Consider the following 57,671-nt stretch of genomic DNA (forward strand, 5'->3'; position numbering starts at 1 on the left):
ACAGCCCGGCGCTCCGTTTACAACCACTTCTCGCTCCACAAACAAAAATGCCGTTCAGCGCTAACTGAACGGCATTAGGCCGCTCGGGCCGGTTTTTGCGATGCGATGAACGCGCGATTTCAGCTTTGCGGCGGCACGTAGCCGGACGCCGTATCGGCGCCTTCGCCGAAGAAATACTTCTCCGTCTGCTTGATCAGATACTGGCGTGCGCGCGGATCGGCCATGTTCAGCCGATTCTCGTTGATGAGCATGGTCTGCTGCTTGAGCCAGCCTTGCCAGGCTTCCTTCGAGATCGTTTCGTAGATGCGCTTGCCGAGCTCGCCCGGCAGCGGCGGGAAATCGAGTCCTTCGGCTTCCTTGCCGAGCTTCGCGCATTGAACCATTCGGGCCATTGTGAGTTTCTCCTCTGTATCGGGGGCAAAGCGCCGTTCGACGCTTCTTGGATCATGTTCAAAGCTGTTTCATCAGGACAAGCGACTTGCGCTGCCAGTTATAGAGCCGCCGGCGATCTTCGGGCAGATCGTCCACGGTCACTTTCACGAAACCGCGTTTCAGGAACCAGTGTTCGGTGCGCGTCGTCAGCACGAAAATGCGCGTCAAGCCGCGTGCGCGGGCGCGCTGTTCAATGCGCTTCAACAGGCGTTCGCCGTCGCCCGAACCTTGCGCTTCCGGCGCGACCGTCAGGCAGGCCATTTCGCCGATGCGCTCCTGTGTGTACGGATAGAGCGCCGCGCAGCCGAACAGCACGCCATCGTGCTCGATGACCGAGAAATGGTCGATGTCGCGCTCGATCTGGTGCCGTCCGCGCCGTACGAGCGTGCCGTCGGATTCGAGCGGCTCGATCAGCGTGAGAATGCCGCCGACGTCGTCGGGCGTCGCTTCGCGCAGGCTTTCGAGATTCTCGTACGAGATCATCGTGCCGACGCCGTCGTGCAGGAACAGTTCGAGCAGCACGCTGCCGTCGAGCGAATACGGAATGATGTGGCCGCGCGCAACGCCGCCGCGGCACGCGCGCACCGTATGCTTCAGATAGAACGCCGTGTCGCCCTGCAATTCGCCGCTTTCCTGCAAGCGATAAGCGTCGTCGAGCGACATTTCGCGGATCAGCTCGTTTTCCGAGTCGCCGAGACCCGGAATTTCGGTCACGAAAATGATCTTGTCGGCGCGCAGCGCAATGGCCGCGGCGGACGCGACATCTTCCATCGACAGATTGAAGGCTTCGCCCGTCGGCGAAAAACCGAGCGACGACAGCAGCACGAGCTTGTTCGACGCGAGCGACTGGCGGATGGAATCGCCGTCGATCTTGCGCACGACGCCAGTGTGCTGGAAATCGACGCCATCGAGAATGCCGACCGGCCGCGCCGTCACGAAGTTGCCCGACACCACGCTGATGTGCGCGTGCGCCATCGGCGTGTTCGGCAAGCCCTGGCTGATCGCGGCCTCGATGTCGAGACGCACTTCGCCGGCGGCTTCTTTCGCGGATTCGAGCGCGCGGGCATCCGTTATGCGCAAGCCGTGAGAGAACGACGACTCGACGCCGTGCAGGCTCAGTTGCTCGTCGAGCTGCGGACGCGAGCCGTGCACGAGCACGACGTGGATGCCCATTGCGTGCAACAGGCCGACGTCCTGCACGAGCGCGTTGAGGCGACCTTCCTGCACGAGTTCCCCGCCGAACGCGACAACGAAAGTCTTGTTTCGAAACGCGTGAATGTAGGGCGCGACGGATCGCATCCAGTCGACGAACTGGGCGTGGGGATTCGGCGCTTCGGGCTCGACTGCCGGCTGCGTCGCGGTCATCGTGAGGTCGGTTTGGGAATTCATCCCGGGATTATAATGCGACGCTATGCCGAATGTTTCTCGTCCCTCACGCCCCGATCAGGCGGGCAAGTCTCAGTCCGCCGACAAATCCCTCGATACTCAGGAGCAGTTGCGACAACTGCGTGAAAGTCTGCTGCGCGAGACGCGGGAGGGCGCGGGCACGTCCGATTCCGGCGAAGCGGCGGGTTTGAGCAAGAAGGAACGCGCCGCGCAGCGGTTCGCGGGCGGGAAAGCGGCGGCGGAGGCTCCTTCGCAACCGAAGAAGGCGGCGCAATCGAAAGAGCGGCCCGCGAAAGCGGAGGTCACGGCGCAACGTCCGCCGAAGCCGCGCGACACGGCGCAAGCTGCCACGCAAGCGCCCCCGAAACGCGAAGACGCGAGGCGTGAACAAGGTGCGCGGCCGCAGCGTCCGGCGCGCGTTCAGCAGCCGAAGCCCGTCGAAGCGCGCCAGCCGCAGCCGCAGCCGCAACCTGCGCCGCGTGTCGAACCTTCGGCCGAAACGCGCCCGCCGCGCAAACAACGCCCGGTTGAAGCACGTCCGCCGCGCGAACAACGCCCGGCTGAAGCACGTCCGTCGCACGTCGAACGCCCGGCCGAAACGCGCCCGCCTCGCGAGCAACGTCCGCCGCGCGCGCCGCGCGTCGTCACGCCGAATCCCATTCCGCCGATCACGTTTCCCGAAGCGCTGCCCGTTTCCGGCCGACGCGAGGAAATCGCGCGCGCGATCGCTGCGAATCAAGTCGTGATCGTCAGCGGCGAAACCGGCTCGGGCAAGACGACGCAATTGCCGAAGATCTGCCTCGCGCTCGGACGCGGTCTCGGCGCGGGTGGCAGCGGGCTGATCGGGCATACGCAGCCGCGCCGCATCGCCGCTTCGGCGACCGGCCGGCGCATCGCGGAGGAACTCGGCACGCCGTTCGGCGAAGTCGTCGGCTACAAAGTGCGCTTCACGGACAATCTGGCGCCCGGCGCGTCCGTCAAGCTGATGACCGACGGCATTCTGCTCGCGGAAACGCAGACCGATCCGCTGCTGACCGCCTACGACACGATCATCATCGACGAAGCGCACGAACGCAGCCTCAACATCGACTTTCTGCTCGGCTATCTGAAGGAAATCCTGTCGAAACGCCCGGATCTGAAGCTGATCGTCACGTCCGCGACCATCGACGCAGAACGCTTCGCGCGCCATTTCGGCAGCGAGGACAAGCCCGCGCCGGTGATCGAGGTGAGCGGACGGCTGTATCCGGTGGAAGTACGCTATCGGCCGATCGAAGAGGAAAGCGAGGCGATCAGGAACGCGCAGGGCACGGCGCCCAAACGCAACGATCGCAAAGCCGATCGCGATCTGATGGAAGGCATCGTCGATGCCGTCGATGAACTGTGCCGCGTCGGTCCCGGCGACGTGCTCGTGTTCCTGCCCGGCGAGCGCGAAATCCGCGATGCCGCAGAAGCGTTGCGCAAGCATCATCCGCCGCATACGGAGATCCTGCCGCTCTTCGCGCGTCTTTCCGCGCAGGAGCAGGAGCGCGTGTTCAAGCCGTCGAACGCGCGGCGCATCGTGCTCGCGACGAACGTCGCGGAGACGTCGCTGACGGTGCCGGGCATCCGCTACGTGGTCGATACCGGCATGGCGCGCGTGAAGCGTTATTCGTATCGCAACAAGGTCGAGCAACTGCAGATCGAGCCGGTGTCGCAGGCGGCGGCGAATCAGCGCGCGGGCCGATGCGGGCGCGTCGCGGACGGCGTGTGCATCCGTCTGTACGACGAAGCCGATTTCGCCGCGCGGCCGCGCTTCACCGATCCCGAAATCCTGCGCTCGTCGCTCGCGGCCGTGATTCTGCGGATGAAGTCGCTGCATCTGACGGCGATCGAAACGTTTCCGTTCATCGAACCGCCGCCGGGCCGCGCGATCGCGGACGGCTATCAATTGCTGAACGAACTCGGCGCCGTCGATGACGACAACGCGCTGACGAGTCTCGGCCGCGAACTCGCGCGCCTGCCGCTGGATCCGCGCGTCGGCCGCATGATTCTCGCCGCGCGCGATCATCATGCGCTCGCGGAAGTGCTGATCATCGCGTCGGCGCTGTCGGTGCAGGACCCGCGCGACCGTCCGATCGAGGCGCAGGAGCAGGCGGATCAGGCGCATCGGCAGTTCGTCGACGAGCGCTCCGAATTTCTGCAGTGGACGCGCATCTGGAGGTGGTTCGAGGAAGCGGTCGCGCACAAGAAATCGAACAAGCAGCTCGCGGATGCGTGTCGCGCGAATTTCCTGTCGCATCTGCGTTTGCGCGAGTGGCGCGACGTGCATTCGCAACTGCTGACGGTCGTGCGCGAGCACGGCTGGCGTCTGAACGAATCGGATGCGACCTTCGAGCAGGTGCATCTGTCGCTCTTGACGGGCCTGCTCGGCAACGTCGGTCTCAAGGCCGACGACGAGCCGCATTATCTCGGCGCGCGCGGCATCAAGTTCTTTCTTTGGCCGGGCTCGGCGCTCTTGAAGAAAGCGGGGCGCTGGGTGATGGCGGGCGAACTCGTCGAGACGAGCCGCCTCTACGCGCGCACGATCGCGAAGATCGAGCCGGAATGGCTCGAAACGGTCGGCGCGCATCTGCTGAAGAAATCGCTATCGGACGCTCATTGGGAGAAGAAGGCCGCGCAGGTCGTCGCCTACGAACGCGCGACGCTGTACGGCCTGACGGTGTATGCGCGTCGGCGCGTGAGCTTCGGCAAGCAGGACGCGAAATACGCGCGCGAACTGTTCATTCGCGGGGCGCTCGTCGAAGGCGAATTCGATACGCGTCTGCCGTTCTTCGCGCACAACCGCAAGCTCGTCGCGGACATCGAGCAACTGGAACACAAGTCGCGCCGTCAGGACGTGCTCGTCGACGATGAACTCATCTACGGCTTCTACGATTCGCTGATCCCCGAAAACATCTGGACGGGCGCGGCGTTCGAGCGCTGGTATCGCGACGAGCAGAAGAAAGAGGGCAACGACAAGCTGCTGTTCCTGTCGCGCGACGACCTCATGCGTCACGAAGCTGCCGGCGTCACGACGGATCTGTTTCCGAAGCGCATGACGATGTCGGGCATCGAAATGGCGCTGACGTATCACTTCGAGCCGGGTTCGCCGCGCGACGGCGTCACGCTGCAAGTGCCGCTTTACGGGCTGAATCAGGTCGATGCGCGCCGCGTCGAATGGCTCGTGGCCGGCATGATCAAGGAGAAGGTGCAACTGCTGCTGAAGTCGCTGCCGCAGAAGCTGCGCCGTCACGTCGTGCCGTTGCCGGAATACGCCGCGGCTTTCGCCGGGCGTCATGGCGGGCCGAAGTTCGGCGCGGGCGCGCTCGTCGAATCGCTCATCGCCGATATTCGCGAGCAGACGCAAATCGCCGTGAAAAGCGCCGATTTCAAGCTGGAAACGCTGCCCGCGCACCTGTTCATGAACCTCAAGGTGATCGACGAACACGGCCGCCAGCTCGCGATGGGCCGCAATCTCGCGCAGTTGCGCGCGGAACTCGGCGGGCAGGCGCAGCAGCAGTTCCAGAAACTGACGTCGGCGGCGGCGTTCGATGCGCTTTCCGGGGACTCCGATACGCCGCCCGCACAGCAACCGGCAAGCGAAGGAACCGCGCTCTACGAGAACCTCACGACGTGGAACTTCGGCAAGCTGCCCGAGCTGCTGGAAATCCGCCGGCGCGGGCAGACGCTCTTCGGCTATCCGGCGCTCGTCGATCGCGGCACGCATTGCGACGTCGAAGTGTTCGATTCGCCCGAGGAAGCGGTGCGTATTCATCGCGCGGGATTGCGCCGGCTTTTCGCGCTGCAGTTGCGCGAGCCGATTCGCTATCTCGAGAAAAATCTGCCGGGCCTGCGGGAGATGTCGATGCAATACATGGCGCTCGGCACGGCGGACGAACTGCGCGATCAGATCGTGGAAACGGCGCTCGATCGCGCGTGCCTGCAAGACCCGCTGCCCGACGACGACGCCAGCTTCCACGCGCGCCGCGACGCCGCGAAAGGGCGTCTGACGCTGCTCGCGAACGAAATCGCGCGGCTCGTCGGCACGATCCTCAACGAATATGCGGCGCTCGTCAAAAAGCTGGCGTCGGTGAAATCGTTCGCGTCGGCCTATGCGGACATGCAGGCGCAATTGAGCGCGCTCATCGGCAAGCGTTTCGTCATCGATACGCCGTATGCGCAGCTTGCGCATTTTCCGCGCTATCTGAAGGCGATCGCGCAGCGCGTCGACAAGCTCAAGGCCGATCCGGCCCGCGACGCGCGTCTCGCCGCCGATCTGCAGCCGCTCGCGCAGAACTATCAGCGCGCGTTATCGCAGCGCGGCGGCGTCGCGGATGCGCGGCTTGCCGAATATCGCTGGCTGCTGGAGGAATTGCGCGTATCGCTGTTCGCGCAGGAACTGCGCACGCCGATGCCGGTCTCGGTAAAACGCCTCCACAAGGTGTGGGAATCGATGCAGCGTTAGGTTTCCGCTGGAAAGACGCAAAGAATCAACGTATTGCGCAAAAAGACCTCGCTCGTCAACCCGCCGCGCGAGGCAAACGTTCTACAATGACGCCTGCCCTCCGAAGCCTACTTTTCATGCGCAATATTTTCCGTTCCGGCCGTGTGCGTGCCTTCGCCGCACGCGCAGCCATCGCAACCGGCGCCGCCTTGGTCGCTTCCGCAGCACTGGCCAACAATGTCATCGTGCTCAACTCGGCGGAAGCCACGCTGAGTCTCATCGACGAAAACACGCATCAGGTCGTCGGCACCGTGCCGACGGGCAAAGAGCCGCATCACCTGATGCCCACGCCCGACAGCTCATCGCTGATCGTTGCGAATTCGGTGTCGAACAACCTGATGTTCGTCGATCCGAAAACCGGCGCGTTCCAGCGCTGGGTGCAGGACATCGAAGATCCGTATCAGCTCGGCTTTTCGCCGGACAAGAAATGGTTCGTCTCGACGGGTCTGCGCCTCGATCGCCTCGATATCTATCATTTCGACGGCAAGAATTTGAGCGTCGCGAAGCGCCTGCCGCTCGCCACGATGCCGAGCCACATCGCGTTCACGAACGACAGCTCGACCGCGTTCATCTCGCTGCAGGTGTCCGGCGAAATCGCGGCGATCGACCTGCCGACGCAGACCGTCAAATGGAAGATGAAGGTCGGCAAGGTGCCCGCGGGCGTCTGGCTCACGCCGGGCGACAAATATCTGCTCGTCGGCATGACCGGCGCGGATTACGTGGCCGTGGTCGACTGGCGCAACCAGAAGGTCGTCAAGACCATCACGACCGGCAAGGGCGCGCACAACTTCCGCTCGATGGTCGACGGCAAGCACGTACTCGTTTCGAATCGCGTGGCGAACACGATCAGCATCATCGACGAGGACACGCTCACGAACGTCGGCGACATCACCGGTCTCTTGCCCGGCCCCGACGACATGGAACTTTCCGCCGACAAGAAGTATCTGTGGGTTACGTTCCGCTTCGCGAAGCACGTCGGCGTGATCGACCTGGCGAATCGTAAGCTGATCGAAACCATCAAGGTCGGCCGCTCGCCGCACGGCATCTACTTCTACAATCGCGCGCCGGTGACGGCGCCGAACGGGGCGTAAGCAAACAGGGCGCGCATTCGCGCCCTGTACTACGATTGAGGGATGGCCGGTCCCGGACGGCCGCACGCACCACGGAGCACCATGTTTCATTCCATTCTTTCGTCGCTGGACGGTCTCGTTTCCTGGCTTCAGACGCAGCTCTACGTCGATGTCGTGCAGCCGGTCCTGTTCAAGATCGGCATGATGGACTACGACGAAGACACCTACGACGCGCTGTACTGGGTGATCGTCGGCGTGCTCGAAGTGCTCGCGATGTACGCGATCCTGCGGCCGCTCGAAGCTTTCCGCCCGGCGGAGGAGTGGAAAGACCGCAAAGGCGTGCGCGTGGACGTGCTCTACACGTGGATCGTCAAGCTCGGCATCCTCAATCTGTTTTTCTTCTTCACGTTCCAGCCGCTCTTCGATTCGATGCAGAGCTGGCTGCGCCTCCATAACGTGCCGAATCTCGAGATCGACAACCTGTGGCCCGGCGTGACGACGCAGCCGCTCGTCACGTTCGTCATCTATCTGCTCATTCTCGATCTGGCGGGATACTGGTATCACCGGCTGGAGCATCGTTTCGGCATCTGGTGGGAATTGCACGCGGTGCATCACAGCCAGCAGAAGATGTCGCTCTGGACCGACGACCGCAACCATCTGCTCGACGACGTTCTTCAGGCGAGCTTTTTCGCGTGCGTCGCGCTCGTGATCGGCGTGGAGCCGTCGCAGTTCGTCGTGCTCGTCGCCATCACCAACTTCATGCAGAGCGTGCAGCACGCGAACATCCGCATGCACTTCGGCTGGCTCGGGGAGCGCATTGTCGTAAGTCCGGCGTTTCATCGCCGCCATCACGCGATCGGCTTCGGTCACGAAGGCACGACTTACGGTTGCAACTTCGGCGTGCTGTTCTCGTTCTGGGACATCATCTTCCGCTCGGCGTCGTTCGACCGCACCGTCGAGCCGACGGGCATTCGCGACCAGCTCGGTGCGCCGGGCGTTGCGCCCGTCCATTACGGCGACGGCTTCGTCGAACAGCACTGGCTCGCGTTCAAGCGCATCGCCGCGCGCCTTTCCGCTCGCCGTGCGGGTGCGTCCGCTTCCGACAACTCGGCGGCCGTCTGAGCGTCTCCGGTTCGACCAGCGCCCGTGCGCGGCGCTGGTTTATCCTGTCGGTTCCTTCTTCTTTTAAGAAACACGCATGAGTGACTTGCTGCGTTCGTTCGTGCGCGCGCTTGCGAACGTCTTTCATCCGCGCATGCTCTGGCTGACGCTGATGCCCTTCGGCGTCGCCACCGTGGTCTGGGGCGCGGTGCTCTGGTTCTTCTGGCAGACGCTTACCGGCGCCGCCAACGACTGGCTCAGCGCGTGGGCGCTGACCTCGTGGATGTACCGTCTCTTCGATGCCGTCGGCTTTTCGTCGCTGCACGCGGTGATCGCGCCGTTTCTCGTCGTCATCATGACGGTGCCGCTGATCGTCGTGACGGTGCTGCTGCTCATCGCCACGTTGTCGATGCCGGGCGTCGTCAAGCTCCTCACACGTCGCCCGAAAGGTCATTACTCATCGCTCGAAGAGCGGCGCGGCGGCTCGTGGTACGGCAGTCTCGGACACTCGGTCGTGACCACGGTCGTCTGTCTCGTGCTGCTCGTCGTCACGCTGCCGCTGTGGCTCATTCCGCCGTTCTTCGCCTTGATTCCGCCGCTGTTGTGGGGCTGGCTCACGTATCGCGTGATGACTTACGACGCGCTCGCGCTTCACGCGAGCGCCGACGAGCGCCGCGCGATCGTGCGCGATGCACGCTGGCCCTTGCTTGCGATCGGCATCGTGAGCGGCCTGCTCAGTTCTGTCCCGACGATGCTCTGGGCATGGTCCGTCTGGCTCTTGCCGCTCTTTCCGGTCGTCGCCGCCGTGACGATCTGGGCGTATGCGTTCATCCTCGTGTTTTCGGCGCTCTGGTTCGCGCATTACTGCCTGCACGCGCTGGAGCGCTTGCGCGCGAGCGAGCCGCAATTCCCGGCGATCACGGTCGAATCCCGCGACGTTTCACTGTAAGCACGAAAAAAGCAAAGGGGCATTCATGGGCATTGGCGTCATCATCATCGGCGACGAAATCTTGTCCGGCCGCCGCACCGACAAGCACCTGCCGAAAATCATCGAACTGCTGGGCGCGCGCGGCCTGTCGCTCGACTGGGCCGAATACGTCGGCGATGATCCCGCGCGCATCACCGCGACGCTCGCGCGCACGTTCGCATCGGGCGATATCGTGTTTTCGACGGGCGGCATCGGCGCGACGCCCGACGACCACACGCGCCAGTGCGCCGCCAAGGCGCTCGGCGTGCCGCTGGAGCTGCATCCCGAAGCGGCGGAACTGATCCGCGCGCGCATCCGCGATACGGCGGCGCAGGCAGGCAAGCCGGTCGAGCTGGAGTCACCGGAGAACTTGCATCGGCTGAACATGGGCACGTTTCCGCGCGGCGCAGAGATCATCCCGAACAGCTACAACAAGATTCCGGGCTTTTCGGTCGGCGATCATCATTTCGTGCCGGGCTTTCCGGTCATGGCCTGGCCGATGATCGAATGGGTGCTCGACACGAAGTACGCGCATCTGCATCACGCGACGCCGCATGTCGAGCGGTCGCTGCTCGTCTTCGGCCTGCCCGAGTCGCGCATCACGCCGCTGATGGTTTCGATCGAGCGCGACTTCGAGGGCGTGCGTGCGTTCAGCCTGCCGAGCGTCGGCGATGCTACGCGCGGGGCGCTTTACGAGCGCGCGCATATCGATCTGGGCGTGAAGGGCGATCCAGAGCAGGCGAACGCGGCGTTCGACGTGCTGCGCGAGGGCGTGATCGCGCTCGGCGGTGAAGTCGTGGAAGTGCCGCCGGAGGAAGCGAAGTGACGCTGCTGGAAGTGATCGCCACGACCGTCGCCGACGCGCGGGCAGCCGAGCGCGGCGGTGCGGACCGTCTCGAACTCATCACCGCGATGGGCGAGGGCGGACTGACGCCGAGCATCGGCCTGATCGAATCGGTGATCGAGGCGGTCGGGATTCCGGTGAACGTGATCGTGCGGCCGCACAGCCGCTCGTTCGTCTACGATGCCGACGACTACGCGGTCATGCTGCGCGATGTTCGCGCGATCGCGAAGACGCGCGCGAACGCGATCGTCGTGGGGATGCTGCGCGCCGATGGCTCCGTCGACACCGACGGCCTCGCGCGCGTGATCGAAGCAGCGGATGGCCTGCAGCTCACGTTTCACCGCGCATTCGACGAAACACGCGATCTGCTCGCTGCGTTCGATACGCTGCTGCAGTTCGGTGCCGTCACGAATGTGCTGACGTCGGGCGGCAAGCCTTCCGTGCTGGACGCTCAGGAAACGATTTCGAAGCTCGTCGAAAACGCGGTGGGAACGCGCTGCGCGATTCTGGCGGGCGCCGGATTGACCGTCGATGCGGTCGCGCCGTTCGTCGCATCGACGCGCGTGAAAGCGGTGCACTTTGGCTCGGGCGTGCGCGTCGATGGGAAGTCTCTGGCGCCCGTCGATGAAGCGAGGGTCAGGCGCGTGCGGACCTTGCTCGACGCGCGTGCTTGAGCAAAACCTTCAAGCCCCGATCCAGGGCAGCTTGCGGAAACACCATCCCGATACCGTTTTCCGATGCCCCTGTCCGTCCTTGTCGCCTTCGAAGCCTTCGAGCAGGTCGTACGCCTGGGCGTAGCCTTCCTTCTGCGCCGCGACCGCAGCGAGCTTCGAGCGCGCGGCGCTGCGACACAAAAACACGACAGGCGTATCCGGGGTGGCGACCTGTCGCAATTGTTCGATAAACTCGGCGTTTGGCACGGAACCGGGGTAGCGAATCCATTCGATGTGCGCGTACTGAGCGCCATCGATGGCCGGGCGGCCGACCCAATCGAGTTCGGCGCGGGTGCGAACGTCGACGAGGCGTACGCGCGGGTCGAGTTGCAGTAATTCAAATGCTTCGGCGGGTGAGAACGCGCCCGCGTAGGTCAGATTGTTTTCGGCGGCGCGTTTGCCGGCCTGGGCATACAGCTGTTCGAGCGTGCTCATGACGTATGGGTCTCCGTAGGCGCAAAGAATCATTCTAGCGTGGCGCGCAGTTTCGACGCCGCGCGCGAAATTGGTGCAAGAAGACTCGGATGCACTATAAAAGTGCTGAATAAATATCAGACAAACCGTGCTGCACTGATTTGGTGCTCGACGCGGAGACGGCGACACGAACGCCGCCATCGAAAGCGAAGTGGTTTCACCCAAAACGCGCGCTGCTTCAAGCGCTTAGCGCGAAGATGGTGCGCTTGGCACGGAAGCTGCTTTTCCATCCTCGATTGAATCGATGTACAGGATTGGTCGGGGCGGCGAAGCGATTCGCCGACTTTTGTTAATCAGGAGATAGGTAATGAGTAAATCCGTGGCCGACGTCATGCAACTCGTCAAGGACGAGGACGTCAAGTTCGTCGACTTCCGCTTCACCGACACGCGCGGCAAAGAACAACACGTTTCCGTGCCGGTCTCGGCATTCGACGAAGACAAATTTGAAAGCGGCCACGCTTTCGACGGTTCGTCCATCGCAGGCTGGAAGGGCATCGAAGCGTCGGACATGCTGCTCGTGCCGGACGCGAACACCGCCTTCATCGACCCGTTCTTCGAAGAATCGACGCTGGTTCTGTCCTGCGACGTGGTCGAGCCGGCCGACGGCAAGGGCTACGAGCGCGACCCGCGTTCCCTCGCGAAGCGCGCGGAAGCCTATCTCAAGAGCTCGGGCCTCGGCGACACCGCCTACTTCGGTCCGGAGCCGGAATTCTTCATTTTCGACTCGGTGCAGTGGAACACGGACCAGTCGGGCACGTTCGTGAAGATCGGCTCGGAAGAAGCACCGTGGTCGTCGGCGAAGGAATTCGAAGGCGGCAACACCGGCCACCGTCCGGGCACGAAGGGCGGCTACTTCCCGGTCGCTCCCGTCGACACGTTCCAGGATATCCGCTCGGAAATGTGTCTGCTGCTCGAGCAGATCGGCATTCCGGTCGAAGTGCATCACCACGAAGTGGCGGGCCAGGGCCAAAACGAAATCGGCACCAAGTTCTCGACGCTGGTTCAGCGCGCGGACTGGCTGCAGCAGATGAAGTACATCATCCATAACGTGGCGCACACGTACGGCAAGACGGCGACGTTCATGCCGAAGCCGGTCGTCGGCGACAACGGTTCGGGCATGCACGTTCACCAGTCGATCTGGAAGGACGGTCAGAACCTGTTCGCGGGCAACGGCTACGCGGGTCTGTCGGAATTCGCGCTGTTCTACATCGGCGGCATCATCAAGCATGCGCGCGCGCTGAACGCGATCACGAACCCGGGCACGAACTCGTACAAGCGCCTCGTGCCGCACTTCGAAGCGCCGGTGAAGCTGGCTTACTCGGCTCGCAACCGTTCGGCATCGATCCGTATTCCGCACGTCTCGAATCCGAAGGGCCGCCGTATCGAAACGCGCTTCCCGGATCCGCTCGCGAACCCGTACCTGTGCTTCTCCGCGCTGATGATGGCGGGTCTCGACGGCGTGCAGAACAAGATTCACCCGGGCGAAGCCGCGGACAAGAATCTGTACGACCTGCCGCCGGAAGAAGACAAGAAGATCCCGACCGTTTGCGCGGGCCTCGACCAGGCGCTCGACGCACTCGACGCGGACCGCGAGTTCCTGACGCGCGGCGGCGTGTTCACGGATTCGATGCTCGACGCATACATCGAACTGAAGACGAACGAGCTGCAGCGTTATCGTCAGGCGGTGCATCCGATCGAGTTCGAGATGTACTACTCGCTGTAAAGCAGCATGATCGAAGCGCGTTTTGTCGTGAGCAGTCCGATGAGGCGCGCGACGTGTGCTGAACAGTGATCCAAAGGGACGGCGCGCCGTCCCTTTTTTAATCGCTGCTCAGTGTCATGAAACGATAAGAAGATCGGTGTCACGAACGACCTCATCGACTGCACGATGGTGCTCAAGAATCTGATCAAGGCGCGCAAAGGCCACGCCGATGCGCTCTCCGACAATACGCAGCTCGCGACAAGCGGACTGCTGCCCGGCTTCGAGGCGCTGCCCACGAACGTGCTCGTTCTGGACGTGCGCAATCTGCGGATCGCGTATGCGAATCCATCGGCCGAAGCGATGCTGGAAATGTCGCGCAAGCAGTTGACGCAGACGAACTGGCCCGACCTCTTCGCGAACGCGGACGAGCTCGCGACCACGATCGCGTCGATCGCCGAGAACCGCTTCAATGCGACGCGGCTCGACGCGGTGCTCGAGAGGCAGAATCGCGAGCCGGTGCATGTGCATGCGATCGTCGGCTATCTCGAAGCCGCGCCGGAATACGTGCTGCTCGAACTCTTCGAGAACGAGCGACATCTGCGCACGGACCGCGAAGAGCGTATCCACGATCTCACCGCGGTCAACAAGCAGCTCATCCGCAATCTCGCGCATGAGATCAAGAATCCGCTCGGCGGCATTCGCGGTGCGGCGCAGTTGCTCGAATTCGAACTCGGCGCGCGCGAACGCGACGAACTGCGCGAATACACGCAGGTCATCATCAAGGAATCGGATCGGCTGCAGACGCTCGTCGATCGCTTGCTGGAGCCGCACCGGCATCCGCATATCGTCGGCGACGTGAACATCCACGAAGTCTGCGAGCGGGTGCGCGCGGTGATCCTCGCGGAGTTTCCGCGCGGCCTCACGATCGAGCGCGACTACGACGTGAGCGTGCCCGATCTGCGCGGCGACAAGGAACAGTTGATTCAGGCGCTGCTGAACATCGTGCGCAACGCGGCCGAAGCGCTGAAGGAACGCATCTCACAAGGCGATGCGAAGATCGAGCTGCGCACGCGCATCGCGCGCAAGGTGACCATCGGCAAGAAGCTGCACAAACTGGCACTGGACTTGCATATCACTGACAACGGTCCCGGCATCCCCAGCGAAATCCGCGACCGGATCTTCTTTCCGCTCGTATCGGGCAGGGAAGACGGCAGCGGTCTCGGCCTCACGCTCGCGCAGTCGTTCGTGCATCAGCACGATGGGCTGATCGAAGTGGAAAGCCGGCCGGGCTGTACCGAGTTCGCCATCCTGTTGCCGTTCGAGAATTGACCAGCGACTTCACGCCAAGGAACGTAGTGCCGCATGCTTTGACGCCTGACCGTTTCGACGGGCTCACACCGAACCACACGAAGACTTCTCGCCGAACGATATGAAGCCGATCTGGATAGTAGACGACGACCAATCCATCCGCTGGGTGCTGGAAAAGGCGCTCGCACGAGAAAACTTCACGACGCGCAGCTTCTCCGGCGTGCGCGACGCGCTTGCCGCGCTCGAAGGAGAAAGCCCGCAAGTGCTCGTCTCGGACATCCGCATGCCGGGCGGGTCCGGGCTGGAACTGCTGCAGACCGTGCGCGACCGCTTGCCGGGCTTGCCTGTCATCATCATGACGGCGTTCTCGGATCTCGACAGCGCAGTGGCCGCGTTTCAGGGCGGCGCCTTCGAATATCTCGCCAAGCCATTCGATGTCGACAAGGCCGTCGAGCTGATCCGCCGCGCCGTGGATGAAAGCATGCGCGGCGAAGCGTCGGTCGACGAGCGCGTGACCGAGACGCCCGAGATGCTCGGTCAGGCGCCCGCGATGCAGGACATGTTCCGCGCGATCGGCCGTCTGTCGCATTCGGCGGCGACCGTGCTCATCACGGGCGAATCAGGCACCGGAAAGGAGCTTGTCGCGCGCGCCTTGCACCGACATAGCCCACGCGCAAACGGACCGTTCATCGCGCTGAACACGGCGGCGATTCCGAAGGATCTGCTGGAGTCCGAACTGTTCGGGCACGAGCGCGGCGCGTTCACCGGCGCGCAGGCGATGCGTCAGGGCCGCTTCGAACAAGCCGAGAACGGCACGCTCTTTCTCGATGAAATCGGCGACATGCCGTTCGACCTCCAGACGCGCCTGCTGCGCGTGCTGTCGGACGGGCAGTTCTATCGCGTGGGCGGGCACAATCCGCTGAAGGCGAACGTGCGCGTGATCGCGGCGACGCATCAGAATCTCGAATCGCGCGTGCGGCAGGGCTTGTTTCGCGAGGACTTGTATCACCGATTGAATGTGATTCGGCTGCGTCTGCCGGCGTTGCGCGAACGCAGCGAGGATATCCCGCTGCTCACGCGACACTTCCTGCAGAAGAGCGCGCGCGATCTGGGTGTCGAGCCCAAGCGCGTGTCGGACGATGCACTCGCGTATCTCGCGTCGCTGCCGTTTCCCGGCAACGTGCGTCAACTGGAGAACCTGTGCAACTGGCTCACGGTGATGGCGCCCGCGCAGGTGATCGAGCAGAAGGATCTGCCGCCCGATCTCACGTCGCGTCAGGAGGTGAGCGCCGAGAGTCTCGCCGTATCGACGGATGGCGCGGTCGCGCCGGTTCCCAATGCCGTGAACGGCGCCGGATCCGCGCCGATCGCGGCGGCGCCGGCGGGCGTCGCGGCGAGCGTGTGGGAGAACGGCTTGCGCACGGAAGTCGCGCGACTGTTGCGCGAGAATTCCGCCGATGTCATGGACGAACTCGCGCGCCGTTTCGAAGCGGCGGTGATCCGCGAGGCGCTCGACTTCACGCGCGGGCGCAAGGTGGAGGCGGCGGAGCGTCTGGGCATCGGCCGCAATACGATCACGCGCAAGATTCAGGAGTTGCATCTCGACGCGTGAGCGTCGTTACGACGGGATCAGCCGATCGTCGCGATCACGGGCGCGTGGTCCGACGGCTGGTCCCACTTGCGCGGCACCTTGTCGACTTCGCATGACGTGCAGCGCGCGGCCAGTTCCGCCGACAGCAGGATGTGGTCGATGCGCAGCCCCGCGTTGCGGCGAAACGCCATCATCCGATAATCCCACCACGTAAAGAGCTTCTCGGCCTGCTCGAACTTGCGGAAGGCATCGGTCAGGCCGAGCCCGACGAGTTGCGCGAAGTGCGCGCGCTCTTCGGGCGACACGAGGTTCTGGCCTTCCCATGCTTTCGGATCGTGCACGTCGCGGTCTTCCGGCGCGATGTTGTAATCGCCCAGCAACGCGAGCTGCGGATGACGCGCCATGTCTTCGCGCAACCATTCGCGCAGTGCGTCCAGCCAGCGCATCTTGTAGGCGAATTTCTCGGAGCCGGGCGCCTGTCCGTTCGGGAAATATGCGGAGATGATGCGCACGCCGTCGATCGTCGCGGCGATCACGCGTTGCTGCAGATCTTCGAATCCGGGAATGTTGCGCACGACGCTGATTTCATCGACTTCGAAGCCCGCATCGGCGCGCACCAGAATGCCGACGCCGTTGTACGTCTTCTGCCCGGCGAACCAGCTTTTGTAGCCGGCGGCTTCGAGTTCGGCGCGGGGAAATTTCTCGTCGGGGAGCTTCAGTTCCTGAAGGCACAGCACGTCGACGCCCGAGAGCGCGAGCCAGTCGATGACATGCTGCTGGCGGACTTTGAGGGAATTGACGTTCCAGGTGGCGATTTTCATGAGTGCCCGTTTTCTTCGTAGAGCGCGGCCGTTGCGCTGAAGGCTCGATTCTAGCGGAGCGGTGGGGCGGGGCGGGCTCGCAGACGTCACACATAAACGAATCTGACCAGATGAAAAAACACAGGCGCGGCGAAGCAGATCGAATCGACACGATCGAGCATGCCGCCGTGTCCGGCGAGCATCGAGCCCCAGTCCTTCGCGCCGAGCGAACGCTTCACCGCTGAAAGAACCAGCCCGCCGATGAACCCCGCCAGAACGATGGCGAACGACATGCCGAGCGCCGCGCCGAAGCCGAATGGCGTGATCCGGTAAAGCGCCGCGCCGCAAAGGGTCGCCAGCGCGCCACCGCCGACGAAGCCTTCGACCGTTTTAGAAGGCGAAAGCACGGGTGCGATCTTGCGCTTGCCGAACAGTTTCCCCACGACGTACTGCAAGACATCGCTGATCTGCACGACGAGCAGGAAGTAGAAGAGCAATAACGCGTTCTGCCCGCGATAGCCGGGAATGTCGAGTGTCAGGAGCGCGGCGGCGTGGCTCAGGCCGTAGACGCAGACCATCAGCGCCCAGTTAATGCGTGCATTGCGACTCAGAAAGTCGCGCGTATCCTGCGTCAGCGCCGATACTAGTGACATCGCGAAGAAGAGATGCACCGGTACGAAGATGGAATACATGCCGTACCAGTTGATGCCAAGCAGAATGTACTGAACGGGAACCGCGACAAAGAACGCGAGGAACAGCGTCGAGTGATCGCTCGGCGTGGTCGGGGTGAGTGTTATGAACTCGCGCAACGTGAGGAATGACAGTAGCGCGAAGACCACATAAGTTGCAGTCTCGCCGAGGCCAATGGCGATCGCCATGACGGCGACCATGCCCCACCACGCGCGGATGCGTTCATTGAGGTTGACGATAGTCGCGCTCTTGCCATTCGGCCGGGCGGCGAGGATGGCGCCTGTCACGGTCGCGACGGCGAGAAAGCCCGCCACGCCCGCGATCAATTTCCAAAACAGTTCTGGCATGTTCGAGAATCGGAGATGTTGTTGCAGCAAGCTCAGTCTGAGCAAGCCGATGGCGCCAGCGCGACGATCGCATCGCGCATGCGTGTGAGAAAAGCAGATTTGTCGTCGGTCGCCCGAAGCGCTTCGCCCGCGCCGAAATGGACTTTGCAGATCAACGGAATCGGCCAGATCGCGCCCTTGGGCATGATCCGCTGAAGATTCTCGAGATAGACCGGCGTGAGGGCGATGCCGGGAAACTCGCTTGCCAGATGAAAGAGTCCGCTCTTGAAGCCTTGCGGCAAAGCATCCGTGCCACGTGTGCCTTCGGGAAAGATAATCACCGAATGCCCCTTCGTGAGCGCATCGCGAACCGGATCGAGCGGATCGCCATCTCCTTCGCGTCGACGATCGATCAGCACGACGTTCAGCAGTTTCTGCGCGATATGTCGCTTGAGCGCGTTGGCGTTCCAGTAGTCGCGCGCAGCAACGGGCCGCACGGAATCGCGCAAACTGCGCGGCAACGCAGCGAGGATAGCGAGTGTGTCGATATGGCTCGTGTGATTCGAGAAGTAGATCTGTTGAGTTTCGCCTGCACGAGGGACATGACAGACTGGGTAGGCTCCAGCGACCAACCGAACGAGAGATAACAGTAAATCGCGTTGCCAGGCATATATCCGTTTCATGAGTCGGTAGTGGTGTGGATTGCTTATTTATATTCCGTTCACATGCGCATCGACGGAGCAAGTGGTCTTGACAAGATGTGTCAGATGTTTAGCAAGTGATAACAGAACTGCATAACAACGAGGCTCTGCAATCCTAACGGTTGACGGGATGCAAAAGTGCCCTGATAGTAGCGGCTTTTTCGATCCATCGGGACGTCAGGCATGGTCGACGAACCGGCGAAAACATCGCAATGAGCCTCTACGCACTCAAGCCGCGCTTCCAAATTCTGCTTCGTCCATTCACAAATTGGCTCGCGCGGCGAGGCGTGACCGCAAACCAGGTCACGGTAGCCGCGATGCTTGGATCGATGGCAGTCGGTGCATCGGCGTGGCTCGGTTATCCCGAGCGCGGTCTGTTTCTGCTCATTCCGCTGTGGCTTTTCATCCGCATGGCGCTGAATGCCATCGACGGCATGCTTGCGCGCGAACACGGCCATAAGAGCGCATTGGGCGCTTACCTGAACGAACTAGGCGATGTGATCTCGGACACGGCGCTCGTGCTGCCGTTTCTGGCCGTGCCGGCTTTCGCGCCATCGGACGTGTGGCTTTTCGCCTGGACGGCGTGCGTAGTCGAGTGCGCGGGACTGATCGGACCACTGGCCGGCGCGGATCGTCGCTACGACGGGCCATTCGGCAAGAGCGACCGCGCGCTGGCGCTCGGGGCATTTGCGCTCTGGTTCGGAATGGGGCTGCCGGTCGGTTCGACGTTCGTCTGGCTGTGGCGTGCACTGATCGCACTCGCGGTATTGACTGCGATCAGACGCGTCGCGATGGGCGTTCGCTTATCGCGTGAAACGGGCCGTTAAGCGTTACCTGCAACATCGAAACAACGAAGGCAAAAATCACATGACTCAAGCGACTATTCGACGCGCACAAGAGGCGCGCTTCACGACTCACGACGGTGAAGCGCTTTTCTATCGGCACTGGCCCGCGGCGGGCGCGCCACGCAGCGGCGCTGTGGTGCTGCTGCATCGGGGGCACGAGCATTCGGCGCGTGTCGCGCATCTGGTCGATGAACTCGACATGCCTGGCTACGATTTCTTTGCGTGGGACGCGCGTGGGCACGGACGTTCGCCCGGCGCGCGCGGATACAGTCCGAACGCAGCGGCTTGCGTGCGCGACCTCCAGTGCTTCGTCGAACACATCCGCGACGTTCATGGCGTCGCCATCGAAGACATGGCGGTCGTCGGTCAGAGCGTCGGCGCCGTGCTGGCCGCGGCCTGGGCGCACGATTATGCGCCGCCCGTGCGCTGTCTCGCGCTCGCATCGCCGGCGTTTCATATCAAGCTGTACGTGCCATTTGCACGTCCGGGATTGCGTCTGATGCACAAGCTTCGCGGTCTGTTCTATGTGAACAGCTATGTGAAGCCAAAATTTTTGACGCACGATCCGGAGCGCATCGCGAGCTATGCCGCGGATCCGCTGATCACGCGGCCGATCGCGGTCAATATGCTGCTGGACCTGCACGACACGGCGAGGCGCATCGTCGACGATGCGGCCGCCATCACCGTGCCGACGCAACTGCTGATCTCGGGTGCGGATTGGGTCGTGCATCGCGGACCGCAGGAACGCTTCTTCGAGCGGCTCGGGTCGGCGCGCAAGGAGCGCATCGTGCTGCCCGGTTTCTATCACGATACGCTCGGTGAACGCGACCGCGCGCAGGCGCTCGCGCCGCTGCGGGCGTTTCTGCTGCGTGAGTTCGAGGCGCCTTGCGCGCGAGTCTCGCTCGTGGATGCCGACACGCGCGGACCTTTTCATGCGGAATACGAAGCGTTGAAACAAGCTCCCGCCAGTCCGCTCGCGCGTTTGTACTGGATGACTGCGCGCGCGGGGTTGCGGGTGGGCGGCGCATTCTCGGAGGGCATTGCACTTGGGCATCGGCTCGGGTTCGATTCCGGCTCGACGCTCGACTACGTGTACCGCAACGAAGCGAGGGGACGCGGATGTGTGGGGCGGCACATCGATCGCAACTACCTCGACTCTCCTGGCTGGGTGGGCATCCGTCAGCGCAAGATCAATATCGAGGCGTTGATCGCCGAGGCGATGACGCGAATCACGCGCTCGGGCGAGACGGTCCGGATCGTCGATATCGCGGCGGGACATGGCCGTTATGTCCTTGACGCCATCGCCGCGGTGACCCGTCGCGATGGCGTGTCGCCCGAGCACATTCTGTTGCGCGATTACAGCGCGCCGAACGTCGATGCTGGACGCGCTCTGATTGCGCAACGTGGTCTCGAAAGCGTTGCGCGTTTCGAGCAAGGCGATGCCTTCGACGAGGCCTCGCTCGCCGCGCTCGATCCCCGTCCGACGCTTGCGATCGTGTCAGGGCTGTATGAGCTTTTTGGCGACAACGCTTCGATAGAACAGTCGCTCCGTGGTCTCGCGCGCGCCGTGCAACCTGGCGGCTACCTCGTCTATACCGGACAGCCGTGGCATCCGCAGCTCGAATTCATTGCGCGCGTGCTTGGGAATCATCGTGGCGAGACAGCGTGGGTCATGCGTCGCCGTTCGCAGGCGGAAATGGACGAACTCGTCGCGCGCGCCGGCTTTCGCAAGATCACGCAGCGCATCGATGAAAAGGGGATCTTCACGGTGACGCTTGCCGAGCGCGTCGCGTCCTGATGAATAGCGCTGCCTTGTCCGTCGCCGGTGCGCGAAGCGAACGGGACGCCTCCTTGATGTTGCGATCCGGATGGCTCGCGATCATGGGCGCGTTGTTCTTTTCGACATACGCCTTCGCGAACTGGCTGGCGTCGACGCGCGCCTCGGTGCCCACCTTCGCATTCGCATGGGAACGGGCCATTCCGTTCATGCCGTGGAGCATCGTGCCGTATTGGTCCATCGATGTGTTCTACGCGCTCTCGTTCCTGTTGTGCGTCAGGCGCGCGGCGCTCCACGCGCACGTCCGCAGGCTTTTCACGGTGCAAATGATCTCCGTGGCATGTTTCATCGCGTGGCCGTTGAGCTTCGGCGCCGAGCGGCCAGTCTCGAGCGGTGTGACCGGCGTGCTATTCGACCTCCTGACGGGCATCGACAAGCCGTATAACCAGGCTCCATCGCTGCACATCGGATTGCTGATCGTGCTTTGGACGTTCTACGCGGGCGTTCTGCGGAACAAAGCTGCTCGTGCGGTCTTGCATCTCTGGTTCATGGCGATCGGTGTTTCCGTTCTGACCACATGGCAGCACCATGTGATCGACGTGCCGACCGGCGCGGCGGTGGGTGCCTTTGCGCTATTTCTCTTTCCTCTCGCAGACGATGTGACCGGCGCCGCGCTCCCTTGCGCGCGAAGCCGGCGGATAGCTGGCGTCTATGCGACCGTCGCGGTCGCGCTGACCGCGTTCGCGTTGATCCTTGTGCGGCATGCCGTTGGTGCCGCGCTTGTCACGGGATGGGTTTCGCTGGCATTCGCTTGCGTTGCGTGGATTTATTGGCAAGGCTCGCCTGCCGCGTTTCAGAAGGACGAGCGGGGCCGCATTCCGTTGGCCGTCCGTCTGCTGCTCGCTCCGGCTATCGCTGGCGCATTCATCAACTCACGGTTATGGACGCGCAAGAGGCCATCGCCTGTTCGCGTTGCGACCGGCGTTTCCATCGGTCGCACGCCGACGCCTCGCGAATGGCGGCAGCATGGTTTCGATGCATTGCTCGATCTGACGGCCGAGATGCCGCGCTGGATCGCGCTCGATCAATCGAATGTGTACCTATGCGTGCCGCCTCTGGATCTCGTGCCGCCGACTCTGCTGCGTCTGAACGCGGCTGTCGAGGCGCTCGGTGAGTTGCATCGCGACGGGCGCGATGTGCTGGTTTGCTGTGCGCTCGGTTATGGGCGCAGCGTGCTGTGCGCGGCGGCGTGGATCGCGAAGACGCAAGGTTTGCACGATGCACGCGCGGCACTTCTGGCTGTGCGGTCGGCGCAGCGTCGCGCGGTCTGGTCGAAGGACACCGTCGCGTTGCTGCAGGACTGGATCGACCATTGCACGGTTCATGGAAGACAAGGATGAAAGCCTATTTCATCGCGGCGGCGCGTGGTGCGCTCGATGCTGGCTGCTGTGCGTGCGCGGTCGCCTTGGCAGCGGCAGGCGTGGGGTGCGGTGTCGCCATTCATTGCGAGCATTTGCATTACGTGCGAACGCTGATCGCGCTCATCAGCACATGTTCGGGCATAGGCGCTTCGTGGCTAATGGTGCGAATCGTCATCGACCGACAGTTGTTCGCCACGCTTGCCGCAATGGAATCTTCGACGCTCGATGATCTCGACCGCGTGCTGATCGAGCTCGGATGGACCGCTGCATCGCGTGCCGGCCGGCCGCTCGATGCACGGGTGCGCGGCGTGACTCGACTGCTCAGGGCGAGCGTGATGCTTGCGGTCGTGCAGTGGGTGTGCGTGGGTGTGGCGGTGATGGTTGAGGGCGGGTGACATTTTGCTTCAAACGCTTGCAGCAAAGCCACTCCCATCCCCGACACACCGTCAGCCGAAGAGGGCAATGCCCAGAACCACGATCATCAGAAGCGCGAGCATCCATGCCGCCGCGGCGTTCGTGCCGCCCTTGCGGCACAGCTCGTATTCCAGCGCGCTGCCGGATGAACCCTGGTTGCGAAGTTTGCCGATGCTCCTTAGCACATGTTCCCGGTAGAGAAGATTGCCGGAGAGTCCCAGCGCGAACGAAATCGCGTACGACACAAAGCCGCCAGCCCCATCTCCCAGCGAACCGACGGCGAACCGAAGCAGGACAGCAGCCGCGAACAACGCTCCAGCTTGCCAGTACATCTTTCGATAGACGAGCCAAATTGGACCGATCACGAACGCGGCTCCGTTCCATGTACATCTTGGCTGCCCGCGTTTGTTCAGAAAGGACCATTTGTACGCGTAGTACTTCGCGTTCTTTCCGACGAAGAGAGCGACGTCCGGTTCGAGCGTGGGCGACTGTATCTCGGTGTTGATTTGAGGCACGTCTAGTTGATGTTCGGTTGGTTCCATGATGCTTGCCTCGAGTGTGCGGTCCTTTCGTATGTCCGGTCGCGAGCATTGCAGCACGCTGCGCTGTTGTCCACGGTGCCGTATGGCTTTTGCGGAAATTTGAAGAAATTGCGCATCGGCTGCTAGATCGAGCGAATCGGCGATTGCTATGCTTTCATGATTCGGTATCCGAAGAAATAGCGATGCGATGAATCGCTTCATCCATCGTAATGAAGCAAAAGCAATGTCCAACATCAATCAACCGTCTACTCCTAAAAGATATCCGGCGCGACTGTCATTCTTCAAAAGGACGGCGCCCAGTCGGTTCGTATCCAGAGTGATGCACAAGGCGCTGCGCAGATTCCAGCCGATATGGCGAATGACAGCAAGGTGCTTCTGATCATCAAGAAGGCTGGTTATTCCGGTCTGGTCGCCAAGTGCCCATGCGCTGGACTGTCTTATGCGCTGAGTCCGGTGATGAAGAATCTGGATGGCATGCGCGTCGTGCTTACATGGGGACAGCGCCCGCGCGATCTCGATCTGCACGTGTCCTATCCGCAGAATCACGTCTACTTTCAACACCAAGCCGGGGACGACGCCAATCTGGATGTCGACCACACGGATAGCTACGGTCCGGAAACCATCACGCTCGATCACAAGCGTTCCGGCCAGACCTACGTCTTCGCCGTGCACGATTTCAGCAACGAGAGCAACCCCGCGTCGTCGGAGCTTGCGAACAGCGAGGCAAGGGTGTTCGTGTATGTCGGCCAGTCGCTGGTTCGAACGTTCAGCGTGCCGCGTCAGGCGGGCAATCTGTGGACCGTGTTCCGCGTCAACGGCGAGGGCGAGATGCAGGACATCAACACCATGCGCGGCGTGACGGTCAGAGCGAGCGAGGTGCTCGGCACCATCGACAACTACAACGACGAGCAGTTGAGAATCGTGCCGGCCAATCAGGACTATGTCGACGCGGCCCGCGCGAGCCTGATCAACAAGGACGGCGAGCGTGCCTATCACGCAGGCAACTTCGACGACGCTATCTGGCTGTACCGCGAGGCGATCAGCTTCAATCCGGAATTCGGCCAGGCGTACAGCAATCTCGGGCTCGCCTTCCAGAAGGCCGGACGTGCTGCCGAAGCCATCTGGGCCAATCGCAAGGCGATCGCGCTCGCGAATGGAGCGACGGCCGCGACGGTCCGCGCCAGTTCGTACTACAACATCGGCCGCATCTATGAGGACGCCGGCCAGTTCACCGACGCATCGAGCAACTACCGCGCAGCGCGACGCGAAAAGTCGAATCCGGTCTACGACGCCGCCATTACGCGCGTCAGCAATCGCTGAATCCGTTCAATCCAGGCCCCGGCATCGCGCCGGGGCCCGCATCGCTCATCACATGTACAAGAAAGCTCTCGCGGCGATGCTCATGGCATTCGCCGCGATGTCGTCGCACGCGGCAGGTCCGGTTTCGGTCGCCATCGGCGATCGCGGGACGTGGCCGATATCCATCGATAGTACAGAGAACTTCGATCTCGCTTCGCGCGCCGAACTTCTCGCATTCGGCAAAGCGCTGGCCGATAGCGAACAACTGTCAGACGCCGAGTTGCAGAGCCGGCTGAAGGTGAAATCGTTCGATCGGGCATCGGTCGATCGTATCCGGGGCCGTTACTGGAAGCGTCTGACCGGAAACTATCTGACCGCTTCGGCGAATTGCACGCCGAGTGCTCCGTTTTGCGTAAAGGTGCATGGCGAGGCTGACTTCGTGAACGCGGCCAAAGCCTTCGCAGTCCCGGCGGATAGTCCGTATCGCGCGTGGTCATCGCAGGCTCGGACGTTTCACAAGGCGTATCTCGACGAACTGCTGAGACTGGCCGCGCTCTTTCCGAAGGTCAGCAGTGAGATCGACACGTATTCGTCGCGAGAGATCGACGGCAACGAGTTCGCCGACCGCACCTTCCTGCTCACCTTCGACGATGGCCCGACCACCGCCGGCGGCACAACCGACGCGTTGCTGCGGACGTTGCGAGACGCTCGCTTGAATGGCGTGTTCTTCACGCTCGGGACGCGGTTGCAAGCGCGCTTGCAGCAGGCGGGTGCGTCGTCGATGGCGTATGCCTATCGCGGCATGTGCGTCGGCGCGCATGGCTGGGAGCATCGTTCGCACGCAACCTGGCCGTCGTGGGAAGAGTCGGTGGCGCGGAGCATCGGGCTGGCGCAGGCGAATCTGCCGGACAGTTTCGTTCCGCTCTTCAGGCCGCCCTATGGTCAACGCCGAGCGGACAGCGGCGACTTCTTCGCATCGCAAGGCCTGCGTGTGGCGCTCTGGAATATCGATTCGCAAGACTGGAACGAGAAGGTGAGCGCGGATGAAGTCAAACAGCGCGTGCTCACGCTCATGCTGCTGTGGCGACGCGGGATCATTCTCTTCCACGATATTCATCCGAAGGCGCAGGTTGCGGTGCCCTGGTTGCATGACCGGTTGACGGCATCGGGTGTGCAGTGGATGGATTGCAAGAGGTTGGTCGCGACGAACGCCGATTGATCGCGCTGATTGTTTGAACCAACGACAGGCGGCGATGCGGTCAAAGGACGTCAAATGAAAAGAAGAAAGTTTATTGCCCTCACGGTATCGATGCCTTTCGCTCTCAGCGGGTGCCTGACATCCGGATTGAACGAGGAAGCAAAGTCGCCCGATTACTACAGGTACGCGGAAACGATAAGCAGTGTGCTTATCTCGGCAGACCAGAAGACGCTAGTGTTTCTTGGTAAGAATTATCACTATATTTTCGATGCGCCGGATCACTTCGTGGATGTCCTTCAGTCACCCTTTCACGCCGGAATGACCGCAGATGTCAATCAGTTCTACGTAGACGGAGACAGCAATGTCAGCGGTTCCTTCGTCTTGAATCTCGACAAGGCGGCGAGCTTCAGCGAAGAGCAGAAGGAGGAACTGGGAAATCTTGGAATCGATCCGCAACGCCGGTCTCTCTCGTTCAGGCTTAGCGGGCGGCGATATGACGCGAAAGGTTTCGACCGGTCGAAGGTCAATCCCATGCTGCTGAACCAGTCTTATGAAGTCTCCGTCAGGGAGCAGCATTACTCCAATGCGAAGAAAGTCATCCTGCTGGCGACGCCCGTGACCGTGGCGGCAGATGGCGCGCTGATGATCCTCGCCATTCCATTGTTGCCTGTGCTCTATGTGGTCTTTATGCGGAACTTTCGTGTGATGTGACGCCCGGTTGATCAGATCGACTCGGGCTCACTCACGCAAAGCACGAAGCATTAGCGCCCGCCTATCCAAGGCGGGCGTTTTTTTACACCATTTTTACACCCCGCCTCCCACTCTTTTCCCGCCCTTTACGTCCATTTTCTTAATCTCCACCTTGTCCTGAACCGCACAAGGGGAGAACACCAAAATGGACCTGATTTACCTCGCCGGCATCGTCCTGTTCTGGGGACTTTGCGTGGCGCTCACGCGCGGCTGCGAGCGACTCGGCCGCCGCGCGACGGGAGGGCGTCCATGAGCGCCTGGATGCTGTGGCTCGCGGCGGCTTCCACGCTGCTGCTCTTCGTGTATCTCGTGTACGCGCTTCTGCGTGCGGAGGATCTCGAATGAACGCCAACACCTTCATGCAGACGGCGCTCTTCATCGTCGTGCTGATTGCGCTGGCCATTCCGCTCGGCCGCTATATCTCGAACGTGCTCGACGGATCGTCCGTTATCGTGCGCAAGATCGGACGCCCGATCGAATCGATGCTCTATCGCATCGCCGGCGTCGATCCCGAATCCGAGATGTCATGGAAGCATTACGCGCTCGCCGTGATGCTCTTCAACGTGCTCGGCGCGCTCGTGCTGTATGCGCTGCTGCGCCTGCAGGGCACGCTGCCCGCCAATCCGCAAGGCATGGCCGGCATGACGCCCGATGCCGCGTTCAACACCGCCATCAGCTTCGTGACTAACACGAACTGGCAGGACTACGGCGGCGAAAGCACGCTCGGCTATCTCGCGCAGATGCTCGGCCTGACCGTGCAAAACTTTCTCTCGGCGGCGACGGGCATCGCGGTCGTCATCGCGCTGATTCGCGGCTTCAAGCGGCATAGCGCTCAGACCATCGGCAACTTCTGGGTCGACCTCACGCGCACGACGCTCTACATCCTTGCGCCGCTTGCCGTCGTGTTCGCGCTCGTCTTCGTGAGCCAGGGCGCGATCCAGAATTTCAAGGCGTATCAGGACGTATCGACGCTGCAGGTCACCACATATCAGACGCAATCCACCGACGCGCAAGGCAAGCCCGTCACGCAGACGCTCAAGGCCGACAAACAGACGCTGCCGATGGGCCCCGTCGCCTCGCAGGAAGCGATCAAGATGCTCGGCACGAATGGCGGCGGTTTCTTCAACACGAACTCCGCGCATCCGTACGAGAACCCGACGCCGTTCTCGAACTTCATGCAGATGCTCGCGATGCTGATCATCCCGGCTGCGCTGTGCGTCGTGTTCGGGCGCACGGTCGGCGACAGGCGTCAGGGCTATGCCGTGCTCGCGGCGATGACCATCGCGTTCGCCGTCGCGTGCTGGGGCGAGATTGCATCGGAGCAGGCCGGCAATCCGCTTTATGCGTCGCTCAAGGTCGATACGCAAGCGTCCACGCTACAGGCCGGCGGCAACATGGAAGGCAAGGAAACGCGCCTTGGCATCGCGCAATCGGGCATCTTCACGGTCGCGACGACCGCCGCATCGTGCGGCGCGGTGTCCAGCATGCACGATTCGCTGACGCCGCTCGGCGGCCTCGTGCCGATGCTGCTGATCCAGCTCGGCGAAGTGATCTTCGGCGGCGTCGGTTCCGGTCTCTACGGCATGCTCGCGTTCGCGTTGCTCGCGGTGTTCGTCGCGGGTCTGATGATCGGCCGCACGCCCGAGTATGTCGGCAAGAAGATCGAATCGTTCGAGATGAAGATGGTCTCCATCGTCATTCTGCTTACGCCGCTGCTGGTGCTTCTCGGCACGTCGATCGCCGTGTTGAGCGCGGCGGGCACGGCGGGCATCGCGAATCCGGGCGCGCACGGCTTCTCCGAAGTGCTTTACGCGTTCAGCTCCGCCGCCAACAACAACGGCAGCGCGTTCGCGGGCCTTTCGGTGAACACGCCGTTCTATAACTCGATGCTCGCCATCGCGATGTGGTTCGGCCGCTTCGGTTCGCTCATTCCGATCCTCGCCATCGCTGGCTCGCTCGCCGCGAAGAAGCGTCTCGCCGTGACAGCGGGCACCTTGCCGACCCACGGACCGCTCTTCGTCGTGCTCCTGCTCGGCACGCTCCTTCTGGTCGGCGCGCTCACGTATGTGCCGGCGCTCGCGCTCGGGCCCATCGTCGAGCACGTCACGATGACCGCAAGCCATTGATTTCCGAGGACAGCATGAATCAAGAGAATCAAACGCCGCTGCATCGCCCGGAGAATCTCGGGCAGGCGCGCACAGCGGCACGTTCGATGTTCGATCCGGCGCTCGTGAAGCCGGCGATCGTCGATTCGTTCAGGAAGCTCGCGCCGCGCACGCAGTTGCGCAATCCGGTGATGTTCTGCGTCTACGTCGGCAGCATTCTGACGACGGTGCTCTGGCTCGCCGCGCTCGCCGGCCAGGCGGAAGCGCCCGCGGGCTTCATCCTCGCGATCGCGCTGTGGCTGTGGTTCACGGTGCTCTTCGCGAACTTCGCCGAAGCGCTCGCGGAAGGGCGCTCGAAGGCGCAGGCGGCATCGCTGCGCCAGGCGAAGCACAACGTGATGGCGAAGAAGCTCAACGAGCCGCATCCGAAATCGCCGATCCGCATCACGACGTCCACGGAATTGCGCCGCGACGATGTCGTGCTCGTCGAAGCGGGCGACGTGATTCCCGCCGACGGCGACGTGATCGAAGGCGTCGCGTCGGTCGACGAATCCGCGATCACGGGCGAATCCGCGCCGGTGATCCGCGAGTCGGGCGGCGATTTCTCGTCGGTGACGGGCGGCACGCGCGTGCTCTCCGACTGGATCGTCGTGCGCGTATCGGTGAATCCGGGCGAGGCGTTTCTCGACCGCATGATCGCGATGGTCGAAGGCGCGAAGCGTCAGAAGACGCCGAACGAAATTGCGCTGACGATCTTGCTCGTCGCGCTGACGCTCGTGCTGCTCTTCGCGACCGCGACGCTGCTGCCGTTCTCGATGTTCTCCGTCGAGGCGGCGAAGCAGGGCCACGTCGTCACGATCACCGCGCTCGTCGCGCTGCTCGTGTGCCTGATTCCGACGACGATCGGCGGGCTGCTGTCCGCGATCGGCGTCGCGGGCATGAGCCGCATGATGCAGGCGAACGTGATCGCGACGTCGGGCCGCGCGGTCGAAGCGGCCGGCGACGTCGACGTGCTGCTGCTCGACAAGACCGGCACGATCACGCTCGGCAATCGCCAGGCGTCGACGTTCGTGGCGGCGCCCGGCGTGGCCGAGCGCGATCTCGCGGACGCGGCGCAACTCGCATCGCTCGCCGATGAAACGCCGGAAGGCCGCAGCATCGTCGTGCTGGCGAAGCAGCGCTTCAATATCCGCGAGCGCGACATGGCGACGTTGCACGCGACCTTTCTCGCGTTCAGCGCGCAGACGCGCATGAGCGGCGTGGATCTGCCGAATCGGGAGATCCGCAAGGGTTCCGCCGATGCGTTGAAGCGTTACGTCGAAGAACGCGGCGGACGTTTTCCGCAGGAAGTGCAGCATGCCGTCGATGAAGTCGCGCGGCGCGGCAGCACGCCGCTCGTGGTGGCCGAGCGCGTGAACGATACGACGCGCGCGCTGGGCGTGATCGAGCTGAAGGACATCGTGAAGGGCGGCATCAAGGAGCGCTTCGCGGAGCTGCGCAAGATGGGCATCAAGACGGTGATGGTGACGGGCGACAACCGGCTGACGGCTGCTGCCATCGCGGCGGAAGCGGGCGTCGACGACTTTCTCGCCGAAGCGACGCCGGAAGCGAAGCTGGCGACGATCCGCGCGCATCAGTCCGAGGGGCGTCTCGTCGCGATGACGGGTGACGGCACCAACGATGCGCCCGCGCTCGCGCAGGCCGACGTCGCGGTGGCGATGAACACGGGCACGCAGGCCGCGAAGGAAGCGGGCAACATGGTCGATCTCGATTCGAACCCGACGAAGCTCATCGAGATCGTGGAGATTGGCAAGCAGATGCTGATGACGCGCGGCTCGCTGACGACGTTTTCCATCGCCAACGACGTCGCCAAGTACTTCGCGATCATCCCGGCCGCGTTTGCGACGACGTATCCGCAGTTGCGCGTGCTGGACGTGATGCATCTGGCGTCGCCATCGTCGGCGATTCTGTCGGCGGTGATCTTCAATGCGCTCATCATCGTGTTTCTGATTCCGCTCGCGTTGAAGGGCGTGAAGTATCGCGCTTTGGGCGCCGCGTCGTTGTTGCGACGGAACCTGCTGATTTACGGGCTGGGCGGCATCGTGTTGCCGTTTCCGTTCATCAAGCTCATCGATATGGTCATTACCGCTCTTGGCTGGAGTTGAACATCATGAAGAATCTGTTGCGTCCCATGCTGGTGTTGTTCGTCGCGTTGACTGTCGTGACGGGCGTGGTGTATCCGGCGGTCGTCACCGCGATCGGACAGGCGGCGTTTTCGCATCAGGCGAATGGGAGTTTGATCGAGCGCGATGGGCGTCTCGTGGGCTCGCAGATCATCGGGCAGCAGTTCGATGCGCCTCGGTATTTCTGGGGGCGTTTGTCGGCTACTGCGCCGAATCCTTATAACGCGGGGAGTTCTAGTGGCTCCAATTTCGGACCGACCAATCCGGCGCTCGCCGGTGAGATCAAAGCGCGCATTGCCGCCTTGCACGATGCCGATCCGGGGAATGAGGCGGCCGTTCCCGTCGATCTGGTGACTTCGTCCGGGAGCGGGCTCGATCCGGAAATCAGTCCGGCGGCTGCGGCGTATCAGGTTTCGCGGGTCGCGAAGGCGCGGGGGATGTCGGTGGCTCGCGTCGAAGCGCTTGTCGCTCAAGCTACTAGCGGGAGGCAGTTTGGAGTGCTCGGAGAGTCTCGGGTGAATGTGCTTAAATTGAATCTTGCGTTGGATGGGGAGTAGTTGGGGGCGCTTGGCTTGGTTTCGCCGGATCCCGTTTTGCTCTCGGTCTATTAGCACTGCTCCTGTGCGGGGCGGCAGTCACTTTCTTTGCTGCTGCAAAGAAAGTAACCAAAGAAAGCAGCTTTTCAGGCCCGCGGTCACACGCAATTTGGGTAGTTCTCTCGTCCAAGGTGGCACTCGCCTAAAGAGTGCCCTCAAAGGACTAACGGGGTTTGGATCGCGCGCGGTCTGCCGCCCGAATGCGTCGAGCGCGCTGGTTCAGCACGAAAGAGCTTCGGCACAGCGCTACGCGCTGCCGCCGGGTATGCAAGGGAAACCAACGTGCGGCACTTGCGGTGAGATGGAGACGTTAGTAGAGAAGCACGCGCAGACCCGATTGACCGGTCGGCCGCGAAGCGGGCTGGAGCTATATGGTGCTGAACCAGTTTGGTGTGTGGTGCGATGTGACAGACCGTGCGCGAGCCAAGCCCGATTAGGTGTCTGAGGGCACTCGTTAGGCAGCCCACGATGGACGAGAGGACTACCCAAATTGCGTGTGACCGCGGGCGTATCGGGAGCTGCTTTCTTTGCTTACTTTCTTTGCAGCAGCAAAGAAAGTGAGTGCCGCCCCGCACAGGGGCAGTGCTAACAGACCGACACGAAAACGGGATCCAGCGAAATCGCAAGCGAACCACCACAACAAGCGCCAGCAAGAACCCCAAAAAAACCATGCCCCGCCCAACCCCAGAAGAACTCCTCGACAAACTCCACCGCGAGGAAGAAAAACGCGAGCGCGGCAGACTGAAGATTTTCTTCGGCGCATCGGCGGGCGTAGGCAAGACCTTCGCGATGTTGCAGGCCGCACGCCGCCGCCGCGATGAAGGCGTGGAAGTAGTCGTCGGCCTGGTCGAAACGCATGGCCGCAAGGAAACCCTTGCACTGGTCGAAGGCCTCGAAACGCTCCCGCCCGCGCGCATCGAACACCGCGGACGTCTGCTCGCCGAATTCGACCTCGACGCCGCGCTCGCCCGAAAACCGCAACTCATCCTCGTCGACGAACTCGCGCACTCGAACGTGCACGGCTCGCGCCACATGAAGCGCTGGCAAGACGTGCAAGAACTGCTCGACGCGGGCATCGACGTCTATACGACCGTCAACGTCCAGCACCTCGAAAGCCTCAACGACATCGTCGGGCGCATCACCGGCATTCGCGTCTGGGAGACCGTGCCCGATCGCATCTTCGACCTCGCCGATGAAGTCACGCTCGTCGACCTGCCGCCCGAAGAACTGCTCGACCGTCTGCGCGAAGGCAAGGTCTACCTGCCGGCGCAGGCCGAGCACGCCGTGCGCAACTTTTTTCGCAAGGGCAATCTGATCGCGCTGCGCGAACTCGCCTTGCGCCGCACGGCCGATCGCGTCGACGCGCAAATGCGCGAATACCGCGCCGATCAGTCGATCGAACGCATCTGGCGCGCGCGCGAACGGCTCATCGCGTGCATCGGCCCGGGACCGGAAAGCGCGACGCTCGTGCGCGCGGCCGCGCGGCTCGCCACGGCGCTCAAGGCCGACTGGCTCGCGGTGTACGTCGAGACGCCGAAGCTGCAGCGCCTCTCCGACGATCAGCGCCGCCGCACGCTCGACGCGCTCAAGCTCGCCTCCGAACTCGGCGCGGAAACCGTCACGCTCGATGGCGCCGATGCCGCCGCGACGCTCATCGACTACGCGCACATGCGCAACGTGTCGAAGCTCGTGGCGGGCGCGTCGGCGAGCGCGGGATGGCGGCGTCTCATCGCTCGGCCGGTGAGCGAGCGCATCATCCGGCAAGGATCCGATATCGACGTGACGCTCGTGTCGACCGGCACACGCGACGAGCCACGCCGCACGATCACGCAAGCGTTCGGCACCTGGCGCGACGGCGCGCACTCGCCGCCGCGCGCCTATCTTCATGCGCTCGCGATCGGCGGCGGCATCACGCTCGTCGCCGACATGCTCGCCGCCCGTCAGTTCGCAATCACGAATCTCGTGATGCTCTATCTGCTCGGCGTGATCTTCGCGGCCGTGCGGCTCGGGCGCGGTCCCGGCGTGATGCTGTCGTTTCTGTCGGTCGCCGCGTTCGACTTCTTCTTCGTGCCGCCCGAGCTGTCTTTCTCCGTGACGGACACGCAGTATCTGCTCACGTTCCTCGTCATGCTGCTGACCTCGCTCACGATCAGCCATCTGACGTCCAGTCTGCGGCGCGAGGCGCGCATCGCATCGCAACGCGAGCGGCGCACGGGCGCGATGTACGCGATGACCAAGGAACTCGGCGCCGCGTTGATGACCGAGCAGATCATCGAGATCGGCACGCGCCACGTCGCGGAAGTGTTTCAGGCGAAGGTCGCGATGCTCCTGCCCGACGCCGCCGAGAAAGTGCGGCAGAAAGTGGACGAACCGAATCCCGATGTGACGCTCGATGCCGCGCGTCTCGATCTCGACATCGCGCAATGGGTCTATGACCAGCAGAAACCGGCCGGACGCGGCACCGAGACCTTGCCCGCGACCCAGGCGCTCTATCTGCCGCTCAAGGCGCCGATGCGCACGCGCGGCGTGCTTGCGCTCGTGACCGGGCGCGAAGCCGAACTCGCGGTGCCCGAGCAGCGCCGCATGATCGAAACGTTCGCGTCGCAGATCGCGCTTGCGCTGGAACGCGTGCATTACGTCGAAATCGCGCAGGACGCGCTCGTCAACATGGAATCGGAGCGCCTGCGCAACTCGCTTTTATCCGCGATATCGCACGATCTGCGCACGCCGCTCACGTCGATCGTCGGCTTCGCTTCGGTGCTGGAGGAAGAGGCGCGGGAAGCAGGCGGCCAGAGCGAGACATCGCAGGAACTCGTGCACGCGATCCACGAAGAAGCGCTGCGCATGAGCGGCCTCGTGATCAATCTGCTCGACATGGCGCGTCTGCAGGCGGGCGCGATCCGGCTGAATCGTCAATGGTCGATGCTCGAAGAAGCCGTGGGCGCCGCGCTCGCGAGTTCGCGCCGCGTGCTCGCCGGGCGTCCCGTACAGACGCGCGTGCCGGCGAACTTGCCGTTGCTGCAACTCGACGCCGTGCTGATGGAGCGTCTCTTCGCCAACCTGCTGGAAAACGCCGCGAAGTACACGCCGCCCGCGACGCCGATCCGCATCGGCGCGGCGCTCGCGCACGACGGCGATGCGCGCTTCGTGCGCGTGTGCATCGACGATGAAGGGCCGGGCGTGCCGGCCGGCATGCAGAACCGTCTCTTCGACAAGTTCACGCGCGGCGAGAAGGAATCGGCGCAACCGGGCATCGGGCTCGGTCTCGCCATCTGCCGCGCGATCGTCGAGGCGCATGGCGGGCACATCGGCGTCGAGAATCGCGCGGACGCGAACGGGCGCATTCTCGGCGCACGATTCTGGTTCACGCTGCCGGCCAACGATGCGCCGCCCGAAGAATTGCCGCCCGACGAGGATGTCGACTCGAAGGCGGCCGCGCCGGGAACGGACGATGTCTGACGCGGCGAATTATGATGTCGGCTCACGAGCAAACTGAAAACCAACGATGAGCCAACCGACTTTGAACGGCGAGCGCGTGCAGCTTCGTCCGCTGCAACGCGAGGATCGCGCCGCCTTGCTCGATGCAGCCGCCGACGGCGAACTCTGGAATCTGAGCGTGACGGTCGTGCCGAACGAAGACACCATCGATCGTTATATCGACACCGCGCTCGCGGGCCGCGATGCCGGCACCGTGATGCCGTTCGTGATCGTGCGCGCCAGCGATGCGCGCGTCGTCGGCAGCACGCGTTACTGGAAGATCGACCGCGTGAACCGCAAGCTCGAAATCGGACATACGTGGCTCGCGGCATCGACGCAGCGCACGGGCATCAACACGGAAGCGAAGTTTCTGCTGCTCGCGCACGCGTTCGAAGCAATGCGTTGCGTGCGCGTGCAGTTCACCACCGACGAGCTCAATGCGAAATCGCGCGCGGCGATACTCGGCGTCGGCGCGAAACAGGAAGGCATCGTGCGGCACGAGCGCATCATGCCCGATGGCCGCAAGCGCAATTCGGTGCGCTTTTCGATCATCGACGACGAATGGCCCGACGTCAAAGCGATGCTGCTCGCCAAGCTCACGCATCGAGCGTAGCGCGCGCCTTCAGCGCTTTCACGCGCGCCTTCATGAACGCGACGAAGCGGCGCGTGACGGTGTCGTCGCGTTCGTCTTGCCATGCAAGTCCGACGCGCCAGCGCGCCGCTCGATCGCGCAATGTCAGCACGCGCGCATCGCGCAGCAAGTACTGCGCGCGCGATGGCAGGAACGCAGCGCCCACGCCGCCCGCCACCGATGCGAGCACGGACTGGATATCGTCCGCTTCCTGAATCACGCGCGGCGCGAAATCGTGCTCCGCGCACCAGCGATCGATCTGCGCAGCAAGCCCCGGCCCGCGCCCACGCGACAGCGCGATGAATCCCGGTTCGTTCAGTTCGTTCAGATTCGCGGGCAGACGCTTGTAGCGCGTGTGCTCGGGCACGGCGAGCGCGAGCGTTTCATCGAGCACGGTGAAGCCGGAAAGCCCGGCGCTCGCGGGCATCCGCATGAATCCGACATCGAGCTTGTTCGCGAGGATGCGGCGCGTCTGTTCCTGCGACGAGAGATCGTGCAGCGTGATGCTCACGTCAGGATTCAGCGCGCCGAATTCGGCGATCAGCTTCGGCACATGCGTGAGCGTCGACAGGCACAAGCCGACGCGCAGAAATCCGCGCGCGCCGCTCGCGGCTTCGCGTGCGCGGGCCAGCACGGCGTCGGCGTCGCGCACGAGCGCTTGCGCATCGCCGATGAAGCCCGCGCCGAACGTCGTCAGATCCGCGCCGTGGCGTCCGCGTTCGAAGAGGCGCGCGCCGAGGCTTTCTTCGAGCGACGCAATCTGCTTGCTGAGCGCAGGCTGGCTCAAGTGCAGCGCTTCGGCGGCACGGCCGAAATGACGCAATTCGGCGATGGTGAGAAAGGAGCGCAGGAGTTTTAATTCCATTTGGCGATCGAACACGTCGAAACATTCATTTTACTTATCGATTGCCGAGCGCTTCAATGAGGATACTCACTCGTCACATCGGGAGTTCCACTTGGATGCCGCATCGTTTCGTGTCGCCGTCATCGCGCTCGAATCGCGGAAGGGCGATGCCGCGCTCGACTGTCGATTCATCGCCGCAAAGCTCGCCTATGCCGCGCGCCAAGGCGTGTGGCTCGCGCTGTTTTCCCCTTCGGGTATCGACGATTCGCGCGCCGATCCGTTCGACGATCCGTCGATTCACGCGATCGCCGCCGCCGTCGATGAAAGCGGCGTCGCGGCGGGCGTCGGCTGGATCGAGCGCACCGAAGACGGCGGGCGCTTCGACAGCTACGCGATATGTTTTCCCGGCGGCGCGCGCGTGCGTCATCGCATGCCGAGTGCGGCGCGGCGCGGTTCGCACAGCGGCAATCGCCTCGGCGTATTCGACGCGCATCCGCTTGCGCACGAGACGGAGCGCACGACGGAACGCACGATGCCGCGCGGTTCGCTGCCGCTCAGTTTCGCGATCGTCGGCCGTCATCGATTGACGGGTTGAATCGCGCCTCCGCACGGCTTTTATGTCCCGATACAATCGGACGAACAGCCCGGCACGGAGGTTTCGCACATGGATTTGATCATTCGCCGCGCGGCGCTCGCTCACTCGCGCGAACTCGTCGACATCGGCATGGAGGCGGGGCGCATCGCCGCGATCGAGCGACATCTTGCGGCCACCGCGCGCGAGGAAATCGATGCGAACGGCTCGCTCGTCACTGCGCCTTTCGTCGACGCGCACTTCCATATGGACGCGACGCTTTCCTACGGCCTGCCGCGCGTGAATGCGTCCGGCACGCTGCTCGAAGGCATCGCACTATGGGGTGAATTGAAGCCGGATCTCACGCAGGAAGCGCTCGTCGAGCGCGCGCTGCAGTACTGCGACTGGGCCGTCGCGCGCGGATTGCTCGCGATCCGTTCTCATGTCGATGTGTGCGATCCGCGGCTTCTGGCCGTCGAAGCGCTCGTCGAAGTGAAACGGCGCGTGAAGCCGTATCTCGATCTGCAACTTGTCGCGTTTCCGCAGGACGGCGTGTTGCGCAGCCCGGGCGCGTTCGACAATCTGAAGCGCGCGATCGCGATGGGCGTCGATGTCGTCGGCGGCATTCCGCACTTCGAGCGCACGATGGCGGACGGCGCGGCATCGGTGAAACTGCTGTGCGAATACGCGGCGGAGCAGGGCTTGCGCGTGGACATGCACTGCGACGAGTCCGACGATCCGATGTCGCGCCACATCGAAACGCTCGCTGCGGAGACGCATCGGCTCGGCTTGCATGGACGCGTCACCGGCTCGCATCTCACGTCGATGCATTCGATGGACAACTACTACGTCAGCAAGCTTATTCCGCTGATGCGCGAGGCGGGCGTGAATGCGATCGCGAATCCGCTCATCAACATCACGTTGCAGGGGCGCTCCGATACTTACCCGAAGCGGCGCGGCATGACGCGCGTGCCGGAACTGATGGCGGCGGGCATCACGGTCGCGTTCGGGCACGACTGCGTGATGGATCCGTGGTACAGCTTGGGTTCGGGCGACATGCTCGACGTCGCGCACATGGGCTTGCACGTCGCGCAGATGACGGGCGTCGACGCGATGCGCGCGTGCTTCGATGCGGTCACGAAAAATCCTGCGCGGATTCTCGGGCTCGAAGGGTATGGCATCGAAGTGGGCTGCAACGCGGATTGCGTGGTGCTGGATGCGCGCGATCCTGTCGAAGCGATTCGGCTGCGGGCGGCGCGAACGGTTGTTGTCAGGCGCGGAAAGGTGGTGAGCCGGAGTCCGGCCGTGCGCGCGACGCTGGCGCTGGAAGGAAGGCCGGGGGAGGTGGATTTCAGGATTGAGAGGCGATAAAAAAACCCGGTCCTCGCGGACCGGGTTTTCGCATCAATCGGCAGGAGGCGTCAATGCACCGTCGCGCCCGACATCCCGTTATGCCTCAACAACGCGTCGATATCCGGCTCGCGCCCACGGAACGCCTTGAACGATTCCATCGCCGGACGGCTGCCGCCGACTTCCAGAATCTCGCGACGATAACGCGTACCCGTGGTCGCATCGAGCACCGAACCGCTTCCGGCCTTCGCGGCTTCCTCGAACGCGGCGTACGCATCGGCGGATAAAACTTCTGCCCACTTGTAGCTGTAATACCCCGCCGCATACCCGCCCGCGAAAATATGGCTGAACGTATTCGGCCAGCGCGAGAATGGCGCCTGCGGGATCACATGGAACTTCTCGTTGATCGCGCGTGCGAGATCGTTCACGTTCTGCGTCGCGTTGGCCGGATCGTAGGACGTGTGCAGCACCATATCGAACATCGAAAAGACGATCTGGCGCAGCGTGCCCAAACCGCTCTGGAAGTTCTTCGCGGCGAGCATCTTGTCGAACAGTTCGCGCGGCAGCGGCGCGCCGGTTTCGACGTGCGCGGACATGTCGGTCAACACGTCCCATTCCCAGCAGAAATTCTCCATGAACTGCGACGGCAGTTCGACCGCATCCCACTCCACGCCGTTGATGCCCGACACGCCCAGTTCGTCGATGCGCGTCAGCATGTGATGCAGCCCATGCCCGAATTCGTGGAACAGCGTGATGACTTCATCGTGCGTGAAGCATGCGGGTTTGCCGCCCACCGGCGCCGAAAAGTTGCAGGTGAGATAAGCAACCGGCGTCTGCACGCCGCCTTCGCCGCGCTTGTGACGCGAGCGCGCGTCGTCCATCCATGCGCCGCCGCGCTTGCCTTCGCGCGCGTAGAGGTCGAGATAGAACTGCGCGACGAGCGTGCCGTCCTTGTTCTCGACGCGGAAAAAGCGCACGTCCGGATTCCACACGGCGGCTTCGTCGCGGCGGATCGACACGTTGAAGAGCGTCTCCGTCACCTTGAAGAGACCCTTCAACACGGCTTCTTGCGGGAAGTATTGCTTCACTTCGTTTTCCGAGAACGAATAGCGCTTCTGACGCAGCTTCTCCGCCGCGTACGCGATGTCCCACGGCTGCAACTCGGGCATGCCGAGCTCGGTCGCGGCGAACGCGCGCAGTTCCATCCAGTCGTTTTCGGCGTAGGGGCGGGCGCGCTTCGCCAAGTCTTCGAGGAACGCGATGACCTGCGCGGGCGATTCCGCCATCTTCGGCGCGAGCGACACTTCCGCGAAGTTCTGATAACCGAGCGTCTTCGCTTCTTCCTCGCGCAGCTTCAGATGCTCGACGACGTTCGCCGTGTTGTCCCATTCGGCCTTGCCGTTGCCATAGGTCGCGCCGAGTTCGGACGCGCGCGTGACGTACGCGCGATACATCGCCTCGCGCATCGGACGATGCTCCGAATACTGCAGCACCGGGAAATACGACGGGAAATGCAGCGTGAACTTCCAGCCGTCCTTGCCGTCGCGTTGCGCGGCTTCGTGGGCGGCTTCGATCACGTCGTCGGGCAGACCGGCGAGATCGCTCTTCTGCGTGACGATGTACGCATAGGCGTTGGTCGAATCGAGGACGTGATCCGAAAACGCCTTCGACAGCGCCGCCTGTTCTTCCTGCAACTGCGCGAAACGCGGCTTGCGGTCTTCGGGTAATTCGGCGCCCGAGAGACGGAAATCGCGCAGCGAGTTTTCGAGGATTTTTTTGCGCTCGGCCGACAAGCCCGCGAATTCGGTACCGGCGGCGATCGCCCTGTACTTTTCGTAGAGCGCGAGATTCTGTCCGACGCTCGCCGAGAATTCGGTCACGCGCGGCAGGTTTTCAGCGTGGGCGGCGCGCAGTTCGGGCGTGTCGGCGACGGCGTTCAGATGGCCGACGATGCCCCACGCGCGCGACAATTTTTCCGATTCCTGCTCGACGGCCTCGACGACGTCTTTCCACGTCGCAGGCGTCTCGGGCGCGCTTGCACGGTCGACGGCGGCCTTGGCATTGGCAAGGAGCACATCGAGCGCGGGCGTGACGTGCGCCGGCTGAATCTCGCCGAAACGCGGAAGATCGGAGAAGTCGAGCAGCGGATTGGCCGCTGCCGCTTCGGACGTGATGGCTGACGTGGTATCGCTCATGGCTCTCCCGTGCTGATGTTGGATGACGCCGCACGGGTGTCGCGCCCCGCGCCGGCTCGTTCGGAGATTATTGGGGCGGGCGCGGCAAATTCCAATCGTTTGTTTTTAAGGGGCCGATTAAGGCAATGCCCGGCATTCCCCTACAACCCGCGGCCGCCCCGCGCCGCTCAAGCCTGCGCCGCGCGCTCGGCCGCTTCGATCGTGTTGACGAGCAGCATCGTGATGGTCATCGGGCCGACGCCGCCGGGCACCGGCGTGATATAGCCCGCCACTTCCTTCACGCCCGCGAAATCGACGTCGCCGCACAGCTTGCCTTCGTCGTTGCGGTTCATGCCGACGTCGATGACCGTCGCGCCCGGCTTCACCATGTCCGCCGTGAGGATGTCGCGGCGGCCGACCGCGGCGACGATCACATCGGCGTCGCGCGTATGTTTGGCGAGGTCGCGCGTCTTGCTGTGGCAGATCGTGACGGTCGCGCCCGCTTCGAGCAGGAGCAGCGCCATCGGCTTGCCGACGATGTTCGAGCGCCCGATCACGACGGCGTTCGCGCCTTTCAGGTCGATGCCGTGCGCTTCGAACATCTTCATCACGCCGTAGGGCGTGCACGGGCGAAAGAGCGGCTTGCCGGTCAGAAGCGCGCCGGCATTGGCGACGTGAAAACCGTCGACGTCCTTTTCCGGCGCGATCGCCTCGATGACCTTGTGGCTGTCGATGTGGGCGGGCAGCGGCAGTTGCACGAGGATGCCGTGGATCGACGCATCGGCGTTGAGCTTTTCGATGTGCGCGAGCAGTTCGTGTTCGGCGAGCGTCGCGGGGAAACGGTCCATCACCGAGTGCAGGCCGTTGTCCTGGCAGGCCTTCACCTTGTTGCGCACGTAGACTTCGCTCGCCGGATTGTCGCCGACGAGCACGACGGCCAGGCCCGGCTTATGTCCACGGGCGGAGAGGGCGGCGGCGCGCCGGGCGACATCGGCGCGAAGGGTCTTGGATAGGGCGTTGCCGTCGATGAGTTGGGCGGTCATGGCGAATCGGATCGAGGATGGGCGAGGGCGCGCGAGGGCGTGAAGCCGACGCCGTGCCCGCCGCTCTGATCGGCGACGGTGCGCGGCGCTCGCGCAAGGTGCTGGGCGCTTGCTTGGCCGCTGTGCGGCAAATGCGCCCTTGGGAAGGGCGAAATTATACCGCCGGGCGCGCTCGGGAGTCTCGGCGGGTCACCGACGTGAAACCAGAATCTCGGATCTGCTGCGTGCTGATGAGTCTTCGCCCAGCGCTTGTCAAATTGCTTGCCGCTTACCAGTAAACCACCGTTCTTCCGGGATACTCCCTGCCGCGTTATTTACCGATGCTTGCAGGAGAAAATCAAGAATGTCTTTCGGAAAATGTGCAGTCATATCATTGACGTTTAGCAGTGTCGTTTTGCTTTCCGCCTGCGGTGGCGGAGGCTCCGGCGGCGCGGATGAGAACCGTCAGCCCGCCAGCGCGCCCGCCGCGGCCGCACCGGCCAGCGCGGCGTCGTCGACGGTCCCTTCGACAGATTTGCCGACCAGCGCCAGCGCGCCTGCTGCGGCGTCTTCGCCGGCAACGGTGGGGGAAGCACTGCCGAGCCTCGCGAATCCGCAAGCAGGATCGACGGCGCAAACAGGAACGAACGCCGAAGGAATCTGGACGACGAATTCGCTGACGAACCGCACCATCGCGCTAGTCGATCCGGACGGCAATATCTCGTCGCTCAATGCGATTGGGTCGATCGTGACCAGCGCACTCTATGGCGTCATCTCATACTCGCCGCAGGCCTGGACGCTGACGTCCGGTCTCTCTTTCAACAACATGCTGTTCGCGTATCCGACGAGTTCGGGAAGCGGAACCTACTCGCCGCGAAACACTTTCAGCGGGAGCTACGTCGCGAATGGAGCGACCACGGAGTTCTCGTCGAACTACGATGCAGCGAACGCATTGAGTGTCACGCAGCAGAGCGTCGCGGGCACCTGGACGCAATCGTCGACGTCGCTGACGATCGCCGACGACGGCTCTTTCACAGGCAAACTAAGCGGTTGCGACGTCAGCGGAAAAATGTTGCTGGCGACGCCCGGCAGCAATCGCAACATGTACGCCGTGACGATGAGCGTGGCGCCCGCCACTTCCTGCTCGGTGCCCGCCGGCACGACCTATACCGGCAACGCGGCCATTCTGTTCGTGCCGATCACCGGCAGCAATGGTTATCGCCGAACGGTTCTGTACAACGTGCATAACCTGAACGAACTTCGTTATGCCTACGGCCAGTTGACGAAACAATAGTCCTCTCGCCCTGAGCCGCGCGCCACCCCGCGCCCGCTCAGGGCGTCACCACCTTCCACGACGAATCCGGGTTGAACGACTTGATCGCCGCCGCCTTGCTTGCGGAAGCCGGGCCCAGATCCTTCTCGTAGATCTGTCCGTCCTGATTGACCATGAACGTCATCACGCCCGTCTGGCCGTAGCGCGCGGGCGTCGCGATGACGCCGAAACCCTGCGTCAGCCGTCCGTCCTGAAGATAGTTCTTCGCGCCGCCCGGTGCGTTCGAGCCTTGCGACGTCAGAATGCGGTAGTGATAGCCGTAGTAGCCGTCCTTGTCGGTCGGCTTGTTCGGCATCGTCTCGGCGAGCGGACCGAGCGGGCTTTCCGGCTCGCCCGGCGCCGTGTCCCAGTAAAGGCCGTCGTGCTTGCCGGGCGTGCTCACGAAGCGGTCGGCGTAGCGCCCCGCCGTCTTGCGAAAGTCGTCCTGCGCGGCGACGACCGCGAGCGCGACCTGCATCGCCGATCGCTCGTTGCGCCCGATGCGCCTCGTCAGCAGCTCGTCGCGCGCGGCGCGCATGTCGAAGCGCCAGCCGTTCGCGACCTTGACGAGCGGAATCGGCAGCGTCCAGCCGTCCGTGCCCGCTTCGATGCGCGCGGAAGGATGTCCGTCGACCCTTTGCGCATCCTCGACGATGCGATGCTGCTGCGCCCACGCGCCGAGGTACGCGTAGATATCCTCCCGGCCGATGCTGCCTTCGGGCACATATCGGCGATGGTCCTTGCCGAGCACTTTGGCGAGCGCGGCTTCGTCGTTGGTGGCGATGGCGTCGGTGAACGCTTGCGCCGCCGCTTCGGGCGTCGGATAAACGGCCTGCGCGTGCGCGAGCGACGCGCCGAGCACGAGCGACGCGACCGCGAACGCGCGCAGGACGAGCTTCTTCGATGAGGCGAATGGTTTCATGTCGGGCTCCTGGATCTGGCGTTCGCCGCATTCGCGGCGTTTGACGATGGAATCGATCATCAACGGCGGAAGCCTCCGCCGCCGCCTCGATGGAACCCGCCGCCGCCTCCGCCACCGCCGTGGAATCCGCCACCGCCGCCGCCTTGAAATCCGCCGCCGCCACGTTGCACGCCGCCTCCGCCCGCGCCCAAACCACCGCCACCGCCACCGCCACCGCCGCCCGCCTGACGCTGAACACCGCCGCCACCTGCGCCGGCGCGCTCATGCGACTGATTGAACGACTGCCGGCTCGCCTGTCCGCGCTGCATGTCCTGGCGCGCGCCGTTGCCGTCGCCCGCGCCGCGCAGCGCGTTGTCGCGATTTACGTCCTGCGAGCGCTGACGAAGATCGCTCGTCGTGCGCGCGTTCGGTCCGCCGCCCTCGCGGATGCTCTGCGCGCGCTGGCTCGCCGATTCGTTGAGGTTCTGGCCGGTGCGCTGCTGCAAGGTCTGCGCGGCTTGCGCGCGCGCATCCTCGCGGCCCCGGAACTGGTTGCCGTTCGCGCCGAGATTGGCGTTGTTCAGGTTCTGGCGGTTCGCGGCGACGTTCGTCCGGTTGAACTGCGGATCGTTGCGGTTCCAGCGCACGTTATTGCTGTTCGCATTGATGCGGTTGGCCGTGTTGATGTTGTTGTAGCGGTTCACGTTGACGTTGACATCGCCGTGACCCCAATTGCAGTTGCCCCACAGCGAATTCACGACCGCGACGCCTGTTGCGAACGCCATGCCGGTCATGAACGCCGACCCGATCGCATATCCCGGAGGCGGCGGCACATAGACCGGCGGATACGCGGGATATGGCCACGTCCCGTACACGACTGTCGGGTTGTAGGTCGGCACGTAGACGACTTGCGGATTGGCGGGCTCGATCTGGATCACCGTAGTGCTGGTGGTCGTACTGCCCGCCGGCGCGGGCGCGCTCGTGACTTTCTGCTGCTCGTTCGTCTTCAGATTGCCCGCGCTTTGCGCCGCGCGCCGCAGACGCTGAACGGAGTCCATCACGTCGCTCGGCTGCGCGATGAACGCGTTGCCGAGCTGCGTCACCCAGTCGATCTTGGAGGCCATCGTCGCGAGCGCCTGCGGGAAAGCGACGAGCGACTGCACGCTCGGGTCCCACGGCTGCGTCTGCACGGCTTTCACGGCGTCGTCGCCCTTGACGTTCGGATTCGCCTTCGACCAGTCGGCCGCTTCGGTAATCTGCGACGGATACGTCGACGCCATCAGGACTTGCGCGAGCAGCGCATCCGGATAGAGCGCGACCGGCGCGGTCAGCGCGTCGAGTTGCTGGTTCGTGAGTTTCTGGCCGGCCGGCGCGGCGTTCTGCGCTTGCGCGTCGAGCGGATGCGCGGCGAAAAGCGGCATCGCGGCGAGCGTGACGGCGAACGCGATCGCTCTTGCCGTGCCGATTTGCGAACCAATGACACCCATTCGTTTCGACATCGAATCCCCCCGTGCGAGACGTTGCGAGATCGTTGCGCGTAGCCGGGATTGAAGCGAGGAAATCGGGTAGTGATCCGGCGTGATTCAGCCAATATCACTTTTCAGTTCGGCGTTCAACGAACTTTGGCGGGAAGGAGATTCGGGCGCATTCGCTCGCGAGCGCGCCGATAAACGCGCGGCCGGCATGACGATGCCGGCCGCGAAGGGGAGAGCCGAAGCGCTTATTGCTGCGGCTTGTTCGACAGCGCGAGACGCAGCAGATCGGCCACCGTGTTCACGGAAAGCTTCTCCATGATGTTCGCGCGATGCGCTTCGACCGTCTTGATGCTGATGCCGAGATCGTCGGCGATCTGCTTGTTCAGCCGCCCGGCGATGATGCGTTCTAGCACCTGATGCTCGCGCGCCGTCAGCTTGCCCAAGCGCTCTGCGGCCGCGCGCTGCTGCTGCACGCTGGTGCTCTCGCTGCGCGCCTTTTCGAGCATGCGCTCGACGAGCTTGCGCAGTTCGGCTTCGTCGAACGGCTTCTCGATGAAGTCCATCGCGCCCTTCTTCATGGTCGAGACGGCCATCGGGACGTCGCCGTGCCCCGTCACGAAGATGATCGGCAAGAGCGAGTTCTCGGCGATGAGCTTCTCCTGCAGTTCGAGCCCCGTCATGCCGGCCATGCGCACGTCGAGGATCAGGCAGGAAATCGCGCCGGAATGGGCGATCGGCAGGTAGACGTCGAGGAACGATTCCGCGCTGGAGAAACACTGAACGCGATAGCCGTTTGCTTCGAGCAGCCAGCGCAAGGAATCACGTACGGCTTCGTCATCGTCGACGACGAAGACGGTTTCCTGAGTGGTGACTGTGCTCATAGTTCTCCCGTAACTGTTTGTTGTCTCGTATGTTCGTCCTGCGCATCCGTGCCGCCCGTGTCCGAGCCGCCTTCCACTTCGCCGATCGGCAGGCTGCAGTGGAAAGTCGCGCCGGTCACGTGGCCGTCCGCTTCGACGTTGTTGACCACCCAAAGGCGCCCGCGATGCGACTCGATGATCGAACGGCAGATGTTCAACCCCATGCCCATGCCGTCGGACTTGGTGCTGTAGAACGGCTCGAAGAGACGCTCGGCGGTTGCTTCGTCCACGCCCGGACCCTGGTCGACCACGCTGATGCACACGAAGCCGCCGTCCATGCGCTGCACGACTACGCGTATCACCGGATCGACGGCGTGTGGTTTCGCATCATGCATCGCCTCGGCCGCGTTTTTCAACAGGTTGACCAACACTTGTTCGATCAAAACCGGGTCGACGTAGATGACGGGCATCCGCGAACGGATTTCGGTGACGATGCGGATCTTGCGTTTGCGCGCCTCGATCTCGGCGAGACCGACCGCGTCCGCGACGATATCCGCGACGCGCGCCGCCTGGCGCTTCGGTTCGCTGCGCTTCACGAACTCGCGGATGCGCTTGATGATCATGCCCGCGCGCACGGCCTGCTGCGCGGTTTTTTCGAGCACCGGAAGCAGCGTTTCCTGCGTCATGCGGCCGGATTTCACGAGCGCGACGCAGCCCGAGCAATAGTTGTTGATCGCGGCGAGCGGCTGATTCAGCTCGTGCGCGAGCGATGACGCCATTTCGCCCATCGTCATCAGGCGGCTCGTGAACTGGAGCTTTTCTTCCTGCTGATGCGCGAGTTCCTGCGCCTGCTTCCTCTGCGTGATGTCGGTGGCGATCTGCATCTGCGCGAGATGGCCGTCGACCCACTGAATGTACTGGCGGCGCACCTCGAACCACTTCTGAATGCCTTCGACGTAGACCTCCTGCGCGTCCGCCGAGCTTTCCGTGAGGGCGGTGGCGGGCAGGCCCGCGTAGGTATCGACCATGTCGATGGTGTCGGACGAACTCTGCGAACCGCCGTCGAACGCCGCGCCCGCGAGTTCCAGATGGCCGTCCGGACGAATGCCGAACAGATGCCGGTAGTAGCGGTTCGCGAACAGCAGTTCGGCTTCGTCGGCGGCGAGCACGGAGACGGCGGCGTCGAGACTTTCGAGGACGGTGGTGAAGCGCTCGTGCGCGGCGGCGAGTTCCTCACGCGCGCGTTTTGGTTCGGTGATGTCCGTCATCGACGACATCCAGCCCGTCTGACGGCCGGAACTGTCGATGAGCGGCGAGACATAGAGTCGCGCGTGGAAAAATGACCCGTCTTTTCGGCGCACACGCAGTTCGAAACCGGAAGAGGGCGCTTTGCCGCGCAGCGTCATGTCGAGCTGGCGCTGCATCTCCGGATACGCGTCGCGCGGCCAGTACGGGAACGGCGCGTTCTTGCCGACGAGATCGCTTTCGTCCCAGCCCGTCATCCGGCAGAACGCCGGATTCACGTGCGTGATGCGGCCGTGCATGTCGAGCACGCGCATGCCGATCAGCACGGAGTTTTCCATCGCGCGACGGAAGAACGCCTCGGCGTAGAGCGCCTGCTGCGCCTCGAAGCGCTGGCGCGTGTGCTTCCACAGACTCCAGAGACTCCACAGCACGAAGCACGACAAACCGGCGACGAGCCAGACGAGCGTGTTGTTGGTGAAGTTCGTGAGCTGCGGATACGAGTACACGCGCACCGACAGGCCTTGTCCGGGCGGGTCGAGCGGCAGGTCGTAGAACATGTCGCGCGGCAGGCGCGGGCGGCTCGATGTGGTCGCGAGCTCGCGGTTGTTCAGATCGGTGATGGAAATCTTGTATTTCGCCGACAATTCGCTCGGAATGTCGTGCTTCAGTATGCCTTCGATCGAGAACACGGCCGCGATCGAGCCGAGGAATTCGCGGTCGCGGAAAACCGGCGTCTGCAGCGTGATGTAGCCGTTGCCGAGATCGTCGTACAGCAACGGCGAGTAGACTTGGCGGCGGGTGGTGCGCGCTTCGTCGAAGGCGGCCTGCACGGCCTCGTCCATCTGCGTGTCGTTCGGCTTGGCGAGGCGCGATCCGAGCACGGGCAGCGGCGTATTCGGCCAGCGCGGCTTATGCTCGCTCGTGTACCAGTTCATGTAGAGGATCTCGGGATGCCCCTGCATGATGTCGGTGGACGATGTCTGGAAGGTTTGCGGATCGCCGTGCCCTGTCGCGATGTCGCGCGCGAGCGCCTGGATCTGCTCCTGCGCACCGGTCATCGACAGGCGAATTTGTTGCTGAGCCCACGCGACGTTGCGATAAAGCGTGTCTTCCTGCTGCTGTTGCTCGCGCCGGTTCAGGCTCCAGAGAATCAGACTCATCACGATCAGAAACACCAGGATCGAAATGAGCGGCGTGAGTAAATAGGAGTTCGACCACCACGGTCCGTGGTGCCAGCGGGAGGGCGAGGCGTCGGTCGGCTTGCGCGCGGACCTCGCCGAGCGTTTGATCAGCCGTTCGGTCAACATGGAGCGATTGTAACGCACCACCTGATTGTTAAATGGCGTAAAAAGACGGTAAAGCGTGCTCAGTTGCAGGAAAAGGAGGAGAAACATCTGAACAAAAAAGTCTTATCGGACGGTGCGTTGCAGCAATTTTTCGCATGGTGAGATTAGCTCTCATGATTTGAAAAATTCCTTGCGTCATGGTCTGGACCCTCTTTAGAATTGCCGGCACGCGGCCAGTGCCCGCTTTTCCGCGTGTGTTCGCGGGCGTGCGCCGGCGGTTCTCATCGAGTGTTCCTCACATCAGGAGACGAGCATGTCCGCTGTACCCGACGAAGTTCTCAAATATGTCGCCAACGCCAAGGACGACGATCCTCAGGAAACCGCCGAGTGGCTCGATGCGCTCGACGGCGTGATTTCCGCGGTCGGTCCTGATCGCGCGCACTACCTGATCGAGAAACAGATCGAATTCGCTCGCGTGCATGGCGAGCACCTGCCGTTTTCGGCGAACACGCCGTACATCAACACGATCCCCGTCGCTTCGCAGGCGAAGATTCCGGGCGATCAGGACATCGAACACCGCATCCGCTCGTACACCCGCTGGAACGCCATCGCGATGGTGCTGCGCGCGGGCAAGGACACGAACGTCGGCGGTCACATCGCTTCGTTCGCATCGGCCGCGACGCTCTACGACGTCGGCTTCAATCACTTCTGGCACGCGCCTTCGAAAGATCACGGCGGCGACCTCGTCTTCGTGCAGGGCCACTCGTCGCCGGGCGTCTATTCGCGCGCGTTCCTGCTCGGCCGCCTGACCGAAAAGCAACTGAACAACTTCCGCCAGGAAGTGGGCGGCGAGGGCATCTCGTCGTATCCGCATCCGTGGCTGATGCCGGATTTCTGGCAATTCCCGACCGTGTCGATGGGCCTCGGCCCGATCATGGCGATCTATCAGGCGCGCTTCATGAAGTACATGGCCGCGCGCGGCATGGCGAAGACCGAAGGCCGCAAGGTCTGGGCGTTCCTCGGCGACGGCGAAACGGACGAGCCGGAATCGCTCGGCGCGATCGGCATGGCCGGCCGCGAGCGTCTGGACAACCTCGTGTTCGTCATCAACTGCAATTTGCAGCGACTGGACGGCCCGGTGCGCGGCAACGGCAAGATCATTCAGGAACTCGAGAGCGAATTCCGCGGCGCGGGCTGGAACGTCATCAAGGTCATCTGGGGCAGCCGCTGGGACGCGCTCTTCGCACGCGACAAGACCGGCGCGCTGATGCGCCGCATGATGGAAGTCGTCGACGGCGAATATCAGACGTACAAGTCGGAGTCGGGCGCGTTCGTGCGCGAGCACTTCTTCAACACGCCGGAACTCAAGGCGCTCGTCGCCGACTGGTCCGATGACGACATCTGGAACCTGAACCGCGGCGGCCACGATCCGCACAAGATCTACGCGGCCTTCGACGCAGCGACCAAGACGAAGGGCGCGCCGACCGTCATCCTCGCCAAGACCATCAAGGGCTATGGCATGGGCGAGCATGGTCAGGCGATGAACATCACGCACCAGCAGAAGAAGCTGCCGATCGACACGCTGAAGAAATTCCGCGACCAATTCCGTCTGCCGCTTACCGACGAGCAGATCGCCGACGTGCCGTATCTCACGTTCGAGGAAGGCTCGAAGGAACTCGAATACATGCGCCAGAAGCGCATGGACCTGGGCGGCTATCTGCCGACGCGCCGCGAGAAGGCCGAATCGCTGCCGGTGCCGGCGCTGTCCGCGTTCGAGCCGCTCTTGAAGGGCACGGGCGAAGGCCGCGAAATCTCCACGACGATGGCGTTCGTGCGGATCCTCAACATCCTGCTGAAGGACAAGGCGCTCGGCAAGCGCATTGTCCCGATCGTCCCGGACGAGTCGCGCACGTTCGGCATGGAAGGCCTCTTCCGCCAGATCGGCATCTGGAATCAGGACGGCCAGAAGTACATCCCGGAAGACTCCGACCAGCTGATGTTCTACAAGGAATCGGAGACGGGGCAGATCCTGCAGGAAGGCATCAACGAAGCCGGTGGCATGTGTGACTGGATCGCGGCCGCGACGTCGTACTCGACGCACGGCGAGATCATGATCCCGTTCTACATCTTCTACTCGATGTTCGGCTTCCAGCGCATCGGCGATCTGGCGTGGGCCGCGGGCGACATGCGTTCGCGCGGATTCCTGCTGGGCGGCACCGCTGGCCGCACGACGCTGAACGGCGAAGGGCTGCAGCACGAAGACGGCCACTCGCTGCTGTGGGCGGCATCGATTCCGAACTGCGTGAGCTATGACCCGACGTTCGGTTACGAACTCGCCGTCATCATGCAGGACGGCCTGCGCCGCATGGTCGCGGACCAGGAAGACGTGTACTACTACATCACCGTGATGAACGAGAACTACGAGCATCCGGCGATCCCGCAAGGCGATGCCGTGGCTTCGGACATCATCAAGGGCATGTACGCCTTCAAGAAGGCCGATGCGCCGGCCAAGGCGCACGTTCAGTTGATGGGCGCGGGCACGATCTTCAACGAAGTCATCGCCGCGGCTCAACTGTTGAAGGACGACTGGGGCGTCAGCGCCGATCTGTGGAGCGTGCCGAGCTTCACCGAACTGGCCCGCGACGGTCAGGCGTGCGAGCGCTGGAACCTGCTGCATCCGACCGAAGAGAAGAAGCTGCCGCACGTCACGGCGCTGCTGAAGGACGCGAAGGGCCCGGTGATCGCATCGACGGATTACATCCGCGCGCTCGTCGACCAGATTCGCGGCTATGTCCCGCAGAAGTTCGTGGTGCTCGGCACCGACGGCTATGGCCGCTCGGATACGCGCGAAGCGCTGCGCCACTTCTTCGAAGTCGACCGCTACTGGGTGACGCTGGCTGCGCTCAACGCGCTGGCCGACGAAGGCACGATCGAGCGCAAGGTCGTCGCCGAGGCGATCAAGAAGTACAACCTCGACCCGTCCAAACCCAACCCGATGACCGTCTAAAGGCATCGCCCCCGTGCGTTGTGACGCGGCCTCTTTCCGAAGCGGAAGGAGGCCCGCGTGCGACCCAGGAGACACTAATAATGAGTCAAGCGATCGAAGTGAAAGTGCCGGACATCGGCGACTTCAAGGACATCCCCGTGATCGAGGTGCTGGTCAAGGTGGGTGATACGGTCGAACCCGAGCAGTCGCTCGTCACGCTCGAATCCGACAAGGCCACGATGGACGTGCCGAGCTCGGCAGCGGGCGTCGTGAAGGAAGTGAAGGTCAAGGTCGGCGATAACGTGTCGGAAGGCTCGCTCATCGTCGTGCTGGAAGGCGGCGCAGGCGGCGCGGCCGCACCGGCGCCCACGCCCGCGCCGGCGGCACCGAAGGAAGTGCCCTCGGATGCGCCCGCGAAGCCCGCGCCCGCGCCGAAGGAAGCGCCGTCCGCGCTCGCGCAGGCGCCTGTCATTCCCGCCGGCGACGGCTCGCGCACGTCGAGCCACGCGTCGCCGTCGGTGCGCAAGTTCGCGCGCGAACTGGGCGTCGATGTGTCGCGCGTGCGCGGCACCGGGCCGAAGAACCGCATCACGCAGCAGGACATCACCGCGTTCGTGAAGGGCGTGATGTCGGGACAGGGCGCGGCGCCTGCGGCTGCGGCGCCGGCCGGCGGCGGCGGCGGCGAACTCGGCCTCTTGCCGTGGCCGAAGATCGACTTCACGAAGTTCGGTCCGGTCGAGCCGAAGCCGCTCTCGCGCATCAAGAAGATCTCGGGCGCGAACCTGCATCGCAACTGGGTGATGATCCCGCACGTCACGAACAACGACGAAGCCGACATCACCGAGCTCGAAGAATTGCGCGTGAAGCTCAACAAGGAGCACGAGAAAGCGGGCGTGAAGTTCACGATGCTCGCGTTCGTCATCAAGGCCGTGGTCTCGGCGCTGAAGAAGTTCCCGGACTTCAACGCGAGCCTCGACGGCGACAACCTCGTCTTCAAGCAGTACTACCACATCGGTTTCGCGGCCGATACGCCGAACGGCCTCGTCGTTCCGGTGATCCGCGACGCGGACAAGAAGGGCCTCGTCGATATCGCCAAGGAAATGGCGGAGCTGTCGAAGCTCGCGCGCGACGGCAAGCTGAAGCCCGATCAGATGCAGGGCGGCTGCTTTTCGATCTCGTCGCTGGGCGGCATCGGCGGGACGCACTTCACGCCGATCATCAACGCGCCCGAAGTCGCGATCCTCGGTCTGTCGCGCGGCTATCAGAAGCCCGTGTGGGACGGCAAGCAGTTCGTGCCGCGCCTCACGCTGCCGATGTCGCTGTCGTATGACCATCGCGTCATCGACGGCGCGGCCGCGGCGCGCTTCAACGCTTATCTGTCGGCGATTCTGGGCGATTTCCGTCGCGTCATTCTCTGATCTGCTGATCTGGCCGACGGCGGAACCTCGGACGTTCGTCCGAGGTTCCATCCGCATATCTCTTAGGGGACAACATGAGTCTCGTCGAACTAAAAGTACCCGACATCGGCGACTTCTCCGATGTCGATGTCATCGAAGTCAATATCAAAGCCGGCGACGTCATCGAAAAGGAACAGGGCGTCATCACGCTCGAAACCGACAAGGCCACGATGGAAGTGCCCGCGGATGTCGCGGGGACCATCAAGGAAGTGAAGGTCAAGCAGGGCGACAAGGTGAGCCAGGGCTCGGTCATCGCGATGATCGAAACCGCCGGCGCTGCGGCCGCGCCATCGCCGGCTCCGGCTCCGGCTCCGGCTCCCGCCGCTGCGCCCGCACCGGCTGCGGCTTCGGGCGGCGGCGTGCAGGACGTGAAGGTGCCGGATATCGGCGACTTCAAGGACATTCCCGTCATCGAAGTGCATGTGAAGCCGGGCGATACGGTCGAGAAGGAGCAGTCGCTCATCACGCTCGAATCCGACAAGGCGACGATGGACGTGCCGTCGCCTGCCGCCGGCACGGTCAAGGAAGTGAAGGTGAAGGTCGGCGACAACGTGTCGGAAGGCACGCTGGTTCTGACGCTCGAAGGCGGCGCGTCCGCTGCGGCGCCTGCTCCCGCGCCCCAGAAAGCGGCGCCGGCAGCCGCGCCGACGCCCGCGCCGCAAGCAGGCAGCTACGCCGGCGCGGCCGATGTCGAATGCGACATGCTCGTGCTCGGCGCCGGTCCCGGCGGTTATTCGGCGGCATTCCGTTCCGCCGATCTCGGCATGAAGACCGTGCTCGTCGAGCGTTATTCGACGCTCGGCGGCGTGTGTCTGAACGTCGGCTGCATTCCGTCGAAGGCGTTGCTGCACACGGCGCTCGTCATCGACGAAGCGGCCGAGCTCGCGGCGCACGGCATCAGTTTCGGCGAGCCGAAGGTCGATCTCGACAAACTTCGCGGCTTCAAGGAAGGCGTCGTCAAGAAGCTGACCGGCGGTCTCGCGGGCATGGCGAAGGCGCGCAAGGTCCAGGTTGTGACGGGCGTCGGCGCGTTCGTCGATCCGAATCACATGGAAGTGAACGGCGCGGACGGCAAGAAGGTCGTCAAGTTCAAGCAGGCGATCATCGCGGCGGGTTCGCAGGCGGTGAAGCTGCCGTTCTTCCCGGACGATCCGCGTGTCGTCGATTCGACCGGCGCGCTCGAACTGCGCCAGCTTCCGAAGCGCATGCTGGTGGTGGGCGGCGGCATCATCGGGCTGGAAATGGCGACGGTGTATTCGACGCTCGGCGCGGACATCGACGTCGTCGAAATGCTCGACGGCCTGATGCTCGGCGCGGACCGCGATCTCGTGAAAGTCTGGGAGAAGTTCAATTCCAAGCGCTTCACGAACGTGATGCTCAAGACCAAGACGACCAAGGCGGAAGCCAAGGAAGACGGCATCTATGTGACGTTCGAAGGCGAGAAGGCGCCGGCCGAGCCGCAGCGCTACGACCTCGTGCTGCTCGCGGTCGGCCGCAGCCCGAACGGCGGCAAGATCGGCGCGGACAAGGCGGGCGTCGCGGTGACGGATCGCGGCTTCATCAACGTCGACAAGCAGATGCGTACCAACGTGCCGCACATCTTCGCGATCGGCGATCTCGTCGGCCAGCCGATGCTCGCGCACAAGGCCGTGCACGAAGGCCACGTCGCGGCGGAAGCGGCGCACGGCGAGAAGGCGTATTTCGACGCGCTGCAGATTCCGTCCGTCGCTTATACGGATCCGGAAGTGGCGTGGGCCGGCAAGACGGAAGAGCAGTGCAAGGCCGAAGGCATCAAGTTCGGCAAGGCGGTGTTCCCGTGGGCCGCGTCGGGCCGCGCGATCGCCAACGGCCGCGACGAAGGTTTCACCAAGCTCATCTTCGATGAAGAGACGCATCGGGTGATCGGCGGCGGCATCGTCGGTCTGAATGCGGGCGATCTCATCAGCGAAGTGTGTCTCGCGATCGAGATGGGCGCGGATGCGACCGACATCGGCAAGACGATCCACCCGCACCCGACGCTCGGCGAATCGGTCGGCATGGCCGCCGAGTTGTACGAAGGCGTGTGCACGGACTTGCCGCCGCAGCGCAAGAAGTAAGCGTCCGCGGTTACAGAAGAAAGGCGCGCTCCTTGACCGGAGCGCGCCTTTTTGTTTGTGGGATTCACGAGCAATAGACGACAAAAAACCCGGCGCGATGGCCGGGTTCTTCGTGATTCTTGCTGCATCGGCCGGGCAGGGACCCGGCGGCAAACTTACGCAACCGACTTCTTGGTGGCGCGGGCAGCTTGCTCGGTCGCTTGCGTAGCGGCCTTCGTCGCAGCCGTAGCGGCAGCGTTGAAGTTGCTTTCAGCAATTTCGACAGCTTGCTTCGTTGCCTTGTGAACCGTTTCGTACGTCGTGTTGGCGGCGGTGATGGCCGACTTCATGACGGCGACGGCGGTTTCCGAACCGGCCGGTGCGTTCTTCGCGACGTTGTCGACGAGCGTTTGGACCTTGCGGTTCTGCTCTTCGTACTGCGCTTCCGCGACGCGGGCGAATTCGGCTTGCGTGGCCGACGCGATTTCATACAGGTGACGGCCGTACGACAGCACCTTTTCCGCGACCGGCTGGGTCAGGCTGGCTTGCAGGGCGAGCAGTTCCTGCGCGTCCTTCACCGACAGCGCGCGCTGTGCGTTTTCCTGGCTTTCGGCCAGCGTGGACTTCACAACTTGCAGGTTCAGTTCGACGAGCTTCTCAACGCCTTCGAACGCCTTGTTCGTGAGGCCGAACAGCGTGTCGAAGTTGGCTTTCTGTGCAGCGGCGATTTGCTCGGGGGTCAACAGCGTCATCTCAGGCTCCTGATGGCAGACCCATCAACGCGGGTCGTGGTTTGGGTAGATCCGGCGCGATATACCTGCCGGCTAGGTGCAACTGCGATTGGTGCGTCGCAACATGAGACCCATTTTAGAGATATTCCGATGGATGTCAAGCACTTTTTGTGCGCCGCACAATAGGCAGAAACCGTATGTTAAACAACAACTTACATGCCGATTGCGTGGTCGAAATAAGCGTCCGTGGAAACCCTATGCACTCAAGCTGGGCATGGCTTCCGACACGCAGCGGGCCGCATGTTCGACACGATCAAAGCACGGCTCGATGAAACTTTGATGTTCCGGCGACGCGGACAGCGCGGCTTCTGCGGCGATGCGGAAGCGAGATATTTCTGAAGGTCGTCTTATTTTTAGGATGTCGCCGTACACCAAATTGTTGAAGAAACGTTAACATTTCGGCTGTCCGAGCTGTCTCGTGATCGTCTGTGCCCTCCGTTGGTGCTGACTCCCGTTCGTATCTCTGCGTTTTGTCTGATTCGATCCTCACGTTTCACTAAAGTCGTGGAAAGTTTTGCCGATAGTGCGTTTGTCGCGGTGTAGCAAAGCGCATTTTGGGCAGCACTATTTCGCCGGGCCGATCGTTTTTTCCGATCGAGGCGGTTTTTTGTTCAGCAATACGCAATCACGGCTTACAACTCGGTTTAACGAGTGCCGATAAGTGCTTAATATTGCTTAAATTTCGTAGCTTCACTACACTTGGCGGTACCCTCCAGCCGCCCAACAGAACACTAATGAAAACCGAAATGTTTTCGTCGTTGAAGGTGGTGCATGGCGTGGCAGTGCGCTCGGCATTGTCCATCGCCGTCTCCATCGCAGTAGCGACGTCCTTCGCAGCGGCTCCGGCTGAAGCCCTCGCGAAGACCGCCACCCAAACCAAAACCGCAAAGAAATCCACCGCCAAGGCTGAAAAGCCCGCGCGCGTCGCCAAGACCACGCTGAAAGCGCCGAAGCCCGCGAAAGCGGCGAAAGTCGCCGCGGCCGATGACGACGATGACGCGCCGCGCGCATCGCGTAAGCGTCGCGCGTCGTATCGCATGGAAGCGCATTCGCGACGCGCCGCGGTGCACGCGGTTGCGTTCCAGCCGCGCGCGACGTCGGTTGGTCAGGCGTTCGGGCTGCACGATACCCCCGACAGCCTCGCGCTGCGTTCGAGCGTGGCTTACGTCGTCGACCAGAACACGTCCGAGACGCTCTTCGACAAGAACTCGCGCGCCGTCGTGCCGATCGCATCGATCACGAAGCTGATGACCGCGATGGTCGTGCTCGATTCGCACATGCCGCTGACCGATGAAATCACCGTCACCGACGAAGACCGCGACTACGAGAAGTTCACGGGTTCGCGCCTCGCGGTCGGATCTCAACTGAATCGCGAAGACATGCTGCACATCGCGCTGATGGCGTCGGAAAATCGCGCGGCGGCGGCACTCTCGCGCTATTACCCGGGCGGCCGTCCG

Annotated in this window: 46 protein-coding genes (1 of these 46 running past the window's edge); 30 read left to right on the top strand and 16 right to left on the bottom strand. The window is 63.2% G+C overall.

Annotation, left to right across the window (positions count from 1 at the left end; genetic code table 11):
* Positions 1-119 precede the first annotated feature (119 nt).
* Both NCS02_RS05185 and argA read right to left on the bottom strand, forming a co-directional pair.
* A complete protein-coding gene (locus NCS02_RS05185) occupies positions 120-392 on the bottom strand; it encodes an oxidative damage protection protein (RefSeq protein ID WP_008350541.1) in 273 nt (90 codons plus the stop codon).
* Between the two features lie 58 nt (positions 393-450).
* Positions 451-1,821, bottom strand: a complete 1,371-nt coding sequence (gene argA, locus NCS02_RS05190; RefSeq protein WP_033536863.1) for an amino-acid N-acetyltransferase — start codon at positions 1,819-1,821, stop codon at positions 451-453.
* Positions 1,822-1,843: 22 nt separating this feature from the next.
* On the opposite strand from argA, the gene hrpA reads away from it, so the two are divergent.
* The 6 genes from hrpA to NCS02_RS05220 all read left to right on the top strand — a co-directional run bounded on the left by hrpA (position 1,844) and on the right by NCS02_RS05220 (position 10,996).
* The gene (gene hrpA, locus NCS02_RS05195; RefSeq protein ID WP_250522905.1) at positions 1,844-6,301 is read left to right on the top strand and encodes an ATP-dependent RNA helicase HrpA; all 4,458 of its coding nucleotides are present in this window, start codon (positions 1,844-1,846) and stop codon (positions 6,299-6,301) included.
* 116 nt (positions 6,302-6,417) lie between these two features.
* Positions 6,418-7,431, top strand: coding sequence for a YVTN family beta-propeller repeat protein (locus NCS02_RS05200; RefSeq protein ID WP_034474119.1), 1,014 nt, complete (start codon positions 6,418-6,420; stop codon positions 7,429-7,431).
* An 81-nt stretch (positions 7,432-7,512) separates the two neighbouring features.
* A complete protein-coding gene (locus NCS02_RS05205) occupies positions 7,513-8,532 on the top strand; it encodes a sterol desaturase family protein (protein ID WP_008350532.1) in 1,020 nt (339 codons plus the stop codon).
* Between the two features lie 76 nt (positions 8,533-8,608).
* Positions 8,609-9,460 carry an EI24 domain-containing protein gene (locus tag NCS02_RS05210; protein WP_008350531.1) on the top strand — a complete coding sequence of 284 codons (852 nt, stop codon included), beginning with the start codon at positions 8,609-8,611 and terminating at the stop codon, positions 9,458-9,460.
* A gap of 25 nt (positions 9,461-9,485) precedes the next feature.
* On the top strand, positions 9,486-10,304 hold the full coding sequence (locus tag NCS02_RS05215) for a competence/damage-inducible protein A (RefSeq protein WP_008350529.1): 819 nt from the start codon (positions 9,486-9,488) through the stop codon (positions 10,302-10,304).
* Entirely contained in the window at positions 10,301-10,996 is a 696-nt protein-coding gene (locus NCS02_RS05220; RefSeq protein WP_250434386.1) for a copper homeostasis protein CutC, read from the top strand. The genes NCS02_RS05215 and NCS02_RS05220 overlap by 4 nt, the downstream gene beginning before the upstream one ends.
* A gap of 9 nt (positions 10,997-11,005) precedes the next feature.
* Here the strand turns inward: NCS02_RS05220 and NCS02_RS05225 are convergent, their stop codons facing one another.
* Entirely contained in the window at positions 11,006-11,470 is a 465-nt protein-coding gene (locus NCS02_RS05225) for a rhodanese-like domain-containing protein (protein WP_008350527.1), read from the bottom strand.
* 346 nt (positions 11,471-11,816) lie between these two features.
* Between NCS02_RS05225 and glnA the strand changes: the two genes are divergently transcribed.
* The 3 genes from glnA (at position 11,817) to ntrC (ending at position 16,131) form a co-directional block, all read left to right on the top strand.
* Positions 11,817-13,232 (top strand): type I glutamate--ammonia ligase, encoded by a 1,416-nt coding sequence (gene glnA, locus NCS02_RS05230; RefSeq protein ID WP_008350526.1) that lies wholly within the window; start codon positions 11,817-11,819, stop codon positions 13,230-13,232.
* 165 nt (positions 13,233-13,397) lie between these two features.
* A complete protein-coding gene (glnL, locus tag NCS02_RS05235; protein WP_250519349.1) occupies positions 13,398-14,540 on the top strand; it encodes a nitrogen regulation protein NR(II) in 1,143 nt (380 codons plus the stop codon).
* 100 nt (positions 14,541-14,640) lie between these two features.
* Positions 14,641-16,131, top strand: coding sequence for a nitrogen regulation protein NR(I) (ntrC, locus tag NCS02_RS05240; RefSeq protein WP_008350524.1), 1,491 nt, complete (start codon positions 14,641-14,643; stop codon positions 16,129-16,131).
* 17 nt (positions 16,132-16,148) lie between these two features.
* On the opposite strand, the gene xth is transcribed toward ntrC, so the two are convergent.
* The 3 genes from xth to NCS02_RS05255 all read right to left on the bottom strand — a co-directional run bounded on the left by xth (position 16,149) and on the right by NCS02_RS05255 (position 18,609).
* Positions 16,149-16,931 carry an exodeoxyribonuclease III gene (gene xth / locus NCS02_RS05245; RefSeq protein ID WP_008350523.1) on the bottom strand — a complete coding sequence of 261 codons (783 nt, stop codon included), beginning with the start codon at positions 16,929-16,931 and terminating at the stop codon, positions 16,149-16,151.
* Between the two features lie 86 nt (positions 16,932-17,017).
* Positions 17,018-17,947, bottom strand: a complete 930-nt coding sequence (locus NCS02_RS05250; protein WP_034474132.1) for a phosphatidate cytidylyltransferase — start codon at positions 17,945-17,947, stop codon at positions 17,018-17,020.
* Between the two features lie 32 nt (positions 17,948-17,979).
* Entirely contained in the window at positions 17,980-18,609 is a 630-nt protein-coding gene (locus NCS02_RS05255; protein WP_034474110.1) for a lysophospholipid acyltransferase family protein, read from the bottom strand.
* Positions 18,610-18,839: 230 nt separating this feature from the next.
* Here NCS02_RS05255 and NCS02_RS05260 point away from each other — a divergent pair, with 230 nt between their 5' ends.
* Genes NCS02_RS05260 through NCS02_RS05275 form a run of 4 tightly spaced genes read left to right on the top strand, consistent with a single transcriptional unit; the run spans position 18,840 to position 23,065 of the window.
* A complete protein-coding gene (locus NCS02_RS05260) occupies positions 18,840-19,454 on the top strand; it encodes a CDP-alcohol phosphatidyltransferase family protein (protein WP_008350520.1) in 615 nt (204 codons plus the stop codon).
* A gap of 40 nt (positions 19,455-19,494) precedes the next feature.
* A complete protein-coding gene (locus NCS02_RS05265) occupies positions 19,495-21,270 on the top strand; it encodes a bifunctional alpha/beta hydrolase/class I SAM-dependent methyltransferase (protein WP_250456471.1) in 1,776 nt (591 codons plus the stop codon).
* A 56-nt stretch (positions 21,271-21,326) separates the two neighbouring features.
* A complete protein-coding gene (locus NCS02_RS05270; RefSeq protein WP_502800864.1) occupies positions 21,327-22,649 on the top strand; it encodes a phosphatase PAP2/dual specificity phosphatase family protein in 1,323 nt (440 codons plus the stop codon).
* Complete coding sequence (locus NCS02_RS05275) at positions 22,646-23,065, top strand: hypothetical protein (RefSeq protein WP_250519352.1); 420 nt, start codon at positions 22,646-22,648, stop codon at positions 23,063-23,065. Before NCS02_RS05270 ends, NCS02_RS05275 begins: the two co-directional genes overlap by 4 nt.
* A gap of 51 nt (positions 23,066-23,116) precedes the next feature.
* Here the strand turns inward: NCS02_RS05275 and NCS02_RS05280 are convergent, their stop codons facing one another.
* Positions 23,117-23,860 carry a DUF2628 domain-containing protein gene (locus NCS02_RS05280; RefSeq protein ID WP_250519377.1) on the bottom strand — a complete coding sequence of 248 codons (744 nt, stop codon included), beginning with the start codon at positions 23,858-23,860 and terminating at the stop codon, positions 23,117-23,119.
* A gap of 117 nt (positions 23,861-23,977) precedes the next feature.
* Here NCS02_RS05280 and NCS02_RS05285 point away from each other — a divergent pair, with 117 nt between their 5' ends.
* The 10 genes from NCS02_RS05285 to NCS02_RS05330 all read left to right on the top strand — a co-directional run bounded on the left by NCS02_RS05285 (position 23,978) and on the right by NCS02_RS05330 (position 35,847).
* Entirely contained in the window at positions 23,978-24,946 is a 969-nt protein-coding gene (locus NCS02_RS05285) for a YfaP family protein (protein ID WP_250519353.1), read from the top strand.
* A 52-nt stretch (positions 24,947-24,998) separates the two neighbouring features.
* Positions 24,999-26,144, top strand: a complete 1,146-nt coding sequence (locus NCS02_RS05290; protein WP_250519354.1) for a polysaccharide deacetylase family protein — start codon at positions 24,999-25,001, stop codon at positions 26,142-26,144.
* 54 nt (positions 26,145-26,198) lie between these two features.
* On the top strand, positions 26,199-26,834 hold the full coding sequence (locus NCS02_RS05295; RefSeq protein ID WP_250501904.1) for a YidX family protein: 636 nt from the start codon (positions 26,199-26,201) through the stop codon (positions 26,832-26,834).
* A 184-nt stretch (positions 26,835-27,018) separates the two neighbouring features.
* Positions 27,019-27,126 (top strand): potassium ABC transporter ATPase, encoded by a 108-nt coding sequence (locus NCS02_RS05300; protein WP_193788594.1) that lies wholly within the window; start codon positions 27,019-27,021, stop codon positions 27,124-27,126.
* The gene (gene kdpF / locus NCS02_RS05305; RefSeq protein WP_008350504.1) at positions 27,123-27,218 is read left to right on the top strand and encodes a K(+)-transporting ATPase subunit F; all 96 of its coding nucleotides are present in this window, start codon (positions 27,123-27,125) and stop codon (positions 27,216-27,218) included. The genes NCS02_RS05300 and kdpF overlap by 4 nt, the downstream gene beginning before the upstream one ends.
* Entirely contained in the window at positions 27,215-28,999 is a 1,785-nt protein-coding gene (gene kdpA, locus NCS02_RS05310) for a potassium-transporting ATPase subunit KdpA (RefSeq protein ID WP_250519355.1), read from the top strand. The genes kdpF and kdpA overlap by 4 nt, the downstream gene beginning before the upstream one ends.
* A gap of 14 nt (positions 29,000-29,013) precedes the next feature.
* Positions 29,014-31,143 (top strand): potassium-transporting ATPase subunit KdpB, encoded by a 2,130-nt coding sequence (gene kdpB, locus NCS02_RS05315; RefSeq protein WP_051996808.1) that lies wholly within the window; start codon positions 29,014-29,016, stop codon positions 31,141-31,143.
* A 5-nt stretch (positions 31,144-31,148) separates the two neighbouring features.
* Positions 31,149-31,718, top strand: a complete 570-nt coding sequence (gene kdpC / locus NCS02_RS05320; RefSeq protein WP_250439503.1) for a potassium-transporting ATPase subunit KdpC — start codon at positions 31,149-31,151, stop codon at positions 31,716-31,718.
* Positions 31,719-32,426: 708 nt separating this feature from the next.
* Complete coding sequence (locus NCS02_RS05325) at positions 32,427-35,216, top strand: DUF4118 domain-containing protein (RefSeq protein ID WP_250519356.1); 2,790 nt, start codon at positions 32,427-32,429, stop codon at positions 35,214-35,216.
* A gap of 46 nt (positions 35,217-35,262) precedes the next feature.
* Entirely contained in the window at positions 35,263-35,847 is a 585-nt protein-coding gene (locus tag NCS02_RS05330) for a GNAT family N-acetyltransferase (RefSeq protein ID WP_250434427.1), read from the top strand.
* Here the strand turns inward: NCS02_RS05330 and NCS02_RS05335 are convergent.
* Positions 35,831-36,730 carry a LysR family transcriptional regulator gene (locus NCS02_RS05335; RefSeq protein ID WP_250434429.1) on the bottom strand — a complete coding sequence of 300 codons (900 nt, stop codon included), beginning with the start codon at positions 36,728-36,730 and terminating at the stop codon, positions 35,831-35,833. The two genes, NCS02_RS05330 and NCS02_RS05335, sit on opposite strands and share 17 nt — an antisense overlap.
* Before the next feature lie 91 nt (positions 36,731-36,821).
* Here NCS02_RS05335 and NCS02_RS05340 point away from each other — a divergent pair, with 91 nt between their 5' ends.
* Together NCS02_RS05340 and NCS02_RS05345 are read left to right on the top strand one after the other, a co-directional pair.
* Positions 36,822-37,304, top strand: coding sequence for a carbon-nitrogen hydrolase family protein (locus tag NCS02_RS05340; RefSeq protein ID WP_244807881.1), 483 nt, complete (start codon positions 36,822-36,824; stop codon positions 37,302-37,304).
* Between the two features lie 69 nt (positions 37,305-37,373).
* Positions 37,374-38,651, top strand: a complete 1,278-nt coding sequence (locus tag NCS02_RS05345; protein WP_008350489.1) for an amidohydrolase family protein — start codon at positions 37,374-37,376, stop codon at positions 38,649-38,651.
* A 50-nt stretch (positions 38,652-38,701) separates the two neighbouring features.
* On the opposite strand, the gene NCS02_RS05350 is transcribed toward NCS02_RS05345, so the two are convergent.
* The 3 genes from NCS02_RS05350 to NCS02_RS05360 form a co-directional block, all read right to left on the bottom strand.
* Positions 38,702-40,825, bottom strand: a complete 2,124-nt coding sequence (locus NCS02_RS05350; RefSeq protein ID WP_250519357.1) for a M3 family metallopeptidase — start codon at positions 40,823-40,825, stop codon at positions 38,702-38,704.
* Positions 40,826-40,992: 167 nt separating this feature from the next.
* Complete coding sequence (folD, locus tag NCS02_RS05355) at positions 40,993-41,847, bottom strand: bifunctional methylenetetrahydrofolate dehydrogenase/methenyltetrahydrofolate cyclohydrolase FolD (RefSeq protein WP_034474083.1); 855 nt, start codon at positions 41,845-41,847, stop codon at positions 40,993-40,995.
* A gap of 444 nt (positions 41,848-42,291) precedes the next feature.
* Entirely contained in the window at positions 42,292-42,519 is a 228-nt protein-coding gene (locus NCS02_RS05360; RefSeq protein ID WP_235366345.1) for a hypothetical protein, read from the bottom strand.
* A 55-nt stretch (positions 42,520-42,574) separates the two neighbouring features.
* Here NCS02_RS05360 and NCS02_RS05365 point away from each other — a divergent pair, with 55 nt between their 5' ends.
* The gene (locus NCS02_RS05365) at positions 42,575-43,120 is read left to right on the top strand and encodes a hypothetical protein (protein ID WP_239294958.1); all 546 of its coding nucleotides are present in this window, start codon (positions 42,575-42,577) and stop codon (positions 43,118-43,120) included.
* Between the two features lie 37 nt (positions 43,121-43,157).
* Here the strand turns inward: NCS02_RS05365 and NCS02_RS05370 are convergent, their stop codons facing one another.
* The 4 genes from NCS02_RS05370 to fixL form a co-directional block, all read right to left on the bottom strand.
* Positions 43,158-44,060 carry a DUF2950 domain-containing protein gene (locus NCS02_RS05370; protein WP_250519358.1) on the bottom strand — a complete coding sequence of 301 codons (903 nt, stop codon included), beginning with the start codon at positions 44,058-44,060 and terminating at the stop codon, positions 43,158-43,160.
* Between the two features lie 59 nt (positions 44,061-44,119).
* Complete coding sequence (locus tag NCS02_RS05375) at positions 44,120-45,526, bottom strand: DUF3300 domain-containing protein (protein WP_250519359.1); 1,407 nt, start codon at positions 45,524-45,526, stop codon at positions 44,120-44,122.
* 233 nt (positions 45,527-45,759) lie between these two features.
* The gene (gene fixJ, locus NCS02_RS05380) at positions 45,760-46,395 is read right to left on the bottom strand and encodes an oxygen response regulator transcription factor FixJ (RefSeq protein WP_008350478.1); all 636 of its coding nucleotides are present in this window, start codon (positions 46,393-46,395) and stop codon (positions 45,760-45,762) included.
* On the bottom strand, positions 46,392-48,926 hold the full coding sequence (gene fixL, locus NCS02_RS05385; protein ID WP_008350476.1) for an oxygen sensor histidine kinase FixL: 2,535 nt from the start codon (positions 48,924-48,926) through the stop codon (positions 46,392-46,394). Before fixL ends, fixJ begins: the two co-directional genes overlap by 4 nt.
* 292 nt (positions 48,927-49,218) lie before the next feature.
* Here fixL and aceE point away from each other — a divergent pair, with 292 nt between their 5' ends.
* The 3 genes from aceE to lpdA all read left to right on the top strand — a co-directional run bounded on the left by aceE (position 49,219) and on the right by lpdA (position 55,444).
* Positions 49,219-51,912 (top strand): pyruvate dehydrogenase (acetyl-transferring), homodimeric type, encoded by a 2,694-nt coding sequence (gene aceE, locus NCS02_RS05390; protein WP_034472145.1) that lies wholly within the window; start codon positions 49,219-49,221, stop codon positions 51,910-51,912.
* An 80-nt stretch (positions 51,913-51,992) separates the two neighbouring features.
* The gene (gene aceF, locus NCS02_RS05395; RefSeq protein WP_250456456.1) at positions 51,993-53,309 is read left to right on the top strand and encodes a dihydrolipoyllysine-residue acetyltransferase; all 1,317 of its coding nucleotides are present in this window, start codon (positions 51,993-51,995) and stop codon (positions 53,307-53,309) included.
* A gap of 74 nt (positions 53,310-53,383) precedes the next feature.
* Entirely contained in the window at positions 53,384-55,444 is a 2,061-nt protein-coding gene (gene lpdA, locus NCS02_RS05400; RefSeq protein ID WP_250522907.1) for a dihydrolipoyl dehydrogenase, read from the top strand.
* 155 nt (positions 55,445-55,599) lie between these two features.
* Here lpdA and NCS02_RS05405 read toward each other — a convergent pair whose 3' ends face one another.
* Positions 55,600-56,175 (bottom strand): phasin family protein, encoded by a 576-nt coding sequence (locus NCS02_RS05405; RefSeq protein WP_008350468.1) that lies wholly within the window; start codon positions 56,173-56,175, stop codon positions 55,600-55,602.
* A 773-nt stretch (positions 56,176-56,948) separates the two neighbouring features.
* Between NCS02_RS05405 and pbpG the strand changes: the two genes are divergently transcribed.
* Positions 56,949-57,671, top strand: the 5' portion of a protein-coding gene (gene pbpG / locus NCS02_RS05410) for a D-alanyl-D-alanine endopeptidase (protein ID WP_033537204.1). The gene runs 462 nt beyond the window's last position; only the first 723 of its 1,185 coding nucleotides appear in the window; it begins with the start codon at positions 56,949-56,951; its stop codon lies beyond the right edge, outside the window.

The organism is Caballeronia sp. NCF2, from assembly GCF_023631205.1.
Lineage (GTDB): Bacteria > Pseudomonadota > Gammaproteobacteria > Burkholderiales > Burkholderiaceae > Caballeronia > Caballeronia zhejiangensis.

What these genes read in the sequence shown, in the direction of transcription:
- NCS02_RS05185 (WP_008350541.1), bottom strand. Translation starts at nt 392, where the DNA reads ATGGCCCGAATGGTTCAATGCGCGAAGCTCGGCAAGGAAGCCGAAGGA.
- argA (WP_033536863.1), bottom strand. Translation starts at nt 1,821, where the DNA reads ATGAATTCCCAAACCGACCTCACGATGACCGCGACGCAGCCGGCAGTC.
- hrpA (WP_250522905.1), top strand. Translation starts at nt 1,844, where the DNA reads ATGCCGAATGTTTCTCGTCCCTCACGCCCCGATCAGGCGGGCAAGTCT.
- NCS02_RS05200 (WP_034474119.1), top strand. Translation starts at nt 6,418, where the DNA reads ATGCGCAATATTTTCCGTTCCGGCCGTGTGCGTGCCTTCGCCGCACGC.
- NCS02_RS05205 (WP_008350532.1), top strand. Translation starts at nt 7,513, where the DNA reads ATGTTTCATTCCATTCTTTCGTCGCTGGACGGTCTCGTTTCCTGGCTT.
- NCS02_RS05210 (WP_008350531.1), top strand. Translation starts at nt 8,609, where the DNA reads ATGAGTGACTTGCTGCGTTCGTTCGTGCGCGCGCTTGCGAACGTCTTT.
- NCS02_RS05215 (WP_008350529.1), top strand. Translation starts at nt 9,486, where the DNA reads ATGGGCATTGGCGTCATCATCATCGGCGACGAAATCTTGTCCGGCCGC.
- NCS02_RS05225 (WP_008350527.1), bottom strand. Translation starts at nt 11,470, where the DNA reads ATGAGCACGCTCGAACAGCTGTATGCCCAGGCCGGCAAACGCGCCGCC.
- glnA (WP_008350526.1), top strand. Translation starts at nt 11,817, where the DNA reads ATGAGTAAATCCGTGGCCGACGTCATGCAACTCGTCAAGGACGAGGAC.
- glnL (WP_250519349.1), top strand. Translation starts at nt 13,398, where the DNA reads ATGGTGCTCAAGAATCTGATCAAGGCGCGCAAAGGCCACGCCGATGCG.
- ntrC (WP_008350524.1), top strand. Translation starts at nt 14,641, where the DNA reads ATGAAGCCGATCTGGATAGTAGACGACGACCAATCCATCCGCTGGGTG.
- xth (WP_008350523.1), bottom strand. Translation starts at nt 16,931, where the DNA reads ATGAAAATCGCCACCTGGAACGTCAATTCCCTCAAAGTCCGCCAGCAG.
- NCS02_RS05250 (WP_034474132.1), bottom strand. Translation starts at nt 17,947, where the DNA reads ATGCCAGAACTGTTTTGGAAATTGATCGCGGGCGTGGCGGGCTTTCTC.
- NCS02_RS05255 (WP_034474110.1), bottom strand. Translation starts at nt 18,609, where the DNA reads ATGAAACGGATATATGCCTGGCAACGCGATTTACTGTTATCTCTCGTT.
- NCS02_RS05260 (WP_008350520.1), top strand. Translation starts at nt 18,840, where the DNA reads ATGAGCCTCTACGCACTCAAGCCGCGCTTCCAAATTCTGCTTCGTCCA.
- NCS02_RS05265 (WP_250456471.1), top strand. Translation starts at nt 19,495, where the DNA reads ATGACTCAAGCGACTATTCGACGCGCACAAGAGGCGCGCTTCACGACT.
- NCS02_RS05270 (WP_502800864.1), top strand. Translation starts at nt 21,327, where the DNA reads ATGTTGCGATCCGGATGGCTCGCGATCATGGGCGCGTTGTTCTTTTCG.
- NCS02_RS05275 (WP_250519352.1), top strand. Translation starts at nt 22,646, where the DNA reads ATGAAAGCCTATTTCATCGCGGCGGCGCGTGGTGCGCTCGATGCTGGC.
- NCS02_RS05280 (WP_250519377.1), bottom strand. Translation starts at nt 23,860, where the DNA reads ATGTTGGACATTGCTTTTGCTTCATTACGATGGATGAAGCGATTCATC.
- NCS02_RS05285 (WP_250519353.1), top strand. Translation starts at nt 23,978, where the DNA reads ATGGCGAATGACAGCAAGGTGCTTCTGATCATCAAGAAGGCTGGTTAT.
- NCS02_RS05290 (WP_250519354.1), top strand. Translation starts at nt 24,999, where the DNA reads ATGTACAAGAAAGCTCTCGCGGCGATGCTCATGGCATTCGCCGCGATG.
- NCS02_RS05295 (WP_250501904.1), top strand. Translation starts at nt 26,199, where the DNA reads ATGAAAAGAAGAAAGTTTATTGCCCTCACGGTATCGATGCCTTTCGCT.
- NCS02_RS05300 (WP_193788594.1), top strand. Translation starts at nt 27,019, where the DNA reads ATGGACCTGATTTACCTCGCCGGCATCGTCCTGTTCTGGGGACTTTGC.
- kdpF (WP_008350504.1), top strand. Translation starts at nt 27,123, where the DNA reads ATGAGCGCCTGGATGCTGTGGCTCGCGGCGGCTTCCACGCTGCTGCTC.
- kdpA (WP_250519355.1), top strand. Translation starts at nt 27,215, where the DNA reads ATGAACGCCAACACCTTCATGCAGACGGCGCTCTTCATCGTCGTGCTG.
- kdpB (WP_051996808.1), top strand. Translation starts at nt 29,014, where the DNA reads ATGAATCAAGAGAATCAAACGCCGCTGCATCGCCCGGAGAATCTCGGG.
- kdpC (WP_250439503.1), top strand. Translation starts at nt 31,149, where the DNA reads ATGAAGAATCTGTTGCGTCCCATGCTGGTGTTGTTCGTCGCGTTGACT.
- NCS02_RS05325 (WP_250519356.1), top strand. Translation starts at nt 32,427, where the DNA reads ATGCCCCGCCCAACCCCAGAAGAACTCCTCGACAAACTCCACCGCGAG.
- NCS02_RS05330 (WP_250434427.1), top strand. Translation starts at nt 35,263, where the DNA reads ATGAGCCAACCGACTTTGAACGGCGAGCGCGTGCAGCTTCGTCCGCTG.
- NCS02_RS05335 (WP_250434429.1), bottom strand. Translation starts at nt 36,730, where the DNA reads ATGGAATTAAAACTCCTGCGCTCCTTTCTCACCATCGCCGAATTGCGT.
- NCS02_RS05345 (WP_008350489.1), top strand. Translation starts at nt 37,374, where the DNA reads ATGGATTTGATCATTCGCCGCGCGGCGCTCGCTCACTCGCGCGAACTC.
- NCS02_RS05350 (WP_250519357.1), bottom strand. Translation starts at nt 40,825, where the DNA reads ATGAGCGATACCACGTCAGCCATCACGTCCGAAGCGGCAGCGGCCAAT.
- folD (WP_034474083.1), bottom strand. Translation starts at nt 41,847, where the DNA reads ATGACCGCCCAACTCATCGACGGCAACGCCCTATCCAAGACCCTTCGC.
- NCS02_RS05360 (WP_235366345.1), bottom strand. Translation starts at nt 42,519, where the DNA reads ATGGTGCGGTTCGTCAGCGAATTCGTCGTCCAGATTCCTTCGGCGTTC.
- NCS02_RS05370 (WP_250519358.1), bottom strand. Translation starts at nt 44,060, where the DNA reads ATGAAACCATTCGCCTCATCGAAGAAGCTCGTCCTGCGCGCGTTCGCG.
- NCS02_RS05375 (WP_250519359.1), bottom strand. Translation starts at nt 45,526, where the DNA reads ATGGGTGTCATTGGTTCGCAAATCGGCACGGCAAGAGCGATCGCGTTC.
- fixJ (WP_008350478.1), bottom strand. Translation starts at nt 46,395, where the DNA reads ATGAGCACAGTCACCACTCAGGAAACCGTCTTCGTCGTCGACGATGAC.
- fixL (WP_008350476.1), bottom strand. Translation starts at nt 48,926, where the DNA reads ATGTTGACCGAACGGCTGATCAAACGCTCGGCGAGGTCCGCGCGCAAG.
- aceE (WP_034472145.1), top strand. Translation starts at nt 49,219, where the DNA reads ATGTCCGCTGTACCCGACGAAGTTCTCAAATATGTCGCCAACGCCAAG.
- aceF (WP_250456456.1), top strand. Translation starts at nt 51,993, where the DNA reads ATGAGTCAAGCGATCGAAGTGAAAGTGCCGGACATCGGCGACTTCAAG.
- lpdA (WP_250522907.1), top strand. Translation starts at nt 53,384, where the DNA reads ATGAGTCTCGTCGAACTAAAAGTACCCGACATCGGCGACTTCTCCGAT.
- NCS02_RS05405 (WP_008350468.1), bottom strand. Translation starts at nt 56,175, where the DNA reads ATGACGCTGTTGACCCCCGAGCAAATCGCCGCTGCACAGAAAGCCAAC.